This window comes from Rhodococcus sp. F64268 (genome assembly GCF_023015605.1).
Taxonomy (GTDB): domain Bacteria; phylum Actinomycetota; class Actinomycetes; order Mycobacteriales; family Mycobacteriaceae; genus Rhodococcus.
Map to the genome: position 1 here is coordinate 1 of NZ_JALKAI010000013.1, position 57,671 is coordinate 57,671.

The 57,671-nt window shown below is 69.1% G+C and carries 37 protein-coding genes and 1 pseudogene (1 of these 38 running past the window's edge); 20 read left to right on the top strand and 18 right to left on the bottom strand.

What is annotated here, in order from left to right; all coding sequences use genetic code 11:
• Window positions 1-214: 214 nt before the first annotated feature.
• Window positions 215-1,288: a methyltransferase domain-containing protein gene (locus tag MWU77_RS22200; protein ID WP_247274794.1), complete on the bottom strand. Its 1,074-nt coding sequence runs from the start codon at window positions 1,286-1,288 to the stop codon at window positions 215-217.
• Between the two features lie 198 nt (window positions 1,289-1,486).
• On the opposite strand from MWU77_RS22200, the gene MWU77_RS22205 reads away from it, so the two are divergent.
• The 3 genes from MWU77_RS22205 to MWU77_RS22215 all read left to right on the top strand — a co-directional run bounded on the left by MWU77_RS22205 (window position 1,487) and on the right by MWU77_RS22215 (window position 2,884).
• Window positions 1,487-1,819: a VOC family protein gene (locus MWU77_RS22205; protein ID WP_247274821.1), complete on the top strand. Its 333-nt coding sequence runs from the start codon at window positions 1,487-1,489 to the stop codon at window positions 1,817-1,819.
• A 112-nt stretch (window positions 1,820-1,931) separates the two neighbouring features.
• Complete coding sequence (locus MWU77_RS22210) at window positions 1,932-2,318, top strand: hypothetical protein (protein WP_169690205.1); 387 nt, start codon at window positions 1,932-1,934, stop codon at window positions 2,316-2,318.
• Window positions 2,315-2,884 carry a zeta toxin family protein gene (locus MWU77_RS22215; RefSeq protein ID WP_169690204.1) on the top strand — a complete coding sequence of 190 codons (570 nt, stop codon included), beginning with the start codon at window positions 2,315-2,317 and terminating at the stop codon, window positions 2,882-2,884. The genes MWU77_RS22210 and MWU77_RS22215 overlap by 4 nt, the downstream gene beginning before the upstream one ends.
• A 109-nt stretch (window positions 2,885-2,993) precedes the next feature.
• On the opposite strand, the gene MWU77_RS22220 is transcribed toward MWU77_RS22215, so the two are convergent.
• From MWU77_RS22220 to MWU77_RS22235, 4 genes and pseudogenes are all read right to left on the bottom strand, one after another.
• On the bottom strand, window positions 2,994-3,338 hold the full coding sequence (locus MWU77_RS22220; protein ID WP_169690203.1) for a DUF3703 domain-containing protein: 345 nt from the start codon (window positions 3,336-3,338) through the stop codon (window positions 2,994-2,996).
• A gap of 27 nt (window positions 3,339-3,365) precedes the next feature.
• Window positions 3,366-4,080: pseudogene (locus MWU77_RS22225) on the bottom strand (cation transporter).
• Window positions 4,080-4,409 (bottom strand): helix-turn-helix transcriptional regulator, encoded by a 330-nt coding sequence (locus MWU77_RS22230; protein WP_247274795.1) that lies wholly within the window; start codon window positions 4,407-4,409, stop codon window positions 4,080-4,082. The pseudogene MWU77_RS22225 and the gene MWU77_RS22230 overlap by 1 nt, the downstream one beginning before the upstream one ends.
• 235 nt (window positions 4,410-4,644) lie before the next feature.
• On the bottom strand, window positions 4,645-5,022 hold the full coding sequence (locus tag MWU77_RS22235) for a VOC family protein (RefSeq protein ID WP_169690294.1): 378 nt from the start codon (window positions 5,020-5,022) through the stop codon (window positions 4,645-4,647).
• Between the two features lie 100 nt (window positions 5,023-5,122).
• On the opposite strand from MWU77_RS22235, the gene MWU77_RS22240 reads away from it, so the two are divergent.
• Entirely contained in the window at window positions 5,123-5,848 is a 726-nt protein-coding gene (locus MWU77_RS22240; protein ID WP_247274796.1) for a TetR/AcrR family transcriptional regulator, read from the top strand.
• Window positions 5,849-5,865: 17 nt separating this feature from the next.
• On the opposite strand, the gene MWU77_RS22245 is transcribed toward MWU77_RS22240, so the two are convergent.
• Entirely contained in the window at window positions 5,866-28,044 is a 22,179-nt protein-coding gene (locus MWU77_RS22245) for a non-ribosomal peptide synthase/polyketide synthase (RefSeq protein WP_247274797.1), read from the bottom strand.
• 453 nt (window positions 28,045-28,497) lie between these two features.
• Here MWU77_RS22245 and MWU77_RS22250 point away from each other — a divergent pair, with 453 nt between their 5' ends.
• Window positions 28,498-29,100, top strand: coding sequence for a hypothetical protein (locus tag MWU77_RS22250; protein ID WP_247274798.1), 603 nt, complete (start codon window positions 28,498-28,500; stop codon window positions 29,098-29,100).
• 24 nt (window positions 29,101-29,124) lie between these two features.
• On the opposite strand, the gene MWU77_RS22255 is transcribed toward MWU77_RS22250, so the two are convergent.
• Complete coding sequence (locus tag MWU77_RS22255; RefSeq protein WP_169690198.1) at window positions 29,125-29,457, bottom strand: hypothetical protein; 333 nt, start codon at window positions 29,455-29,457, stop codon at window positions 29,125-29,127.
• A 182-nt stretch (window positions 29,458-29,639) separates the two neighbouring features.
• Between MWU77_RS22255 and MWU77_RS22260 the strand changes: the two genes are divergently transcribed.
• The 5 genes from MWU77_RS22260 (at window position 29,640) to MWU77_RS22280 (ending at window position 34,852) form a co-directional block, all read left to right on the top strand.
• Window positions 29,640-29,975, top strand: coding sequence for an RNA polymerase-binding protein RbpA (locus MWU77_RS22260; protein WP_054720842.1), 336 nt, complete (start codon window positions 29,640-29,642; stop codon window positions 29,973-29,975).
• A 273-nt stretch (window positions 29,976-30,248) separates the two neighbouring features.
• Window positions 30,249-30,611 carry a chorismate mutase family protein gene (locus MWU77_RS22265; protein ID WP_247274799.1) on the top strand — a complete coding sequence of 121 codons (363 nt, stop codon included), beginning with the start codon at window positions 30,249-30,251 and terminating at the stop codon, window positions 30,609-30,611.
• A 154-nt stretch (window positions 30,612-30,765) separates the two neighbouring features.
• Window positions 30,766-32,883, top strand: coding sequence for an aminodeoxychorismate synthase component I (gene pabB, locus MWU77_RS22270; protein ID WP_247274800.1), 2,118 nt, complete (start codon window positions 30,766-30,768; stop codon window positions 32,881-32,883).
• Entirely contained in the window at window positions 32,880-33,821 is a 942-nt protein-coding gene (locus MWU77_RS22275; RefSeq protein ID WP_169690197.1) for a prephenate dehydrogenase/arogenate dehydrogenase family protein, read from the top strand. Before pabB ends, MWU77_RS22275 begins: the two co-directional genes overlap by 4 nt.
• Complete coding sequence (locus MWU77_RS22280; protein ID WP_247274801.1) at window positions 33,818-34,852, top strand: diiron oxygenase; 1,035 nt, start codon at window positions 33,818-33,820, stop codon at window positions 34,850-34,852. Before MWU77_RS22275 ends, MWU77_RS22280 begins: the two co-directional genes overlap by 4 nt.
• 61 nt (window positions 34,853-34,913) lie before the next feature.
• Here the strand turns inward: MWU77_RS22280 and MWU77_RS22285 are convergent, their stop codons facing one another.
• Genes MWU77_RS22285 through MWU77_RS22300 form a run of 4 tightly spaced genes read right to left on the bottom strand, consistent with a single transcriptional unit; the run spans window position 34,914 to window position 39,595 of the window.
• Window positions 34,914-35,723 carry a polyprenol monophosphomannose synthase gene (locus tag MWU77_RS22285; RefSeq protein ID WP_169690195.1) on the bottom strand — a complete coding sequence of 270 codons (810 nt, stop codon included), beginning with the start codon at window positions 35,721-35,723 and terminating at the stop codon, window positions 34,914-34,916.
• Entirely contained in the window at window positions 35,723-37,387 is a 1,665-nt protein-coding gene (gene lnt, locus MWU77_RS22290; RefSeq protein WP_169690290.1) for an apolipoprotein N-acyltransferase, read from the bottom strand. Before lnt ends, MWU77_RS22285 begins: the two co-directional genes overlap by 1 nt.
• 20 nt (window positions 37,388-37,407) lie before the next feature.
• Window positions 37,408-39,027: an amidohydrolase gene (locus tag MWU77_RS22295; protein ID WP_247274802.1), complete on the bottom strand. Its 1,620-nt coding sequence runs from the start codon at window positions 39,025-39,027 to the stop codon at window positions 37,408-37,410.
• A 22-nt stretch (window positions 39,028-39,049) separates the two neighbouring features.
• Complete coding sequence (locus MWU77_RS22300; protein WP_169690194.1) at window positions 39,050-39,595, bottom strand: FxsA family protein; 546 nt, start codon at window positions 39,593-39,595, stop codon at window positions 39,050-39,052.
• 109 nt (window positions 39,596-39,704) lie between these two features.
• On the opposite strand from MWU77_RS22300, the gene MWU77_RS22305 reads away from it, so the two are divergent.
• From MWU77_RS22305 to MWU77_RS22315, 3 genes are read left to right on the top strand one after another with little or no spacing between them, the layout of a single operon-like run.
• Window positions 39,705-40,469: a TSUP family transporter gene (locus MWU77_RS22305; protein ID WP_169690193.1), complete on the top strand. Its 765-nt coding sequence runs from the start codon at window positions 39,705-39,707 to the stop codon at window positions 40,467-40,469.
• Between the two features lie 22 nt (window positions 40,470-40,491).
• Entirely contained in the window at window positions 40,492-42,003 is a 1,512-nt protein-coding gene (locus MWU77_RS22310; RefSeq protein ID WP_169690192.1) for a TldD/PmbA family protein, read from the top strand.
• The gene (locus MWU77_RS22315) at window positions 42,000-43,373 is read left to right on the top strand and encodes a metallopeptidase TldD-related protein (RefSeq protein ID WP_169690191.1); all 1,374 of its coding nucleotides are present in this window, start codon (window positions 42,000-42,002) and stop codon (window positions 43,371-43,373) included. Before MWU77_RS22310 ends, MWU77_RS22315 begins: the two co-directional genes overlap by 4 nt.
• Before the next feature lie 21 nt (window positions 43,374-43,394).
• Here MWU77_RS22315 and MWU77_RS22320 read toward each other — a convergent pair whose 3' ends face one another.
• The 5 genes from MWU77_RS22320 to MWU77_RS22340 are packed head-to-tail and all read right to left on the bottom strand — an operon-like array spanning window position 43,395 to window position 47,376.
• Window positions 43,395-43,889: a DapH/DapD/GlmU-related protein gene (locus tag MWU77_RS22320; RefSeq protein ID WP_169690190.1), complete on the bottom strand. Its 495-nt coding sequence runs from the start codon at window positions 43,887-43,889 to the stop codon at window positions 43,395-43,397.
• Window positions 43,890-43,932: 43 nt separating this feature from the next.
• Window positions 43,933-44,466, bottom strand: a complete 534-nt coding sequence (locus MWU77_RS22325; RefSeq protein ID WP_169690189.1) for a glutathione peroxidase — start codon at window positions 44,464-44,466, stop codon at window positions 43,933-43,935.
• Window positions 44,467-44,512: 46 nt separating this feature from the next.
• Window positions 44,513-44,911, bottom strand: coding sequence for a PPOX class F420-dependent oxidoreductase (locus MWU77_RS22330; protein WP_247274803.1), 399 nt, complete (start codon window positions 44,909-44,911; stop codon window positions 44,513-44,515).
• A 45-nt stretch (window positions 44,912-44,956) separates the two neighbouring features.
• Window positions 44,957-46,231, bottom strand: coding sequence for an acyl-CoA dehydrogenase family protein (locus MWU77_RS22335; RefSeq protein WP_247274804.1), 1,275 nt, complete (start codon window positions 46,229-46,231; stop codon window positions 44,957-44,959).
• The gene (locus tag MWU77_RS22340) at window positions 46,228-47,376 is read right to left on the bottom strand and encodes an acyl-CoA dehydrogenase family protein (RefSeq protein ID WP_169690186.1); all 1,149 of its coding nucleotides are present in this window, start codon (window positions 47,374-47,376) and stop codon (window positions 46,228-46,230) included. Before MWU77_RS22340 ends, MWU77_RS22335 begins: the two co-directional genes overlap by 4 nt.
• A gap of 98 nt (window positions 47,377-47,474) precedes the next feature.
• Here MWU77_RS22340 and MWU77_RS22345 point away from each other — a divergent pair, with 98 nt between their 5' ends.
• The 5 genes from MWU77_RS22345 (at window position 47,475) to MWU77_RS22365 (ending at window position 53,515) form a co-directional block, all read left to right on the top strand.
• Window positions 47,475-48,308 carry a precorrin-3B synthase gene (locus MWU77_RS22345; RefSeq protein WP_247274805.1) on the top strand — a complete coding sequence of 278 codons (834 nt, stop codon included), beginning with the start codon at window positions 47,475-47,477 and terminating at the stop codon, window positions 48,306-48,308.
• 48 nt (window positions 48,309-48,356) lie between these two features.
• Entirely contained in the window at window positions 48,357-49,826 is a 1,470-nt protein-coding gene (locus MWU77_RS22350; protein WP_169690184.1) for an NAD(P)/FAD-dependent oxidoreductase, read from the top strand.
• A 218-nt stretch (window positions 49,827-50,044) separates the two neighbouring features.
• Window positions 50,045-50,827: a pentapeptide repeat-containing protein gene (locus MWU77_RS22355; protein ID WP_169690183.1), complete on the top strand. Its 783-nt coding sequence runs from the start codon at window positions 50,045-50,047 to the stop codon at window positions 50,825-50,827.
• A gap of 90 nt (window positions 50,828-50,917) precedes the next feature.
• A complete protein-coding gene (locus MWU77_RS22360; protein WP_169690182.1) occupies window positions 50,918-51,973 on the top strand; it encodes a tyrosine-type recombinase/integrase in 1,056 nt (351 codons plus the stop codon).
• 96 nt (window positions 51,974-52,069) lie between these two features.
• Complete coding sequence (locus MWU77_RS22365) at window positions 52,070-53,515, top strand: NAD(P)/FAD-dependent oxidoreductase (RefSeq protein ID WP_247274806.1); 1,446 nt, start codon at window positions 52,070-52,072, stop codon at window positions 53,513-53,515.
• An 18-nt stretch (window positions 53,516-53,533) separates the two neighbouring features.
• Here the strand turns inward: MWU77_RS22365 and MWU77_RS22370 are convergent, their stop codons facing one another.
• On the bottom strand, window positions 53,534-53,983 hold the full coding sequence (locus MWU77_RS22370) for a PaaI family thioesterase (RefSeq protein WP_247274807.1): 450 nt from the start codon (window positions 53,981-53,983) through the stop codon (window positions 53,534-53,536).
• 221 nt (window positions 53,984-54,204) lie between these two features.
• On the bottom strand, window positions 54,205-54,948 hold the full coding sequence (locus tag MWU77_RS22375) for a hypothetical protein (RefSeq protein ID WP_247274808.1): 744 nt from the start codon (window positions 54,946-54,948) through the stop codon (window positions 54,205-54,207).
• A gap of 210 nt (window positions 54,949-55,158) precedes the next feature.
• Between MWU77_RS22375 and MWU77_RS22380 the strand changes: the two genes are divergently transcribed.
• Together MWU77_RS22380 and MWU77_RS22385 are read left to right on the top strand one after the other, a co-directional pair.
• Entirely contained in the window at window positions 55,159-56,592 is a 1,434-nt protein-coding gene (locus MWU77_RS22380) for an iron ABC transporter permease (RefSeq protein WP_247274822.1), read from the top strand.
• 5 nt (window positions 56,593-56,597) lie between these two features.
• A protein-coding gene (locus tag MWU77_RS22385; RefSeq protein ID WP_281499551.1) for an iron chelate uptake ABC transporter family permease subunit crosses the window boundary here: on the top strand, window positions 56,598-57,671 show its 5' portion. It continues 60 nt past the right edge of the window; only the first 1,074 of its 1,134 coding nucleotides appear in the window; it begins with the start codon at window positions 56,598-56,600; its stop codon lies beyond the right edge, outside the window.

Consider the following 57,671-nt stretch of genomic DNA (forward strand, 5'->3'; position numbering starts at 1 on the left):
TTCGTGTCGAGTCACTTTGGTCGGTAACTCGTCGATCACTACGCGATGGCCCACCTTTACGAGGGCCGACACGCCGCTGGCCTGGCCGGATGTTCCTCAGCCGATTCCCACCATCCCCTGGGACTTACCCTCGGGCCGCCGTCTCCGTTTCTGCGCTGAGCGCACTCGGCGCTCCCTCCCCCGGCAATCCAACGTCACAGTGACGTAATGAGACTCAGACGCTTGCCTCCAGAATCAAGTTGAACGGCGTTTCCGTCGCGCGCCGGAAGCTGCCGAATCCAGCTTCGCCTGCGACGGCAGCGAGTCGCGCCTCGCCGGCCTGCGCACCGAGACCGAGTGCAACAGGTTGAGCGAGCGACGACGGCGTGCACAGTACCGTCGAGGCCGCGTAGTACATCCGCCCGACCGGATTGAGATTCTCGGCGAGATCGTCGTGCGCGTACGGCTCGACGAGCATCACGGTCCCGTCGCCCGAGAGCGTGTTGCGCGCATGTGTCAGTGCACCGACCGGGTCGCCCATATCGTGTAGACAGTCGAAGTAGCACACCAAGGCGTAGTCACGACCCGGGTAATCCACTGCCGATGCGACAGCGAAATCCACGTTCTCGACGCCCTGTTCGGCAGCCAGTTCTCGTGCGCGAGTGATCGATCCGTCGTGATAGTCGAAGCCGTGCACCATCGAGTTCGGAAAGGCCTGAGCGATGAGCGTCGTGGATACACCGTGACCGCATCCGATGTCGGCCACCTCCGCGCCTGCTGTGAGTTTGTCGACGACGCCATCGAGTGCGGGTAACCACGCGTCGACCAGATTGGCACGGTAGCCCGGCCGGAAGAATTGCTCGGTTCCGGTGAACAACTCGGTGTCGTGTTCGTGCCAGCCGAATCCTTCGCCCTGACGTATTCGTTCGGTGATCTTCTCTCTGTCCTTGAAGACCGCACTGATCAGGTGGTAGCCACCCGCCAGATAGACCGGACTGTCGATGCGGGCGAATGCCATCGCCTGCTCCGGTGCAAGCGTGAAGGTGTCGGCGCTCGCATCGTGCATGAGATACCCACTTGCGGCTTGCGCCGACAACCATTCCCGCGCGTAGCGTTCACGCACGCCGGTGCGTTCTGCCAGCGCATCGGACGTCGTCGGGCCGTTGCCGTCGAGCGCTTCCCAGAACCCCAGGTCGAGACCGATCATGACCAGTGCACTGTTCAGTGCGGCGCCCATGTCGGTGACCAGCTGTCCGAGTGTCTGCTCCAGCTTGCCTTGGTCGATTTCCTCCATGTCAGGTGTGGTCATTGCACACCTCCTCAGAATTATGATGTGCATCACATTCTAGGCGTATGGGGCGCACCACCGTCACCGCCGCCTCGGAGAGCACGAACCGCGACAGGGCGCCGACAATGGGTGACCATCGACCCTGACCGATCCGCCTCGGATCGGGCTACGCTGAGGCAACTTTCGTTCGAGGAGACAACGTTGAGTCATGAAGTGAAGATGATCGTGCTGTCCACCGACGATCTCGACGAGTCGATCAAGTTCTACGGCGACACCCTGGGTATGGGCCTGAAGTTTCGCGACGGCACGCATTTCGCGGCCCTCGACGGCGGCGGCGTCACCCTCGCACTCGCCACCGACGTCGACCATCCGATCCACGGTCAGGTCGTCGTCGGCATCAAGACCGACGACGTGGACGCCGCCGCGAAGGCGATCGAAGAGGCCGGCGGGGGCATCGTGAAGGACCCGTACGACGACGCGCACGAACGCCGCGCCGTGGTGTACGACAACAAGGGCAACGGATTGGTGTTCTACAGCCCACTCCAGCGCTGACCTGCTCCCCCGCCGCAGCCTTCCGGTTCGTTACCATGTGCAGCACGGGAGGATGCGCGGGTTGTAGCACTCCGCTACGATGGGTAGCAGTCTGCTACACATGGAGGTCGTGATGCCCTCGTATACCGACAAGGTCACTCGCTTCGACGCCGAGCTCGTCGACAGCGCGATCGCCGAGGGCGGGCGACAGAATCGCACAGGCCGCCAGCAACTCGAATACTGGGCGCGTATCGGCCGAGCCATGACGGCCCACGAAACCGCATCGCTGCATCGCGTACAGGACGCCCTCGCCGGCACCCGCCCGACCACCGAGCTCACCCCCGCCGAAGGTCGGCTGTTCAACGCCGAGATCGACGCCCGCATCGCCGACGATCTTGCCGGCGCCGACTACACCGGAGTCCTCGCTGCGCGCGGCGTCACGACCGTCGTGCTCGACGCCGAGGGCCGGCTGGTCGAGCAGCATCCCGACGGCACGACGCGGGTGCTCGACGCTGAATGAGGCGTCTGGACCTGATCGTCGGCCCGAACGGGGCCGGTAAGTCGACGTTCGTCGAATTGACCCTCGCTCCCCTGCTGCCGCGCAGTGTGTTCGTCAACGCGGATGTGATCGCGCGGCAACGCTGGCCTGACCGGGCGGAGGAAATGTCGTACGAGGCGGCGCAATTGGCGGCGGCGGCGCGCGATCGACTGCTCGGGCAGCGGCGGTCGTTCATTGCCGAGACGGTGTTCTCCCACCCGTCGAAGCTTGAGCTGATCGACCGAGCGCAGGCCGCGGGGTTCACGGTCGTGCTGCATGTGATGCTGGTGCCGGAAGCCATATCGGTGCGCCGTGTGGCACATCGGGTCGCATCGGGTGGGCATTCGGTGCCGGAGGACAAGATCCGGTCGCGGTATCGGCGGTTGTGGCCGCTGATCGTCGACGCGATCGGTCGCGCGGATCAGGCAACGGTGTACGACACGGCGTCGGGTACCCCGGCGGTGATCGCGAGGTTCGTGTCGGGGGTGCCGGTCGGTGTGATCCGGTGGCCGGTGTGGACACCGAACCAGCTCAGTGAACTTGGGTAAATGCGCTGGCACAGGCATTTTGCAGGGGAGCTGCATTGATCGAGTTGGCTCAGCCGAACTCCGGCCTTGGCGCCCAGTGCAGTCGAGCTCGTCTGCAGCGGAGTCCTCGTCAGGCCGGTTGCATCAAGGCCGCGAGGTCGGCGGGTACCGGCATGGGCTCGCGCAGGCCCACTGCGGCGCGGCCGGTGTTGCCTTCGGGATAACGGCCGCTCAGGGATGCGGGTGCGGCCGCGATGATGCGCACGACTTGGCCGAGGGCTTCGCGGCGCTCGCGCTGTCGCATCGCCAGGGCGAACATGGCGACGTGGTTACGGGTGTGCAGCCACGGATCCGGTTGGGACAGGATATGGGCGGCTTCGAGGTGCGCCCAGCGCTGGGCGGGGTCGGTCGCGGTTTTCCCCGCGTGCATCTCGTGGTCGTAGCGGGCGCGGGCCGGGTCCGGAATTCGGGACATTACCGAAGCCTTTCGGTCGAAGGGGGTTCAGTCGCAGCAGTCACAGTCGTGGGCGTCGGACCGGTCGGCACCGAAAGTGGCCGGTGAGGGACAGCAGGTATCCCCGTGCCAGGCGTTGATACCTTCGCGGACCGCGATCGCGGCGATGACCAGGGCCGCGATCGGGTCGGCCCACGACCAGCCGAACAGGCTGTTGAGCAGCAACCCGACCAGCAGCACTGCCGAGAGGTAGGTGCACAGCAAGGTCTGCTTGGAATCGGCGACCGCGGAGGCGGAGCCGAGTTCACGTCCGGCGCGACGCTGCACCCATGACAACACCGGCATTATTGCCAAACTCACCGCGGCCAAGGTGATGCCGATCGGCGAATGCTGGGCTTCCTCGACTCCGAGCAGACCGCGAATCGAGTCGACGGTGACGTAGGCGGCGAGGGCGAAGAAGGAGAACGCGATGATCCGCAACGCGACCTTCTCCCGCCGCTCCGGATCACGCCCGGCGAACTGCCACGCGACCGCCGCCGCGGAGGACACCTCGATCACCGAGTCCAGGCCGAACCCGATCAGCGCTGACCGAGGACACCCGCGCGCCCTCGGTCAGCGCAATGATCGCCTCGATGACGTTGTAGGTGATGGTCGCGGCGACGAACCAGCGGATCCGCCGCGACAGCAGCGCTTTGCGTTCCGGCGACGGGCCCGCCAGAGTGACGGCCGAGTGCAGCGACGGCATTTCCAATGGCGCGGACATCAGCAGCACTCTTCGGTGTCGGCGGTCGGGCAGCAGGCCGGGTCGACCGCCAGCACCAAGCCGAGCAGGTCATCCAGAGCGTGCCCGATACGGCGGTCGGCGAGTTCGTAACGGACGCGCCGACCTTCCGGGACGGCCACGACCAACCCACATCCACGCAGGCAGGCCAGGTGATTAGACAGGATCTGGCGCGACACCCCGATCGCCTCTGCCAGAGCGGAGGGATAGGCCGGACCGGTGCGCAGGCTCAGCAGGATCTGGGTGCGGGTCGGATCCGACAACGCGTGCCCGAAGCGGGCAAGCGCGTCACGGTGCAACAAGGTCTCCACAACACATACAATACAGATTCGGATGTATTCATGGAATCCTGAACTATTGCGAACGGGCTGGGGGGACGCGCGGAAAGCGTGTCGATGGCCTCGAACAATCCTTCGGACACCAGGTCGGTGACGTAGGTGCCGGCCTTGGCGTCGATGGCGCTTTGAATCCACGGCCCCACACGACATGAATCCAACGCATATTTGACATGCATGAATATGCGTTGGATCCATAACCTAGGCCATGTCAGACCCACTGCACGAGTTGCCACACGATGCCGTTGGGATCGGCGAACTGGCAGTAACGCTCCCCCCACGGCTCAGTTTCCGGCGCGGTGATCACCGTGGCGCCCGCCGCGGCGATGCGGGCGTATTCGGCGTCGAGATCGTCGACGACGAACGCGATCAACATGCCTCGACCGGCGGGTCCTGCGATGGAGGCGGGCTTGAAGGTGCTCAACCCGGTGCGCAGGAAGACGATGTTCAGCCCCGCGCTGGGGTGCGTGAGGGAGACGAAGCCGTCGTCGGACATGGCCTCGGTGAATCCGAAGTGTGCCTTCGCGAAGTCGGCGGAGGCGGCGGTGTCGGCGACGTTGAGCGACAGGGCTGTTCCGGTGATGTGGATGGTGTCCTCCAGGGAGTGGGATAAACCTTATGCAACGTATACATTATTCAGTGTATAGAGTTATCGCGGAGGATGCACCCCGACTTCCAGGAGAGACCCGATGGCCCGCGACCTGATCGACCTACTGTGGCGTGATCACCCCGACGCGCCACGTGGCGGCACCCGCGGACCCCAATCGAAAGTAACTACCGCACAAGCGGTGTCGTCCGCCATCACCCTCGCCGACGCCGAAGGCCTCCCCGCCGTGACAGTGCGGCGACTCGCCGCGGACCTCGGCATCTCCGGGATGGCTCTCTACACCCACGTCGGATCCCGCGACGACCTGCTGGTGCTCATGGCCGACGCCGCCCGCGCAGGCCGGCCGCGGAGCCCGTACGCGAGCGAACGCTGGCGCGCACGGGTCCGACAGGTCGCCGAGACCGACCTCGCGCTCTACACCGCGCACGGGTGGCTACTCGACATCACCGACCCCCGGACGTCGCTGGGACCGGGAACAATCGCCGCCTACGACCACGACCTGCACGCGTTCGATCACACCGGGCTGACCGATCTCGACCGCAACGCCTCCTTGACCTTCGTCGCCGACTTCACCCGCGCCGCCGCGCACGCCCACCGACCCGCACCCCACACCGTCGACATGGCCGCGGCATGGTCGGCCTGGCACCAGCGCCTCGACGCATACCTCGGCGACGAATTCCCCCTGGCCCGACGGGTGGGCGCGGTCGCCGGGGAGGCGATGAACACGTCCTACAGCCCACAGAGTGCTTGGAAGTTCGGGCTCGACCGGGTCCTCGACGCCGTGCAGTCCCTCATCGACCGGGTCTAGCCGCTACACCGTCGCACTCAACGTGTCAGTCCCGTACCGATCCCCCAACGGTCCTGACCCCGACGAAGACTCGCATCACTGTCCTCGAACCGCGCGGTGAGCACTGCGGCGATGTCCTGCGCGGCCGGCGGCGCCACCATCTCGTGATGCTCGCAATCGATGCGGAACTGGTGGATCTCGCCGTCGACGATGTCGTGCCACGCCGCGACAGCGGGCACCGATCCTGCCGAGCGGGTGGCGGTGAAGAACAGCACATCGCCGTGGAAGGTCACCGGCGAATGCCGGCGCGCTGCACGGGCCGCGGCCACCGATCCGGTGTGCAACCGTTCGAGGTGCTGTGCGGTCAGGCCCGACAGTTCCCCGAAGGACTCTTCGACAAGCGCGAGCGCGTCCTCGTAACCGAGTTCGGGGCCGCCGTTGACGGATACCCCGAGGTCGCGGAGCATGTCCTTGACCCCGGGCGCCGCTCCGCCCGGCGCGTTGAGATGCGCATCCAGCAACGCAAGGGTGTCGACCACCTCCCCGTCGCGTTGCAGTTCGACAGCGACGGCGTGCGCGACGATCCCGCCGAGCGACCACCCCAGCAAGTGGTACGGGCCGTGCGGCTGGACCTGGCGGATCTCCTCGGCGTAGCGCACGGCCAACGAGCGGACGCTGTCGACGGTGCCGGAACCGCTCAAGGTGGGCAACTGCAACCCGTATACGGCGCGTTCCCCGTCGAGATGCTGGGTCAGGCCGGCGTATCCCCAGGCCAGGCCCGCGGCTGGGTGCACGCAGAACAACGCCGGTGTGTTCCCTTCCCGCAGCGGCACCAGGACCCGCAGCGCGTCGTCGACGGTGCCGCTGTCGGTGTCACCGCCGAGATGCTGGGCCAGGTCGGCCACCGTCGGATGAGTGAACAACGCGGGCAACCCGATCCGCCGATTCAGACGCTGCGACAGATCCGGGACGACACGGGTCGCGAGCAGCGACGTGCCGCCGAGTTCGAAGAAGTTGTCGTCGGCGGCGACCGCCGTCAGACCCAGATGGGTGGCGAACACCTCCGCGACGAGGCGTTCGAGGTCGGTGTCGGGGGCCCGGCCCGCCGCAGCCCGGGCTGTGAAGTCGGGCGCAGGCAGCGCGCGGCGATCCAGTTTCCCGGCGGGCGTCAGCGGGATCGTGTCGAGGACGAGGATCACCGTCGGCACCATGTGTCCGGGCAGGTGTGCGGCTACATGCCGACGCAACACCGCCGGGTCGGGCGCGGTGCCCTCCGCCGCACGCACGTACGAGACGAGCACCGTCTCCCCCGATGGTGCCGTGTGGCCGAGGGTATGCGCGAACACCACCTGGTCGTGGCCGGTGAGCGCAGTGTCGATCTCGCCGAGTTCGACCCGGAACCCACGGATCTTGACCTGGAAATCCGACCGTCCCACATACTCGAGTTCGAGCCGACCCTCCGGAACACCGACCCACCGCACCACATCACCGGTGCGATACATCCGCTCCCCGACCCGACCGAACGGATCGGCAACGAACCGGGACGCCGTCAACTCCGGCCTGCCGTGATAACCACGCGCCAGACCCGGCCCGGCCACGTACAGTTCACCGGCCACACCCACTGGCACGGGGCGCAGCCGCGCGTCGAGCACCAGCGAACGGAATCCGCGCGACGGGCTGCCGATGGTCACCGGGTTCCCTGCACGCAGCGGCGCGGTCAGCGAGGTCATGATGGTCGCTTCGGTGGGGCCGTAGGCGTCGATCATGCGGTGTCCGTCGGCCCAGCGGTCGACGAGTTCCGGTGGGCACGCTTCACCGGCGACGAGCAGCACCTGCAGATCGGGGACCTGCGCCGGATCGAGGGAGGCGAGGGCGGTCGGGGTGATGAAGGCGTGGTCGACGCGGTGGGCGCGCAGCGCCGCGGCGAGGTCATCGCCGCCGTACACGCCGGGAGGCACGATCACCAGGCTCGCTCCCGCGGACAGCGCCATCATCATCTCGAAGATCGACGCGTCGAAACTCGGGGACGCCAAGTGGGAGACGCGGCTGCCGGGTTCGACGAGCAGATGGTCGTGTTCCTCGGCGGCGAGGTCGGCGAGACCGCGGTGGGTGACCGTCACGCCCTTGGGTCGGCCGGTGGACCCCGAGGTGTAAATCAGGTAGGCGCCGTGGTCGGGGCGCAACGGCACCGGGCGATCCTCGTCGGTGATCGCGGTGGTGTCGCGGCCGGTCAGATCCGCGCGAATCTCGTCGGAGTCGAGTACGAGCCAGTCCACGGTGTCCGGGAGCGTGTCGCGGTGCGCGCTGTCGGTGACCCCGACAGTTGCGGCGCTGTCGGTGAGCATGAACTCGATTCGTTCGGGCGGATAGGTGGGGTCGACGGGCACGAACATCGCGCCGCTGCGGGTGGTCGCCCACACCGCGGCCACCGAATCGATCGACCGGGGCAACGCGAGCGCCACCACGGTGTCGGGTCCGGCACCGCGGTCGAGGAGCAGCCGTGCCAGCGCGGTCGAGGCCCGGTCGAGTTCGCGGTAGGAGATGGTGCGGTCGCCGTCGACCACTGCGACCGCGGTGGGATCGATGGCGACGGCCTCGTCGAGCAGATCCGGCCATACTCGGGCGCCGATACCGGCAGGACCCCACGCGGGCACCAGAGTGTCGTGTTCGCGCGCGGTGAGCAGGTCGATGTCGCCGACCGGGACCTGCGGATCGGCGGTGACCGCGTCGAGCAGCCGGGTCAGCCGTGCCGCGAACTCGGAGACAGTGCCGGCGTCGAACAGGTCGGTGGCGTACACGAACGCGGCGTCGAGACCGCCCTCGGTGACGCCGGTCTCGAGTGCCCCACCGGCGTCGGCGACCAGCAATTCGAGATCGAAGTTGCACACGGTCGGGTCGAGGGTCATGCCCTGCACTGTCAGATGCGGTAACTCGAGCGCCGCGCGTCCGGTGTTCTGGAATTCGAGGGACACCTGGAACAGCGGCGAATGCGCGGTCGAGCGGATCGGGTCGGCGGTCTCGACCACGGTCTCGAACGGAATGTCGGTGTGCGCGAAGGCAGCAAGGTCGCGGTCGGTGACGTCCGCGAGCAGTTCGGTGAATGTCGCTGACGCAGGCACCGGGGTGCGCAGCACCACGGTGTTGACGAACATGCCGACGACGTCGTCGAGGTCGCGGTGTCCACGTCCGGCGATGGGGCTGCCGACGGCGATGTCGTCGGTGTTCGACAGACGTGCGAGCAGTACGGCGAGGGCGGCGTGCATTGCCATGAACACGGTGGTGCCGTGTGCCGCGGCGAGCTGGGTGAGCCGCTGATGCAGCGCCGCGTCGATGGAGAAGCGGACCACATCGCCGCGGAACGACTGTTGCGGCGGCCGGGGCCTGTCGGTGGGGAGCGGCAGCACCTCCGGTAGTGCGGCGAGGGTCTCGCGCCAGAACCGGGTCTGGGTTTCGGCGAGGGAGTCGGGGTCGGCCGGGTCGCCGAGCCGGTCGTGTTGCCACAGGGCGTAGTCGGCGTATTGGACGGGCAGCGGCGTCCAGGCGGGCACGTCACCACGGGTGCGGCCCTGGTAGGCGAGCATCAGGTCGCGGGCCAGGGGTGCCAGCGACGAGCCGTCGGCGGCGATGTGGTGTACCACGAGCACCGCGATGTGCTCGTCGCGTCCGAGCGCGAACACCCGCGCGCGCAGTGGCACATCGACGGTGACATCGAAGCCGGCCGAGGCGAACTCGGTGACCGCGGCCTGCACTGTGTCGGCGTCGGCAGGTACCACGTCGAGCGTCAGTGGCACGTCGTCGGCGGCGAGGATGCGCTGGTGTGGTCCGTCCGCGGTGGCGGGGTACACGGTGCGCAGTGCTTCGTGCCGGGCCACCACGTCGTGTAGGGCGGTACCGAGCGCGGCGCGGGACAGATGTCCGCTGAGCCGGATGGCGAGGGGGATGTTGTACGCGGCGGAGGCGGTGTCGAACTGGTTGACGAACCAGAGACGCTGCTGGGCCGGGGACAGCGGGATACGGGTGGGGCGGGGCGCGGCGGTGGGGCCGGTGCGCGGCCGGGGGTGGTCGGCGGTGCTGTCGACGGAGTGCAGGTGTGCCGCAAGATCCTGCACGGTGGGGTGTTCGAACAGGGCGCGTACGGGGATGTCGCGGCCGAGATGCTCCCCGATGCGGGTGACGGCGCGTGTTGCGATGAGCGAGTTGCCGCCGATGTCGAAGAAACTGTCGGTGGCCGAAAGGGTGTCGAGGCCGAGCAGTTCGCGCAGGTGTTCGGCCAGGACGGTTTCGAGTCCGTCGGCGGGTGGCCGGTGGGCGGCGCCGGTGCGGGTCAGGTCCGGTGTGGGGAGGGCGTTGCGGTCGAGTTTCCCGACGGGCGTCAACGGGATCTCGTCGAGCACCGTGATGAATGCGGGCACCATGTGCGCGGGAAGCTGCTGTGCAACATGGTTTTTGATTGTTCGGTGGTCCAGTGTTCCCGGGGTGGCCGGGTGGCAGTGGGCGACCAGCACCGTCTCCCCCGACGGGGCGGTGTGCGCGACGGTCACAGCGAACCCGACATCGGGATGGGTGGCCAGGGCGGCGTCGATCTCGCCGAGTTCGACGCGGAACCCACGGATCTTGACCTGGAAGTCGGCGCGGCCTACGTATTCGATCTCGAGCCGGCCGGTCGGATCCCCGACCCACCGCACCACATCACCGGTGCGGTACATCCGCTCCCCCGCCTGCCCGTACGGATCGGCGACGAACCGGTCCGCCGTCAGATCCGGGCGAGCATGATAGCCACGCGCCAGACCGGTACCTGCGAGATACAACTCACCGGACACACCGACCGGGACGGGACGCAGCAGGTCGTCGAGGATCACGGCGTGCACCCCCCGCAGGGGCGGTCCGAGGGTCAGCGCGCTGTCGCGGTGCAGTGGGTCGCTGATCGCGGCCATGATCGTGGTTTCGGTGGGCCCGTAGGCGTCGACGAGGCGTCGACCCGGCGCCCAGGCGGCGAGCAGGTCCGCCGGCCAGGCTTCGCCGCCGACGGCGAGGTCGACGAACGCGGTCAAATCGGCCGGATCGAGTGACGCGAGCGCGGCGGGAGTGATGAAACCGTGGGTGACAGCATGCTCGGCGAGGAACCGCCCGAGTTCGGTGCCCCCGTACAACTCCGGCGGAACCACCACGAGCGTGGCACCGGATCCGAAGGCCAGCAGGTACTCGAAGATCGACGCGTCGAAGCTCGGGGACGAGAAGTGCATGACGTTCGAGCCCGGTCCCGCGCCGAAACGCTCCCGCTGGTCGAGTGCGAAATTGTGCAGGCTGCGGTGCGTGGTGACCACACCTTTGGGGCGGCCGGTGGAGCCGGAGGTGTAGATCAGGTAGGCGGCGTGGTCGAGATGCAACGGTCTCGTCCGGGCGGTGTCGGTGATCGGCGCGCCGGTCCCGGCCTCGGGGCTGTGCAGATCGAAGCCGTGCAGATCGAACCACTGCACCGTGTCCGGCAACCCACCGCGATGCGCCGCGGTCGTGACCCCGACGGTCGCACCGCAATCGGCCAGCATGAACGCGACGCGCTCGGCCGGATAACGGGGGTCGACCGGCACGAACGCCGCCCCCGTCTTGGCGATCGCCCATATCGCGAGCACCGACTCGACAGAGCGGGCGATGCCCAACGCAACGGCCGTATCCGGCCCAGCTCCGACATCGATCAGACTGCGCGCCAAAAGATTCGAGCGATCGTCGAGATCCCGGTAGGTCACCGCGACAACACCGTCGGTCACCGCGATCGCATCGGGATGCGCGGCCGCGGTGGCGGCGAACAACTCCGGCAACGTCAGCGTCGACCCCCCGGCCGGGCCACGTACCGGGGTCAACACCTCGCGTTCGGCGGCGGTGAGCACCGTACGCTGCGCGAGCCGCGCGCCAGGGTCCCCCGCCAACGTGGTCAACGCCGCCACGATGCGGTCGGCGACGACCGCCACCTCACTGCGATCGAACACCTCGGGCAGATACTTCATCCGCAGATGCATGGCGGTGTCGGTGTGCGCAACGATACTCAGCGGATAGTGTGCAGCGTCGCGGCCGGTGATCCCGGTGACACGCATTCCGGCGATATCGGTGTCGGCGCTCATCCCGGCCGCATCGACCGGATAGGACTCGAACACGGTCAACGTGTCGAACCCGACCGCGGCACCGACATGCCGATCGAGGGTGTTCAGATCCACATGATGATGATCGAGCAGCGCCGCCTGTTCGGCCTGCACCCGGTCGATGAGCGTCGCCACGGTATCGCCGGGGTGCACGGTGACACGGACGGGGACCGTGTTGATGAACAACCCCACCATCGTCTCGATCCCCGCCACCTGCGGGGGACGCCCGGAGACCGTCGCCCCGAACACCACATCGCTGCGACCGGTGAGAGCACCGAGCACCAACCCCCACGCGACCTGCACCACCGTGTTGACGGTGACCCCACGCGCGGCAGCAACCGCGTCGATCCGGGCCGACAGATCGGCACCCACCTCGACATCGAGGTCTGCGGAGACCCCGCTGCCCGCGGCAGTACGGTGCTGCGGAGCGAGCAGCGTCGGCTCATCGACCCCGGCCAGCGCGCGACGGTAGGCCTGCACTGACTCATCCTGGTCCCGGTCGGCAAGCCACGCCAGATACGTGCCGAAACTCTGGGGTCGCTCGAGCAGCGCGGTATCACTGTCGGTGGCATACAGCACGAGCAGTTCCCGGATCAGAACCGGAGTGGACCAGCCGTCGAGCAGCAGATGATGGTTGGTCAGCGCGACACGGTGCCGGTCCGGTCCGATGTGCACGACCGTGACCCGGAGCAGCGGCGCGGCGGCGGTGTCGAATCGGGTGGTGCGGTCCAGCTCGAGCAACCGGATGGCGGCAGCGTCCGGATCCGGGTCGTCGCTGGTATCGGCCACCGTGAACGGCACGTCGGTGTGCGTCGGCACGACCTGCACGTATCCGTCCGCGCCGTCATCGGTGAACGCCACCCGCAGATTCGGATGCCGCACCAGCAACAATTGGAACGCGCGCCGCAGCCGCGCCGCATCGAGTCGGCCGGTGACCTCGAGCACGAGCTGGACGACATACGCGTCCGGGCTGTCCCCCGCCAGCAAGGCGTGGAACAGCAACCCGGTCTGCAGTGGTGCCGTCGGCCACACCGTCTCGAGCGGACCGTATCGATCCTCGAGCTGTTCGAGGGTCGGCTGGTCGAGCCGCACCAGCGGCAGGTCCGACGGCGTCAGACCTCCGGCGTGAGGGCTACGCGCATGCCGTGCCAGCGCCGTCGCAGCGGCGGTGAACCGCGCGGCGAGGGCGGTGACCTCGGTGTCGTCGAGCAGCCCTTCCGGGAAGGACCAGAACGTGCGCAGCACCGGTCCGTCGGGTCCGTCGACCGTCACCGCATTGAGATCGATCACGGCGGCGGCCGGCATGTCGGGGCTCTGCGTGCCACCACGCCCGAACTCCCCAATCGGCAACCACGGCACATCGGCGGCGGTGTCGGTGCCGACGGTGGGGCGGCCGAGATAGTTGAAACTCAGTTGCGGAGTGGCCAGCGTCGCCAACTCGGCGGCGGTGTCCGCGGCGAGATACCGCAACAGACCGAAGCCGACACCGTGATCCGGCACCGCGGCGAGGTGTTCCTTGACGGTCTTGATGGCACGCCCTGCAGCGGCCCCCCCGGCAAATGCCTCGTCGAGGTCGAGTCCCGCCAGGTCCAGCCGCAATGGGTGGATGGTGGTGAACCAGCCCACGGTGCCACCGAGATCGGCGCCGTCCGCGGCGGACGTCTCCCTGCCGTGCCCTTCCACATTGAGGAGCACCTCGTCGCGGTGTTGCCCGCGGTCGCGGCGCCACGCCGTGACCGCAAGCGCGAAAGCGGCGAGCAACCCGTGCTCGACCGAACCGTGGAACCGCTCGGGCACCGTCGTGAGCAGCGCCTCGGTCACCGAGGTGGGTAGCACCGATTCCACCGTCGAGACGGTGTCGTTGACGTCCACCGCCGGATCGAACGGCCGATCCCCCACCGGAGGTTCGACGACATCGACGGTGCGGCGCCAGAACTCCAGTTCGGAGCGACGCCGGGGATCATGCGCCGAGTCGGCAAGGGCCTGCGCCCACCGCCGCACCGATGTCCCCGCGACCGGTGGCAGTGCCGCCGCAGGCGAGTCCGGATCGAGGCCGGCCGCCCACGCCGCCGCGAGGTCGGGCACCAAGATGCGCCACGACACCCCGTCGACCGCGAGATGGTGAATCACCAGCAGTAACCGGCCGGCGCCCGTGGCCGAATCGAACCACACCGCCTGCATCAGCACCCCGGCCGACGGATCGAGCCGGTCGGCAGCCGCGTCGAGTTCGTGCGACGCGAGGGCGAAGAACTCTGCGGTGTCCGCGGCACTGGTCACCGGTACCCGATGGATCACGGTCTCGGCGCGCACCGCGCCGGGTGGGTCGACGTGCAGCGCGACACCGCGCGGCGACCCGGCACTCGGAGACAGGCGACCGCGGAGCATATCGTGCCGATCGAGCAGCGTCTGGATCAATGTGGTGAGCACAGATCTGGTCAGGCCGGTCGGCAACCGCAGCAGCACCGCCTGCGTGTACCGGTCGTAGCTGCCACCCCGCTCGAGCATCCAGTGCACGATCGGGGGTAGCGGCACCTGACCGACACCGCCGCCGGGCAGTTCCGACAACACGGTCGGCGCGACCGCGACCGCTGCGACGGCGGCGAGCGCCGCGGGGGTCTTGTGCTCGAACACCTCCCGCGGCGACAGCTCCAACCCGGCGGCCTTGGCGCGCGACACCAGCTGGATTGACATGATCGAGTCGCCACCCAAGGAGAAGAACGAATCGTCGACCCCGACTGTGTCGAGACCCAGCACCTGCGCGAACAATTCGACGAGCCGCACCTCGCGGTCCCCGACCGGGGCGCGGGTCACGGCGGACCGTGCCGCGAAATCCGGGGCGGGCAATGCCCGACGATCGAGCTTGCCTGTGGCCCCCACCGGCAGGGTATCGAGCACCACGAGGGCGGCAGGCACCATGTAGGCGGCGAGATCGGTGGCAGCTTGCGCCAGTACGGTGTCGACCTCGAGATCCACCCCGGTTTCCGGCACGAGATACCCGACGAGGCGGTCGGTGGCGGTGCGCTCGTCGTGGTGCACGACCACGACAGCGCGGGCGACACCGGCAGTACGCAACAGCGCGGCTTCGACTTCGCCGAGTTCGATGCGGAAACCACGCATCTGGACCTGGAAGTCGCTGCGTCCGACATATTCGATGTCGCCGCCGGGGGTGCGCCGGGCGAGGTCTCCGGTGCGATAGAGCCGCTCGCCCGAACCACCGTGCGGGTCCGCGACGAAACGGGTGGCGGTCAGATCGGGACGATGCAGATAGCCGCGAGTCAATTGTCCCCCGGACACATACAGTTCGCCGGTGGTGCCGGCGGGCACGGGATGCAGCCGGGTGTCCAGGATGTGCAACTGCAGCGACGGCAGTGGTGCACCGATGAGGTTGCCGTTCGCGTCCGCGGCCACCGCGCGACCCAACGGCAACGCGGTGACGTGCACGGTGGTTTCGGTGATGCCGTACATGTTCACCAATGTGGGCGACGTGTCGTCGTGCCTGCGGTACCAGCGGTCGAGCTGCGCCAGGTCGAGGGCTTCACCACCGAAGATGATCCAGCGCAACGGCAGCGGCGGACCCCCGGCCACCCGGTCGGCCTCGACGAACTGCTGGAACGCCGTCGGTGTCTGGTTCAGGACGGTGACCTGTTCGCGCCGCACCAACGCGAGGAACTCGTCGGGGGTGCGGGCGGTGTGGTAGTCGACGACGACGAGACGACCGCCGTGCGCGAGCGCACCCCACAGTTCCCACACCGAGAAGTCGAAGGCATAGGAGTGGAACAGGGTCCACACGTCGTGTTGGTCGAAACCGAACTGGGGGTGAGTGTCGGTCATCAGGGTCACCACGGTGCGGTGCGGCACCACGACGCCCTTGGGGCGGCCGGTCGAGCCGGACGTGTAGATCACGTACGCCGTCTGATCCGGATGGACCGCATCCCGCTCTGCGCTGGTCAGGGCCGCGGTAGGAAGCGCCGAGAGCCGGTCGAGGACTGCCTGCTCGTCGAGCAACAGCGTCTCCGGGGCGGTCTCGGGCATGAACGCGGCGTGCTCGGCGGTGGTGAGTACACACACCGGACGGGCGTCGGCGAACATGAATGCGAGACGCTCCGGCGGGTACGCCACGTCGATCGGCAGGTACCCGGCGCCGGCGTCGAGGATCGCGAGCAACGCGACGACGAGTTCGCAGGTGCGCGGCAACGCGACCGCGACGAGGGTGTCCGCACCCGCGCCGTGGTCGAGCAGCAGCCGCGCGAGGCGGTGGACACGGTCTTCGAGTTGCCGATACGTCAGGTTCCCGTCGTCGGCGGTCACGGCGACCGCGTCGGGGTCCACCGCGGCGCCGCGGCGGAACAGATCGAGCAACGTGTCGTCGTTCGCCGCGGTCCCTGTCGCGCGGCTCGCCGCGGTTTCCCTGGCGCGGCTCGCCGCGGTGAGCGCGTCGTGTTCCGGTTCGGTGAGCAGATCGAGGTCACCGACAGCAAGGTCCGGATCGGTCGTGACGGCGGTGAGCACCCGCACGAACCGGTCGGCGATCGCCTCGGCGGTCGCGGTGTCGAACAGATCGGTGGCGTAGGTCAGTGCGCAGCGCAGACCTACGCCGGGGACCTCCTGTACGTTGAGCTGGAGATCGAACTTTGCGACATTCAGATCGGCGTCGAGCGCCTCGACGGTGAGCTCCGGTAGTTCGAGATGCGCGCGCTCGACGTTGCCGAACTCGAGTACCACCTGGAACAGCGGCGAATGATCTGTGTGTCGAGTCGGGTCGAGCGCGTCGACCAGTTTCTCGAAGGGCAGTTCGGTGTGCCCGAACGCCGCCAGGTCGATCTCGCGAGTGCGATGCAGGTGATCACTGAACGACAGTCCCCCGGTGATGGGGGTGCGCAGGACCACGGTGTTGACGAACATCCCGACCAGGTCGTCGAGAGCGCGATGTCCACGACCTGCGACCGGGCTGCCGATCGCGATGTCGTCGGTACCCGACAACCGTGCGAGCAGCACCGCCAGCGCGGCGTGGACGGTCATGAACACCGTTGCATTGTGGGCAGCGGCGAGCTCGATCAGTGCGTCGTGCACGGACCGGTCGACCTCGAAGTGGTGCACGGCGCCGCGGAACGACTGCTGCGGTGGCCGGGGCCGATCGGTGGGTACCGGCAGTACCTCCGGCAGATCGGCCAGGGTGGTGCGCCAGTAGTCGAGTTGGGTCGCGGCGATCGAGTCGGGGTCGGAGGGGTCGCCGAGCAGTTCCTGTTGCCACAGGGCGTAATCGACGTACTGCACGGCCAGGGGCGACAGTTCCGGGGTGGTGTCCTGGCTGCGGGCGAGATAGGCAGCCATCAGGTCGCGGGCCAGCGGCGCCATCGATGCACCGTCCGCGGCGATGTGGTGCACCACCACGACCAGGACGTGCTCGGTGTCGGACACTGCGAGCAGGGCGGCACGGACCGGTACCGCGGCGGCCACATCGAAACCGGCGCCGATCAACTCTGCGATCCGGCCGGGCAGGTCGGCCTCCGCGGTGGGCTCCGGGCGCAGCGCGATCAGAACCTTCTCGGTGGTCGCGATCAGCTGCCGAGGCCCGTTCTCGTCGCCGGGATACCAGGTGCGCAATGTTTCGTGCCGGTCCAGCAGATCCGTCACGGCGGCGGCGAGGGCGACCCGGTCGAGGCGGCCGGTGAGGCGGATCGCGAGGGGAATGTTGTAGGCGGCGGAGGTGGTGTCGAATTGGTTGACGAACCACATCCGCTGCTGGGCGGGGGCGAGCGGCAGCCGTTCGGGCCGCACCGCCGGTACCAGCGGGGTGTGTCCGTGCCCGCCGTGATCGTCGAGGACCCGCGCGGCGAGGGCCCGCACGGTGGGGGCCTCGAAGAGGACTCGCACCCCGGCGTCGGTGCCCAGCGCGGTGTTCACGCGGGCGACGACGCGGGTGGCGATCAGCGAGTTGCCGCCGATGTCGAAGAAGTTGTCGTCCACCGATACCCGCTCGTGGCCGAGGACGTCGGCGAGGATACCGACGAGAACGCGTTCGAGGTCGGTGGCCGGCGGGTGGTAGTGACCGCCGGTGGCGGACAGATCCGGGACGGGCAGTGCCCGGTGGTCGAGCTTCCCGACGGGGGTCAGGGGGATCTCGTCGAGGACCACCACGGTCGCGGGCACCATGTGGGCGGGCAGGCGTGCGGCGACGTGCGCGCGGACCGCGGCGGGGTCGATGTCGGTGCCGGTGTCGGGGAGCACGTAGGCGATCAGGACGGTGTCGCCGGAGGGTGCGGTGTGGCCGGTGGTGTGCGCGAACGCGACGTGGTCGTGGGCGGTGAGCGCGGCGTCGATCTCGCCGAGTTCGATGCGGAAGCCGCGGACCTTGACCTGGAAGTCGGAGCGCCCGAGGTATTCGACGGTGTGGTCGGCGCGCCAGCGCACCACGTCGCCGGTGCGGTACATCCGTTCCCCCCTGCGCCCGTAGGGGTCGGCGAGGAAGCGGGCTGCGGTCAGGTCGGGGCGCCGGTGGTAGCCGCGGGCCACACCGGGTCCGGCGATGTACAGTTCGCCGGCGACCCCGACGGGCACGGGCCGTAGCCGCTCGTCGAGGACGACCTGGTGGAAACCGACGGCGGGGCCGCCGACGGTGACGACCTCGTCGGGATGCAGGGCGGGGCTGACGCTGGTTTCGATGGTGGCTTCGGACGGGCCGTAGCCGTTGAACATCTGCCGGCCGGGTGCCCAGCGGGCGACGAGTTCCGGTGGGCAGGCCTCACCGGCGACGACGAGGACGCGCAGGGGCTCGAGGTCGTGCGGGTCGAGCGAGGCCAGGGCGGTGGGGGTGATGAAGGCGTGGGTGACCTGTTCGTCGCGGAGCAGCCGGGCGAGTTCGTCGCCGCCGTACACATCGGGCGGCACGATCACCAGGGTGGCGCCTGCGCAGAACGCCTTGGTGTACTCGAAGATCGAGGCGTCGAAGCTCGGGGACGCCAGATGCGAGACGCGGGCCTGGTGGGTGATCGTGAAGTGTTCGCGGACCTCGGCATTGAGGTTGGTCAGGCCGCGGTGGGTGACGACGACGCCTTTGGGGCGGCCGGTGGAGCCGGAGGTGTAGATCAGGTAGGCGGGATGGTCGAACCGCAGTGGTGTGGTGCGGTCGGTGTCGGTGATCGGGTCGGTGGACGCCGCGGCGAGACGCTCGTGCACGGCCGGGTCGTCGAGGACGAGCCACGGCACGGTGCCCGGAAGCCGGTCGTGGTGCTCGGTGGTGGTCAACCCGAGGACGGCAGCACAGTCGGTGAGCATGTAGGTGATGCGTTCGGGTGGGTAGGTGGGGTCGACGGGCACGAACGCCGCGCCGGTCTTGGCGACCGCCCACACCGCCGCCACCGACTCGATGGAACGCGAAATACCCAGTGCAACAACATTCTCCGGACCAACGCCGGTGTCGATCAGCAGGCGGGCGACGCGGGTGGACCACTCGTCGAGTTCCCGATAGGTCACCTGACGGCCCCGGAACGACAACGCCACCGACTCGGGCATGATCGCGGCGATGCCGGTCAGCATCTCCGGCCACTGTTGCGGCGAGACCGGAGGACGGCCACGGGCCGGAGCGAGGGTGGCCAGTTCGGCCTCGCTGACGATGCCGATGTCCCCGACCGGAATCCGCGCCCCCGCCGCGGCCGCACTCGAATCGGACACCGCGGCGGGTTCGGCGCTGACGGCATCGATGATGCGAACGAACCGGTCGGCGAAGGAGAGCACGGTGTCGGTGTCGAACAGATCCGTGGCGTAGGTGAAGTACGCCGAGATCCCGGCAGGACCCTGGTCGTCGACGGTTTCAGCGACCGACAACTGCAGATCGAACAGCGACAACGGCGCCGCGAGATCGAGAACTGCGACGGTCAGATCGGGCAGCACCACCTCGGGACGTTCGGTGTCCTGGAACTCGAGCATCACCTGGAACAGCGGTGAATATGCCGTCGACCGGGGCGGATCGAGAACCTCCACGAGACGCTCGAACGGAATGTCCGCGTGATCGAACGCCGCGAGATCGCCGTCGCGGACCCGCTGCAGCAACGCCGCGAACGGTTCGGCGTCGTCGACCCTGGTGCGCAACACGACGGTGTTGACGAACATGCCGATCAACTCGTCGAGGTGACGGTGCCCACGACCCGCGACCGGGGTGCCGATCGCGATGTCGGAGGTCGACGACAACCGCGCGAGCAGCACCGCCAGCGCGGCGTGCACCACCATGAACACCGACGTGTCGTGCCTGCGCGCCAACGCCACCAACCGGCGGTGGGTTGCGGCATCGAGGGTGAACGGCACCCGACCACCACGGCGGCTCTGCTGCACCGGGCGGGCGCGATCGAGCGGCAGTTCGAGCAGTTCCGGGACCCCGTCGAGTTGCTCACGCCAGAACCGCAGCTGGCGCGCGGCGAGCGACTCCGGGTCGGCCTCGTCGCCGAGCACGGCCCGCTGCCACAACGTGTAGTCGGCGTACTGGACCGGCAGCGGCGCCCAACCGGGATCATGTCCGGCCGTGCGCGCGGTGTACGCGGTGATGACATCGCGGGCCAGCGGGCCGAGGGAGAACCCGTCACCGGTGATGTGATGCAGCACCATCACGAGCACATGCTCGCTCCCGGAGAGCGCGAGCAACCGGATACGGGCGGGGATTTCGGCGGCGACGTCGAATCCGGTCGCCGCGATCTTCTCGATGTGCGCGTCCACGGTGTCGGCGTCGATCGTGGTGACGGTGAAATCCGGGAGCGACGCCGCCACGGCCGGGACGATCACCTGTACGGGAGCAGCGTCGACGAACGGGTAACGGGTACGCAGCGATTCGTGGCGGGTGACGACATCGGCGACCGCGGCCCGCAGGACGTCCAGCTCGAGGTGTCCGGTCAGGCGCAGTGCGACGGCGATGTTGTAGGCCGGGGAGGTCGTGTCGAACTGGTTGATGAACCACATCCGTTGTTGCGCCGGGGACAGTGGCAGCGGATCCGGGCGTGGCCCGGCGGTGAGCGGCGGACGTGCGGCGGCGGCCGTGGGGGCGGAGGCGCGGTGCACATGGTCGAGCACCCCCGCGACGGTCGGATTGTCGAACAGGTCGCGGATGCCGAGGTCGACACCGAGTGCGACGGACAGCCGCGCGGCGAGCCGCATCGCGAGCAGGGAGCCGCCGCCGAGGTCGAGGAAGCTGTCGTGCAACCCCACCCGGGGTACGTCGAGCAGTTCGGCGAAGGTGTCCGCGACGAGTTGTTCGACGGGGGTGCGCGGCGGGCTGTACGGGCGGTCGGGTGCGGTCAGGTCGGGTGCCGGGAGCGCATCGCGGTCGAGTTTGCCGTTGACGCCCACCGGGAGCCGATCGAGCACGATCAGCGTGGCGGGGACCATGTATTCGGGGAGTTGCCGGGCGAGTGCGTCGGTGACCGCGACGGTGTCGATGCTGCGGTCGGGGTGCGGCACCACGTATCCGGTGAGCACATCGTCGGCGAGGTGATGGACGAGCACTGCGGCCTGCGCGACGTCGGGTGTGCTGCGCAGGGCGTGTTCGATTTCGCCGAGTTCGATCCGCAGGCCCCGGATCTTGACCTGGAAGTCGGTGCGTCCCAGGTACAGCAGGGCGCCGTCGGAGCGGCGGGTGGCGAGATCGCCGGTGCGGTACATCCGCTCCCCCGGCTGTCCGTACGGGTCGGCGACGAACCGGTCGGCGGTCAGTGCGCCGCGGCCGAGATAGCCGCGGGCGAGTTGCACCCCGGCGAGATACAGTTCGCCGACCGCCCCGACGGGCACCGGGTGCAGCCGAGCATCGAGGACGTAGGCGCGGGTGTTCCACACCGGGCTTCCGAGCGGCACGGTGCCGGTGTCGTCGTCGCTGGTGGTCCACGCGGTGACATCGACGGCTGCTTCGGTGGGTCCGTACAGGTTGTGCAATCCGGTCCGGGTGAAGGCGCGGCGGGTCGCGGCAGCAGTTTCCGGAGGCAGCGCCTCACCGGAGGCGAACAGATGACGCAGGGAACTGCCTGCCGCCAGCCGGGTTTCGGCGGCCGCGGTGAACACCGCGAGCATGGACGGCACGAAATGCGCGACCGTGATCTGGTGCGCGTCGATGACATCTAGCAGGTAGTGGGGGTCACGGTGGCCGCCGGGCTCGGCAAGCACGAGCCGCGCCCCGGTGTGCAGGGGCCAGAAGAACTCCCACACCGACACGTCGAAGGTCGCGGGGGTCTTCTGCAGCACGCTGTCGGCGCCGGTCAGCGGATAGGTGTGCTGCATCCAGCGCAACCGGTTGACGATGGCGCGGTGGGTCACCGCGACCCCCTTGGGGCGGCCCGTGGACCCGGAGGTGTAGATGACGTAGGCCAGATCGTCACCGACCGCGGCGCGGCGGTCGGTCGCGGTCAGCGGCGCATCCGATTCGCCGTCGAGGTCGAGCGTGTCGAGATGCAGGACCTCCACATCGGAGCCGGCCAGGCAGTCGGCGTCGGCGGTGACGGTCAGGACCAGCGCCGGGCGCGCACTGGTGAGCACATAACCAGTGCGTTCGGCGGGGTGTTCGGGGTCGACCGGTAGGTACGCGGCGCCGGTCTTGACGATCGCATACATGCCGACGAGCAGTTCGAGCGACCGGGACACGGCCAGGCCGACGATCGCGCCGGGCCCGGCGCCGCGGCGCAGCAGGAGTCGGGCGAGACGGTTGGTGACGGCATCGAACTCTGCGTAGCGCAGAGCGTGCTCCCCGGCGACCATGGCGACCGCGTCCGGCGTGGCAGCGACCTGCGCGGCGAACGGGTCGAGGAGGGTGGCCTCGGGTAGCGCCACGGTGGTGGCGTTCCAGTCGTCGAGCACCCGGCTGCGTTCACCGGCGCGCAGCAGGTCGAGATCACCGACGGCGCGGCCGGGGTCGGTCACCGCGGCGGTGATCAGCCGCACGAGGCGGTCGATGAATCCGGCGGCGGTCTCGGCGTCGAACAGATCGGTGGCGTACGACAGGGCGCCGTGCAGCGAGTCGATGCTGCCGTCGCGGGCCGGGATCTCCGTGACCGTCAGATGCAGATCGAATTTGGTGGTGGCGGTGTCGATTTCGGTGATATCGACCGTCAGGTCCGGCAGTTCCAGGTGGGCGGTGTCGTTGTTCTGGAAGGCGAGCATCACCTGGAAAAGCGGTGAATGCGCCGCCGACCGGTGCCCGGCGAGCAGATCGACGAGCACATCGAACGGCAGGTCGGCGTGCGCGAATGCTTCGAGATCACCGTCGCGGACCGCCCGCAGATAGGTGCCGAACGGCATCGCCGGTGGCACCGCGGTACGCAGCGTGACGGTGTTGACGAACATGCCCACCAGGTTGTCGAGTTCGGGCTCCCCGCGACCCGAGACCGGCGTGCCGATGAGGACGTCGTCGCTGCCGGACAGCCGCGCGATCAGCAGGCTCACCGCTGCGTGCACCACCATGAACTCGGTGGCGCCGTGCGCGTGCGCGACCGCGCTGATCCTGCGGTACAGGTCAGCGTCGATGTCGAAATCGATGGTGGCGCCGCGGAACGACTGGGTCGGGGGCCGCGGCCGGTCGGTGGGCAACGCGCCGATCTCCGGGGCGCCCGCGAGCCGGGTGCGCCAGAAGTCGAGTTGCTGCGCGGCGCGGGACGCGGCGTCGTCGACGGTGCCGAGGAGTTCGTCGAACCACAGGGTGTAATCGGCGTACTGCACCGGCAACGCGTCCCACTGCGGGCTCCGCTCGTCGCGACGCGCGAGATAGGCGGTCATCAGGTCACGGGCCAGCGGCGCCAGGGACGCACCGTCCGCGGCGATGTGGTGCACGACCACCGCGACCACATGATGTTCGTCGTGCACCCGCAGGAGCCGCAGCCGCACCGGTGGATCGACGGTGACGTCGAATCCGGCGGTGACGACCTCGGCGACCGATCGCTCGAGGTCGGTCGGGTCGACGGTGGTCGGGTTCGGGTCGAGGTCGATCTGTGCCGCCGGGAGGATCTGCTGGACCGGGCCGTCGGCGGTCGCGGGGAACAAGGTGCGCAGTGCCTCGTGCCGCTCGAGCAGATCGTGCACCGCGGAGGTGAGCGCGGCGACGTCCAATCGGCCGGTCAATGTGATGGCGACGGGAATGTTGTAGGCGGCGGAGGTGGGGTCGAGCTGGTTGACGAACCACAGTCGCCGCTGGGCCGCCGACACCGGTACCTGCTCGGGTCGGGGGCGGGCGGTGAGCGGAACCCGGGTGAGGCGTTCCGCGGCAACGCCGCTCGCATCGAGGTGTGCGGCGAGCGCCCGCACGGTCGGAGCCTCGAAGAGGGTGCGCACCCCCACGTCGGTGCCGAATGTGTCGTTCAGGCGCGCGACCACCCGGGTGGCGATCAACGAGTTGCCGCCGAGGTCGAAGAAACTGTCGTCGAGCCCTATCCGGTCGAGACCGAGTTGGTCGGTCAGGATCTGCGACACCGCGGTTTCGGTGGGCGAGCCCGGTGCGTCGCCTGTCGCGACGGCGGTGGCGAACGTCGGTTCGGGCAGGGCCCGGCGGTCGAGTTTACCCACCGGGGTCAGCGGGATGTGGTCGAGCACCACCAGCGCGGCCGGCACCATGTGCGCGGGCAGCCGCCGCCGCAGGTGCTCGGCCACGGTGTCGGTGTCGACGACGTGCCCGGTCTCGGGCAGGAGGTAGGCGACGAGCATCGGATCGCCGGACGGTGCGGTGCGGCCGAGGGTGACGGCGAACGCGACGGTGGGGTGGTCGGTCAGGGCGGCGTCGATCTCACCGAGTTCGATGCGGAAGCCGCGGATCTTGACCTGGAAGTCGGAGCGGCCGAGGTATTCGATGGTGCCGTGGTGATGCCAGCGGACCACATCGCCGGTGCGGTAGGTGCGGGATCCGGGTGGGCCGTACGGGTCGGCGACGAAGCGGGTCGCAGTCAGACCGGGCCGGTCGAAATAGCCGCGGGTGACACCCGGCCCGCCGACATACAGCTCGCCCGCGACCCCGCGCGGCACCGGATGCAGCCGGGTGTCGAGGACGACCTCGGTGACCCCGCACACCGGTGCTCCGAGCGTGACGGTCTCGCCCGCGACGAGCGGCTCGGTGATGTTGACGACGATCGTGGTCTCGGTGGGCCCGTAGGCGTTGAACATGCGTCGGCCCGGTGCCCATCGTGCGGCGAGTTCCGGGGGGCAGGCCTCACCGGCGACGGTGATCGCCCCGGCCTGCAGTCGGGCCGGGTCGAGCGACGCCAATGCCGCGGGGGTCGCGAACATGTGGGTGACGCGTTCCCGGTTGAGCAGATCGGTCAGTTCGTCGCCGCCGTACACGTCGGCGGGGATGACCACGAGGGTGGCGCCGACCCCGAACGCGGTCATGTATTCGAAGATCGAGGCGTCGAAGCTCGGGGAGGAGAAATGCGAGACCCGGGCGGCCGGCGGTGGGGCGAGGCGGGTGTGCAATGTGGCGGACAGGTTCGCCAGGCCGCGGTGTGGGACGAGCACTCCTTTGGGGCGGCCGGTGGAGCCGGAGGTGTAGATCAGGTAGGCGGCATGGTCGAAATGCAGATCGCAGGGACGGTCGGCGTCGGTGACGGGGACGTCCGAGGTGTGCTCGATCCGGGTCCGCAGGGCGGGATCGTCGAGTTCGAGCCAGGGCAGGTGGTCGGGCAACTGCGGCCGGTGCGCGCCGACGGTCAGGCCCAGTACGGCACCGGAATCGGTGAGCATGTAGTCGATGCGGTCGGTGGGGTACGCCGGGTCGATCGGTACGAACGCCGCACCGGCCTTCGCGACTGCCCACAGCGCAGCCACCGATTCGATGGAGCGTGCGATACCCAACGCGATGATCCGGTCCGGTCCGGCACCCGCGTCGAGTAGGATGCGGGCGAGCCGATTGGACCACTGATCGAGTTCGGCGTAGGTCACGGCGCGGTCGCCGCACACGAGGGCAGGGCTGTCGGGGACGATCGCGGCGACCGCCGAGAGTAGTTCGGGCCACAGTTGCGGAGACATCGCGGGGCGGCCGCGGGCGGGCAGCAACCCGACCGGTTCGCCGGGCGCGACCACGGGCAGGTCGCCGACCGGGCAGGCCGGATCTGCGCAGCCGGCAGTCAGAACACGGCCGACCCGCGCCACGAAGTCCGTTGCCGTCTGCGAGTCGATCTGGTCCGGCCGGTAGGTGCCGTGCACGTGCAGCTCGTCGGCGGTCACCGTCACGTGCAGCGTCAGCGCGGCGTCCGCGGCCGGTCCGGTCGCGGGGCCTGCCTCGGGGCCGGTGACCGTCAGCACCACCGGCGGGATCGGGGCGGGGCCGATCGAATCCAGCACCTCGGCCGTGACATCGGCATGCGCTGCAGCCTCGGCGTCGAGCGTCACCAGCCGCGCGAGCAGGTCGGTGAACGATTCGCTGCCGTCGACGCGAGCGCACAGCGGCAGCACCACGGTGTGTGCGGGCCACCCGACGACGGTGTGTTCCTCGGCGGTCAGGCCGGCCTCGACGATCGCGGTGGCAGCGTGCAGCACGGGGTACCAGGCGTCGGCGAGGCCGGACGGGTGCGTGCCGTCGGCGACCCCGCGCACGGCGGCGACCGCTGCGGGGGGCACCGCGAGGACCGTGTCGACAACGCCGATCGGTGCGGCGGGCATCCCGGTGTTCGCGGTCTCGACGGGTGTGCCCTCGTCGACGGTGCTGTGCGGCAGCCGGAGCTGTTCGGGGGCCCCGGCGAGGGTGCGGCGCCAGAACGCCTCGGTCGCCACTGCGTGCCTGCGGCGACGGCCGATCTCGGCGGTGGCCGGGTCGATCCGATCGAGCGGGGTGTCCGCTGGGGCGCGCAGGAACTCGCCGAGCAACGCGACGAACGCGCCGTGGTGTTCCGCGAGTTCGTCGGGATCGTAGCGGTGCGGGTTGCCGCGGAAATCGATGAACGTCTTCGCGGGAGTCCCGCTCTGATAGATGTTGACCAGCAGGTCCTCGACGGGACCGGACGTCATGATGTGGAATTCCCCGCGGATGTCCCCGAGCGTGATCTCCTGATGGAAGAGCATGACGTTGACCATCGGCCCGGCGTAGCGGGTCGGGTCCCCCGCTGCACCGCTTTCCCTGCGGATGTCCTCGATACTGAACCGCTGGTGCCGCAACGCCCCGGTGAGTTCCAACTGCACCCGCTGCACCAGATCGTGGCGGGTGTCGCCGGCGGTGAGCCCGACGTGCACGGGCGCCGTGTTGACGAGCATGCCGCCGCTGCGCCGCACGACCGCGGTGGTCCGGGCCGAGACGGGCAGGTTGATCACCACGTCGTCGTGGCCTGTCATGCGCGCCAGATAGGTCGAGAAGGCAGCGATGACCGTCGCGGTGGACGACGAGCCGGCGGTCTCATCGCTCGCGGTCAGGGCCCGCACCAGATCGTCGGGTAGTGCGGTGCCGGTGAGCAGGCTCCGGGCAGCTGTCGGGGCGTCGCGGTGCGCGAGGGTGGAGCCGGCTTCGAGGCCGGCGACCCGTTCGAGCCAGTAGTCGCGGTCGGAGAGATAGCGGGCCGAGCCGTGATAGTCGCGGTCCCAGTCGTAGAGGGTGCGCAGGTCCGCGGCGCGCGCAGGATCCGGTTCCCGCTGCTCGTGCGCCGCGGTGTACAACGCGGCCGCCCGGTTGAGCAGGGTCATCGCGGCGTAGCCGTCGAGCGCGACATGGTGGATGCGGGTGTACCAGAAGTGCCGGTCGTCGGCGACCCGCAGGATCGCCATCTGCACCAGCCGATCGGCGGACAGGTCGACCGGTCGGGCGTAGTCGGTCTCCATCCAGTCGCGGGCGGCGCGCAGCGGATCGGACTCGCCACGCAGGTCGATCTGCGGGATGGTCTCGGAGGCGATGGACTCGTCGACGACCTGGTACGGCTCGCCGTCGACCTCGAGGATCCGCAGGTAGGCGGATTGGAACTCCCCGCCGACGAGATACGAGACCCGGCACAGTAGGTCGATGTCGAGGTCGCCGCGCAGATCGATGTACTGCGCGATGCAGATCGGCACGTGCGGTGCGAGTTGCTGCGCGAACCAGATCGATCGTTGAGCGGACGACAGCGGGAAGGCGCCTTCGGGCAGCCCCGACTCATGAGATCGCAACGACATTCCCCTCCGAGAAGCGATGTGGCCGAAACCGGCGCGCCCCGACATCGCGTCATGGTGGCTCGATAGCTGCCCCACTTTTTCCGGTCGTGCATTTGCTTCCGAGTGATCGGAAGCACTCCCCAAGCTAGACCACATCCGTTGCGTCCCGGTGCGGTTTCGCGCCGCAGAAAGGAGTCGGGGAAGGAATGCGATACCGATCGGTAATTCGGATCGAAGCGGATACCAGCCGCGCACCATCTGCCCGCGAGAATCATTACTTTTTCATCGCGATTCGATCACCGTTCGATACTCGATTGCGAAATGTCCGATTTGCGGCGGCAAATTCGGAAACCGCACGAAACCCACTCTCGGTGCCTATTGTCGAAACTCGGATCACATCTGTCCCACGATTCGCAGTACCCCACGATTGTTCCCGCCTGACGCACCACTCTCAGACCCACGAAGGAGCATCCGATGTCGCGTCGCCGATTCGCCCGCTCACTCGGTGTCCTGTTCGCCGCAGCGATAGCCGTCACGGCCCCCACACACGCGGCCGCCGATCCGGCGCCCGCCGGAATGCCCGTCGACCAGTTGCGCGCGCAGCTCGCCGGTTCGCCGGACGTGGTCGGTGCTCTCGACCGGCTGGTCGACGCCGCCCGCACCCCGACGATCCTCGAACCTCCGCCCCGAAACATTCCGCAGCCGTTCATGTCGCCCGCGCCGTCGGTCGGGCCGGGCTGCGGTGGCGGGTTCACTCCCTTCGCGATGACCTCCGGGTGGGCGCATCCGGGCCCGCACGCCGATCCGGATATCGGATTCGGGGAGATGAAGGTGTTCGTGCAGCCGACCATCCCCGTGCAGCCCGCCGACGCCGACCTGAAATTCGTGTGGATGAACATGGAGAACTTCCGGGCCGGTGTCGCCACGCTCGACGACCGGATCGGTGGGGTTCCGCAGCTGTCCACCACCATCGCGCCGGGACCCGGCCCCGTCATGGCTGCCCTGTTCGGGTCGGTCCAGTATGTCAACGGCGCGTTCTGCCAGGTCATCTACACCATGGGCGGATTCTTCGTGTGAGTGCAGCGGGCGGCCGCAGGATGTTCAGCGCAGCCGCTCGGCCGCCCGCGCCAACTCCACCAGTTCGGCGCACAACCGACGTAGTTCACCCTGATCGGCACCTTCGTCGACGGCGGTCGCCACGTCCTCGGCGGCACACCGCACCTCGAACGCCCGATCGGTCAGGGCCTCGGCCTCGGCCGCCGAGAGCACGACGGCATCGGCGGCCAGACCCGAGCTCGCCGCGGTGACCCGCTGCTCGTAGGCGCGCTGTCGGCAGGACCGGCGGCAATAGTGACGGCGGCGACCCGTCCCGATCTCGGGTACCGGTCGCCCGCACCACAGACAGCTCGCTGGTCTGCGCTCGGGTCCGGACATAGGGTGACACGTTACCGAGCGCAGAACCGGTGCCGGTAAACTGGCTGATCGGCCGTGTCCCCGGTTCGGGAACGGATTCGGCCCCGCCGACGTTGACATGGTGTGGACGTGGGTACCGTCCGGCACACGCCGCGTCGGTGCCGGGCCCCACCGGGCGGAGCAATACGAGAGAGGACACCACCATGGCAGATCGTGTACTGCGAGGCAGCCGACTCGGGGCGGTGAGTTACGAAACCGACCGTGACCACGATCTCGCGCCGCGTCGGATGGCACGCTATCGCTGCGACAACGGCGAAGAGTTCGACGTGCCGTTCGCCGACGAAGCCGAAATCCCCGGCACCTGGATGTGCAAGAACGGTCTCGAAGGCACCCTCATCGAGGGTGCGGCACCCGAGCCGAAGAAGACCAAGCCGCCGCGCACCCACTGGGACATGCTGCTCGAGCGTCGCTCGGTCGAGGACCTCGAGGAACTGCTCAAGGAGCGACTCGACCTGATCAAGAGCAAGAGGCGCGGCTGAGCGACCCGACGGGTGGCCCTCACCCCGGGCAGGCGTAATCGGCGATGCCGTTGCGGGAATTGTTTCCCGCAACGGCATTTCCTTTTCTGCAGGACCCACCCGGAGTCAGGTCGCAGACACGCCACAAAAAGATCAAATGCCGGGCAACCGTGCGGATCGGCGTGCAATTATGGGCGAACCCGCCGGACGAGAACAGTCGGCGGCACCACCTTCACACCACGCACCGATATTTCGACGATGATCGGTCGGGCAGCACCCGGGGGGTGAATACACGTGAACGACAACAACACCGTCACCGATCCCGAGACCGCGCTCGAAGCGTTGCGCGTCGAGCTCGATCGCGTCGACCGCGCACTTCTCGACGACGTCCGGGACCGGCTGGCGCTGTGCACGCGCGTCGCCGAGCTGAAACAACAGCACGACATCGCGGTGCTGCAACCCGGCCGCATGCAACTCGTGCAGCGCCGTGCCCGCGACTATGCCGAACGTCACGGGCTGTCCGCCGAGTTCGTGCGCGAACTCTACGACCTGCTGATCGGGGAGGCGTGCCGGGTCGAGGACCTCATCGTCGCCGACGGCGATGCCACCACCGGGGGCGATCCGAGCGTCGCCGCGCCCGCCGAGCGCCGGAGCTGAGCGGATCATGGCAGCGGCTGCGTCCCCCTCCGACCCCAGATCGTCCCACCCTGGGTCCTCGTGGCACCCTGGGTCCTCGTGGCACGCCGGGTCCTCGTCGCACGCTGGGTCACCGCAGCCCGGCCGGTCCGCACCGCCGGTCCGCACCCTGCTCGTGGACAACTACGACTCGTTCACCTACAACCTCTACAGCCTGCTGACCCGCGTCAACGGCATCGCCCCGCTCGTGGTCACCAACGACACCTCCTGGGACGACGTCCTCACCCTCGACTTCGACAACGTCGTCATCTCCCCCGGCCCCGGCCGCCCGGACCGCGAGCGCGATTTCGGGATCAGCGCCCGCGCGCTGACCGAACTGCACGTCCCGGTGCTCGGGGTGTGCCTCGGCCATCAGGGGTTGTGCCACCTGTTCGGCAGCGCCGTGGTCCGCGCCCCCGAGCCGGTGCACGGTCGCGCCAGCGACATCCTGCACAACGGGACCGGACTGTTCGCCGGGATCCCGTCGCCATTGACCGCCGTGCGGTACCACTCGCTGATCGTCGAGGACGTCCCCGACGAGTTCGAGGTCCTCGCCCGCACCCGCGACGGATTGCTCATGGCCGTCGCGCATCGCCACCGGCCTCTGTTCGGCGTGCAGTTCCACCCCGAGTCGATCGGCACCGACTACGGATTCGAACTGCTCGACAATTTCCGGGCCGTCACCACGACCCGGGCACGCACCACCCGCAACGGGGTCGCCGCGCCCGCCCCGGCGCCGGCCGCCGCACGATTCGTGCTCGAGAGCCGCACCCTCGACTGTCACCCCGCACCGCACGCGGTGTACGAGGCGTTGTTCGCCGCGGGCCCGCACAGCTTCCTCCTCGAGGGCAGTGACGCACTCGAACCGGAGTCCCGATTCACGGTCATGGGCGACGCTTCCGGGCCCCGCGCCGAGTTCGTCACCTACAGTGTCGCGGAAACCCTGGTGCGCGAACACCGTTCGGACGGCAGCAGCGCCTCGTATCACCGCACCTTCTTCGACCATCTCGACCGTCGCCTCACCGAACGGCGCGTCGAGGCCCGCACCGATCTGCCCTGCGCGTTCGGACTCGGCTACGTGGGATATCTCGGCTACGAACTCAAAGCCGACGCCGGCGGTCAACTCGTGCACACCTCCCCCGTCGCCGACGCCGCGATGGTGTTCGCCGACCGGGCCGTCGTCCTCGACCACGAGGCCGGGCGCTGCCACCTGCTCGCGCTCAGCGAGCAGGTGGGCGAGACCGCCACCGCGGCGTGGTTCGACGAGACCGCCGCGGTACTGGCCACCCTGTCCGACTCGGTGCCACCCGCCCCGCCGCCGCTGCTGGTGCGCGCCGATCGCGACGAGAAGATCCGGGTGCGGCACGACCCGCAGCGGTATCTCGACCTGATCGGCCAGTGCCTCGCCGAGATCCGCAGCGGCGAAACGTACGAGGTGTGCCTGACCAACACCGCGACCGTCGATCGGCACATCGATCCGCTCCGCACCTACCGGGTCCTGCGCAGCATCAGTCCCACCCCGTACAGTGCGTTGCTGCGCTTTCCGGGCCTGGCTGTGCTCAGCGCCTCCCCGGAACGGTTCCTGCGGATCGGGTCGGACCGCGTCGTCGAGTCCAAGCCGATCAAGGGCACCCGGCCGCGCGGCGCCACCGCCGCGCAGGACGACCTCCTACGCGAGCATCTGCGCACCTGTGAGAAGGACCGCTCCGAGAATTTGATGATCGTCGATCTGGTACGCAACGATCTTTCCCGGGTGTGCATTCCCGGATCGGTGCACGTCCCCGAGCTCTTCGACGTCGAAACCTATTCCGCAGTACACCAATTGGTGTCCACTGTCCGAGGAACCCTACGCCCCGACAAGACGGCGGTGGACTGTGTGCGGGCCGCATTCCCGGGCGGCTCGATGACCGGCGCACCGAAACTGCGCACGATGGAGATCATCGACAAACTCGAGGACGGGCCCCGCGGCGTCTACTCCGGGGCACTCGGATACCTGTCGCTGACCGGCACGGTGGATCTGTCCATCGTCATCCGCACGATGGTCGCCACCGACCATCAGGTCAGCTTCGGGATCGGCGGCGCGATCGTCGCGCTCTCCGACCCCGACGACGAACTCGAAGAAACCCTGGTCAAGGCCGTCGCGATGCGCCGCTGCCTCGCCGACCCCGACGCGGGGGGCACCGGCGGAGCCGCTCACGCCGACGGAGCCGGCACCGTCGACGTGGCGTCACCGGCAGACGGAACCCGCCGGTGACAGCGGCACCGACCGGGCCCATCGTCGTCGTAGGGGGGTGCGGAGCCGTCGGTGCGATGCTCACCGCGGCGTTGCGCCGCGCTGGCCACACCGTGTACGTCCTCGACGCACACGCAACCGAACATGCTGCTGCGCAAACTGATTCGGATCACCGGACGCTCCGCGCCGACATCACGGCACCGACTCCCGTCGCCGCATCCGCACTGCGGGCAGCCACCACCGTCGTCCTCGCCGTCCCAGAACCGGTTGCGCTCGCCGCACTTCCCACCCTCGCGGCCCTGCTGCGTCCCGATGCCCTACTCGTCGACACCCTGTCGGTGAAAACCGTCATGGCCGACGCCGTGCACCACGAACTGCCCGACCGTGCAGCCCTGGGCATCAACCCGATGTTCGCTCCGTCCCTCGGGATGACGGGGCGGCCCGTCGCCGCCGTCGTCTACCGCCCCGGACCACCCGTGCACGCGTTTCTCACGGTGCTGCGCCGCGAACAGGTGCGCATCGTATCGGTCGACGCCGACGAACACGACCGGATCACCGCCACCACCCAGGCCCTGACCCACGCGACCGCCCTCGCATTCGGGTTGGCCCTCGACACCCTCGATCCCCCGCCGGCCACCGAGAGCACCGCCCCGCCCCCGCACCTGCTGCTGCGCGCACTTCTCGCGCGAGTCGCCTCGGGCGTCCCCCAGGTGTACCACGACATCCAGGCGGCCAACCCCTACGCGGCGCAGGCCCGCCGCGCCCTGCGCGGTGCCCTCGACGAACTCGACGCCGCCGCCGACCCCGAGCGGATCGACACATTCGCCGCGGCGATGACCCGGGCCGGTACCGCCCTCGGACCCGGTCTCGACCGGTATCGTGCGATATGCGGGCAGCTGCTGACGACGCTGCCGTCCGCAGCACCCGGATCCGACCTCGAGAACGGGGGCCCGAGATGATCGATCCCGATTTCGGCGTCCCCCTCGCCCACGCCGACGCCGCCACCGCCGAACCGGTGCGCGCCCGGCTCCGCCCCCCGGAACTGCCCACCCACGACCCGGCCGATCCCGTCGAGAGCGCCGTGATCCGTGGACTGTCCCACTCGTGGCCGCGCCGCGCCGCGGTCAAGAAGGCCGAACCCGACCTCGACGCGATGTTCGAGCCGGACCTGCACGACTTTCCCGAGGCGATGATCCCGTTCCACACCCATCCCCGCTATCTCGCGCTCGACCAGCACCACCGCGCCCGCGTCGAGGCATGGGCCTGGATCGCATACAACAAGAATGTCATCGACATCGAACAGCACGTCGTCAATCCCGGATTCGGGTTGATCACCTCGGACGTGTTCGGCATCGGCCCGCACGACACGGTCACCGTCGGGGTGCTCCAGGCGATGGTCGACGAGCAATACCACACACTGATGCATCAGAACGCCAACGCCTTGACCCGCCGCCGCCGCGGCTGGGCGATGCCCGACGCGGTGCTGCCCCCCTGCCGTACCGTCCGTGCCCACGATGCGGCCATCGCCCACGCCCTCGACCCCCGGCATGCGGCCTTGATCCGATTGGCGTTCACCACCGTCGCCGAAACCTCCATCAGCGCCTACCTGGGCTTGTTCACCGGCGACGAGTCGGTGCAGCACGTCAACCGCAGCACGGTGTCCGTGCATCGCCGCGACGAGTTGTGCCACAGCTCCCTGGCCGGGGAACTGCTCATGATGATCTTCGACGAACTCGACGCCACCGAACGTGAACTCCTGCTCGACGCGCTCGCCACCGGCATCGAGGCGTTCACCGGAAACGACATGAGTACCTGGGCCGCCATCGTGGCGCATGAGCAGATCCCCGGTGGGCAGGCGATGCTCGCCGACACCGCCGCTGCGACCGCCGGGCGGCCGGTGGTGCAGGACTGCACCGCCATCCGCCGGTTGTGCGGGCATCTCGGGGTCGAAGCCGACCTCGTCGCGCGCGGCCCCTTCGATCCGGCCTGAGACCACGGCCTGAGACCACACCGCCGACCCGCCCCGGTGGGTGACCTGAGGGCGCTGCGTGTCAGCGGCCGGTCACCCGCGCGAGCAGCGCCCGCCCCTTCGACAGGCGCGACTCGAGCCCCCACAACGTGACCTTGAGCAACGCTTCCTGCACGATGTTGCCGCTCATCTTCGATTCCCCGATCTCCCGCTCGGTGAACGTGATCGGCACCTCACCGACGGTGAATCCGGCCTGCAGAGTCCGCCATGCCAGATCCACCTGGAAGCAGTAGCCGTGCGAGGCGATCGCGTCGAGATCGAGCGCTTCGAGCACCTCCCGCCGGTACGCGCGATAACCACCCGTGATGTCCTGGACGCCCACTCCGAGCGCCACACGCGAATAGATGTTCCCACCGCGCGAGAGCACCTCCCGATGCCACGGCCAGTTCACCACGGTGCCGCCCGGCACATACCGCGAACCGAGAACCAGATCGGCGCCGGCATCGATCCGCTCGAGCAGCAGATGCAGCTGCTCGGGGGCATGACTGCCGTCGGCGTCCATTTCCACGAGCACGGTGTAGCCGCGGTCCAGACCCCACCGGAAACCGGCGATGTAGGCGGCGCCGAGACCGTTCTTCTCGGTGCGGTGCATCACCTCGATACGCCCACCCGAGCCGTCGGGGTCACGATCGGCAGCGGCGAGTTCGTCGGCGAGGGCACCGGTGCCGTCGGGACTGCCGTCGTCGACGATCAACACGTGCGTGTGCGGCAGCGCAGCGTGCAGCCGCGCGACGATCCGTCCGATGTTCTCGCGTTCGTTGTACGTCGGAATGATCACCAGGGTGCGCGCACTCGGTGCGCTCATGTCCCCGGCCGGCGTCGCCGCTGCCATCAGTGGTCCTCCCTGTCGAACCGGCCGTCGGCCGGGATTGATGCTGTGTCGGAGTCGGGCTGTGACCCCGGCATATCGCGTCGCCGACGATCACGCACGAGGGCGAGGCCGGCAGCGACCACGGCCCCGACACAGAGCACGAGCTCCGGCACGGGTCCGAACCGACTAGCCAGCGTAGCGTCCTGCCGTAACTGCACGTGCGCGACCAACGCGGCCGGCTCGAACAACGCGGTGCGTTGCTGCACCCGACCGTCGGGATCGACGACCGCGCTGACGCCACTCGTCGCGGCGACCACCACGGTGCGACCGTGCTCGACGGCCCGCACCCGCGACATCGCCAGCTGCTGGTAGGTCATCTCGGTGTCGCCGAAGGTGGCATTGTTCGTCGGCACCGCCAGCATCTGCGCGCCGGCATCGACCGAATCACGGAACGCTCGATCGAACGCCACCTCGTAACACGTGGCCACCCCGATCGTGATACCCGCGGCCGAGACCGTGCCGTCCCCGGCTCCCGGCACGAAGAACCCGGCCCGGTCGGCGTATTCGGAGAACAACCGGAAGAACGACCGATAGGGCAGATACTCGCCGAACGGCTGGATGATCCGCTTGTCGTGCCGCTCCCCGGGACCGGAGTGCGCATCCCACACGATCACCGAATTGGTGGTGGTGCCGTCGCCGTTGACGAGCACCGCGCCGACGAGGATCGGAGCACCGATCGCCGCGGACGCCGCGGTGATGTCCGCGGCAGCATCGGCGTTGCGCAACGGATCGATATCGGACGCATTCTCCGGCCAGACCACCACGTCCGGGGCCTCGGCCCGACCGGCACGAACCTGCTCGGCGAGTTCGAGGGTGCGGGCGACGTGGTTGTCCAGCACCGCCTTGCGTTGCGCGTTGAAGTCGAGACCCAGGCGCGGCACACTGCCCTGGATCGCCGCGACGGTCACTTCCCGCCCGTCGGAATCAGCGGTGTCCGGGGTGACGATCAACGGCCACGCTGCTGCCGCCGCCAGCGGTGCCAGCGCCGTCCACGCGACCGCCGCCCACAGCCCACCACCACCACCCGACCTGCCGCGGTGCCGCCGCTGCCACTTCCCGACCGCGAGCGCGGCCGCGCCGCTACCGATCAACGCCACCGCGAACGACACCAACGGCGCGCCGCCCACCGCGGCGAGCCACACCAAGAACCCGTCGGGTTGCCCGAATGCCAACCGGCCCCACGGAAACCCACCGAACGGCACCGACGACCGCGCATACTCGGTCAGCGACCACGCCGCCGCGATCCACACCGGTGCCGCAGGCAGAGACCGTAGATGCACCGCCAACGCCCCGAACAGGCCGATGAACAACGCTTCGACCGCGGCCAACGCCAACCACGGCAACGGCCCGACATACACCCCGATCCACGGCAGCAACGGCACCAGAAAACCCAGGCCCGCAAGATAGCCGTACCCGAACCCCGCCCACCGCCGCATCGGCCGGGCCGTCACCACCGCAACGAGGACCGCGATGCCCAGCGGCGCCAGAAACCACAACGGGCGCGGCGGGAAACTCGCGAAGAGCAGGACACCCGCACCGACCGCAGCCACCGACCGTGCCACCACCGGCACCAACCGTCGCCTCAGCGACACACCCGATCCCGACCGGAACCCACTGCGCTGCATCACATCCTGCGACTCGGCACTCACCGCTCGTACACCACACGGCCACGATGCACACTGCGCACCAGCACCGGATCGGCCGTGCCCGGGCTCAGATCCGGCAGCGGCGCAACCCGCGACCGCGGATCCGTCGACCACCGCTGCACCCCGTCCTTGGGGGCACTGATCACCAGTTCCCCCGCCTCCCACAACGCATACGACGCGGGCGCACCCGGATCCAACGTGCCCGCCAGACCGTCACGCACCCCACCGGCCCGCCACGCTCCACGCGTCGCTGCAGCGAACGCAGCCCGCGGCGAAATGCCGCTGCCCTCGGTGCGATGGTGCACGGCCGCGCGCAGCATCGCCCACGGGCGCGGCGCGGTCACCGGCGCATCCGACCCGAACGCCAGCGACGTCCCGGTCGCGGCGATCGCCGCGAAATCGTTGAGCGCGGCCGCCCGTTCGGCACCGAGTCGCTGCGCATACATCCCCGACGGGCCACCCCAGGCCGCATCGAATCCCGGCTGCATGCTCGCGAGGATCCCGTACCGCGCCAGCACCTGCGCCTGCGCGACCGTCACCGATTCGACATGTTCGAGACGATGCCCGCACGACGCAACGGCGGGCCCACCGAGCTCCGCGGCGACCTGCTCGATCGCCGTGACCGCCGCTGCCGTCGCCGCGTCACCGATCACATGGAATCCGGCCTGCACCCCCGCGGCGGTGCAGGCCCGCAGATGCGCGGCGATGGCCTCGACATCGAGGTAGGTGCGGCCACAACAGCCGGGCGCATCGAGATACGGCTCCGACAACCACGCGGTCCGCGACCCGAACGCACCGTCGACGAACAGGTCGCCGCCGAGAGCGTGCGCTCCGGTGTCCGCGAGCACCGCACGAGCCTGGCCCTCGGTGGTGACGGCCTGCCCCCAATAGCCGCGCACCTGCACCGGATGGTCGTAGGCGAGCAATTCGGTGAAGTCGTCGACGCCGAAGATGTCGGGGCCACCGCACTCGTGCACCGCGACGATCCCGTGCGCAGCCGCGTCGTCGAGGGCCGCGGTGCGCGCCGCGGCGCGTTGCTGCGGGGTGAGCGCGGCCTGCGCGGCCGCGCGCACCGCGTGATGCGCGGCGGCGGTCAACGGCCGCTCGGGATGATAGCCGTCGAGTCCGGTGGCCTGCGCAGCCCGCCGCAACACCGTCGACGCCACCGCCGAATGCGCGTCGACGCGCGCCAGATACACCGCGCGACCCGGCGCGGCGGCATCGAGCGCCGCGGTGGTCGGTGCGTCGTCGGGCCAGGTGGTCTCGTCCCAGCCCTGCCCCCAGATGACGGCGTCGTCGTGGGTCGCGGCGAACTCCGAGACCCGCCGCAGCACCTCGGCGCCACTGCCGACGTCGGCCAGGTCCACCGCGAGCGGGTTGCGGTCGGTGACCGTCAACCCCTGGGCGGTGACATGGATGTGGGTGTCGACGAATCCGGGTGCGACGAACAACCCGTCGAGATCGACGACCTCCGCATCCGGATGCAATGCCCTCCCCGGGCGGTCCTGACCGACCCACACGACGCGCCCGTCCGTGACCGCCATCGCGGTCGCGTCCGGCGCGGAGGAACTGTAGATGCGGCCGCCGACGAGAAGCTGGGTGCGCGGTGCTGAACTCACGAGAGTCCAGTCTGCCCCGTCCTCACGGGTGTCGCCGGGGCGGGGTGTCGACGATCTCGCCCTCGAGCACCCCGTCGCCGCCGATCACCGGTTCCCCCGGGGCGGACGCGGTCAGCCGCGGATCGGCACCGACGACCGTGTGTTCGACGACCTGCCCGTCCACCACCACCATGCGGGCACCCCGCACGGTGGCGCCGTGCCGCGCGACCTGCCGCGCCGCGACGATACGCACCAGCGGGCGCAGCACCGCGCGGGTCGGCAGCAACAACACGATCCCCAGCACACTGGTGATCAGCCCGGGCACCAGCACCAAGGCGGCACCGACACCGATGAGCGCACCGTCGGTGAGCATCCGTTCCGGTGTCACGTCGAGGTTCGGTGTCGTGCCGCCGCGCAGCGACGTCAGATCGCGCAGTGCGCGGCGCCCGCGGGAGGCGAGCACCGCGTAGCCGAGCACGCTCACACCCAGGAACAACAGCACGGTGGTCAGCGCGCCGAACGCGCTGCCGAGCCAGGCGAGCACAGCGATCTCCGCGACCACGTAGGCGAGGAACAACAACAGGTACATGGCGGTCCTTCCGGTGCCGGCCGCGCCGTCTGCTGCAGGGGATGAGCGGCCGTTATCCCCTCCAACGAACGAGGACCCGATTTTTCTCCCGACGTGATCGAATGGCGGGATGAGTGCCGCGGACTGGGGCGTACTGCTGGTGGCGGCCACCGCCGCCGGGTGGGTCGACGCCGTGGTCGGCGGCGGCGGGTTGATCCTGCTACCTGCCCTGTTCCTGGTGGCGCCGCAGCTCACCCCGCAGGCAGCGTTGGCGACGAACAAACTCACGGCGATCTTCGGTACCGGCGCGGCGGTGCTCACCTTCGCGCGGCGGATCCGGCTGCCGTGGAAGATCCTGGCGCCCGCGGCGCTCGTCGCGGCCGTGTGCGCGGCGGCAGGTGCGGCGGCGGTCTCGCTGATCGACCCGGATGTGTTCATTCCCGTGGTGATGGTGGTGTTGGTGGCGGTGGCGGTGTTCGTCACGGCGCGCCCGACGCTCGGGACCGCTCCGGCCCACCGGCCCAGCGTGCCGCGCATGGTGATGGTGATCGTGGGGGCGGCCGCGGTGATCGGGTTCTACGACGGCATCCTCGGTCCCGGCACCGGCACCTTCTTCATCATCGTGTTCGCGGCGATGCTCGGCAGTGAGTTCGTGACCTCGGCCGCGATGGCGAAGGTCCTCAACTTCGGGTCGAATCTCGGGGCGCTGGTGTTGTTCGCGCTCGGCGGGCACGTGTGGTGGACGCTCGGGTTGACGATGGCGGTGTGCAATGTCGCGGGGTCGGTGCTGGGGTCGCGCACCGCGCTGCGGCGCGGCGCCGGGTTCGTGCGGGCGGTGCTGCTGGTGGTGGTGACCGTGATGGTGATCCGGCTCGGAATTCAACAGTTCGGGTGAGCGGGCCGATACGCTGCTGCAGGTGAACGTCGTCGATCCGGATTTCCTGGCGCTGCCGCTGCCGCGTATCGCCGATGCGGCGCTGTCGGTGGCGCGTGCGGTGGGGGCGCAACACGCCGATGTGCGGGTGCACCGGGTGCGCACCGAGTCGTTGACGGTGCGTGACGGTGCGGTCCAGTCCGTGGTGGACGCATCGGATCTCGGGGTGGCGGTGCGGGTGTTGCTCGACGGGACCTGGGGTTTCGCGTCGCATCCGGATCCCGATCCCGACGGCGCCGCGCATGCGGCGACGCGCGCGGTGGCGGTGGCGCGGGCGCTGCGCCCGATCAACCGGGACCCCGTCGAGTGGGCGCCCGAGCCGGTGTACCCCGAGGCGACGTGGTGTTCTGACTACCGAGTGGACCCGTTCACGGTGTCCACCGAGGAGAAGGTCGCGGTGTTGACCGACTATTCGCGCCGGTTGCTCGACGCGGATGGGGTGCATCACGTGGCGGCGAGGTGCGATCTGGTCAAGGAACAGAGTTTCTACGCGGATCTGGCGGGTTCGTCGATCACCCAGCAGCGGGTGCGGGTGCATCCGCAGCTGGAGGCGACGACGGTGGACCGGCGGGCCGGGACGTTCGAGTCGATGCGCACCCTGGCGGCACCGACCGGGCGGGGCTGGGAGTACGTCGCCTCCGATGCAGTGTGGGACTGGTCGGGTGAGCTCGCGGCACTGCCCCAGTTGCTGGTCGAGAAGGCGCATGCGCCGACGGTGACGGCGGGCCCCACCGATCTGGTGATCGACCCGACGAATCTGTGGTTGACCATTCACGAGTCGGTCGGACATGCCACCGAGTACGACCGGGCGATCGGTTACGAGGCCGCCTACGCGGGGACTTCCTTCGCGACCCCGGACCGGCTCGGGTCGCTGCGTTACGGCAGTGCCGCGATGCAGGTGCGAGCGGATCGCACCGAGCCGCACGGGTTGGCCACCGTCGGATTCGACGACGACGGGGTGGCCGCCCAGTCGTGGGATCTGGTGCGTGACGGGCTGCTCGTGGGCTTCCAGCTCGACCGGGCGTTCGCCGCCAAGGCCGGTGTGGGGCGCTCGAACGGCTGCGCCTACGCCGACTCGGCGCATCATGTGCCGTTGCAGCGGATGGCGAACGTGTCGCTGCAACCGGATCCGCAGGTGGATCGGTCCACGGCCGATCTGATCGGCGGGGTCGAGGACGGGTTGTACGTGGTCGGTGATCGCAGTTGGTCGATCGACATGCAGCGCTACAACTTCCAGTTCACCGGGCAACGGTTCTACCGGATCCGCGGCGGTCGCCTCGCCGGGCAGGTGCGGGATGCGGCGTATCAGTCGAGCACCACCGACTTCTGGGGTGCGCTCGAAGCCGTCGGGGGACGTTCGACATGGCAGCTCGGCGGGGCGATGAACTGCGGTAAAGCGCAACCCGGGCAGATCGCGCCGGTCGGTCATGGTTGCCCGTCGGTGCTGCTGCGGCAGATCAACGTGCTCAACACCCGGCAGGAGGGCGGTCGATGATCGACGCACCCCGGCTCGTCGACGCCGCGCTGGCCGCGTCCCGCGCCGACGAGACGATCGTGCTGGTCACCGACAGCGCAGAGGCGAATGTGCGGTGGGCGGGTAGTTCGATGACCACCAACGGGGTGATGCATGCACGCAGTTGGACGGTGATCGCGATCCGCCGCGGCTCACGGCCACGCTGCGGCATCGTGACCGCCCCGAGCGTGCCCGCCGACGAGATCCCCGCGGTGGTGGCCGCGGCGGTCGCGGCCGCCGACACCGCCGCCGAGGCCACCGACGCGATGCCACTGCTGCCCGGCGACGGGGAGCCCGGAGACTGGGCGGACGCGGCAGCGGGCACCGGCATCGACGTGTTCGGTGACGTGATCGCGGCATTGACCACCGGTTTCGGCGACGCGACCCGCGATCCGCTGTACGGGTTCGCGCATCACCAGGTGCACACCACCTGGCTGGGCACCTCCACCGGGTTGCGTCGCCGCTGGACGCAGACGGACGGGTCCATCGAGGTCACCGCGAAACGCGGTGGGTTGTCCGGCGCGGGCGCCTGGGTCGGGGCCGGCACCACCGACTTCACCGACGTCGACACCACGGCGCTGCTCACGGAACTGGACCGGCGCCTCGGGTGGGCCGGTAGCGCGGTGGCGTTGCCGCCGGGCCGGTACGAGACGCTGCTGCCGCCGTCGGCGGTGGCCGATCTGATGATCTACCTGATGTGGTCGATGGCCGGGCGTGGCGCCGAGGAGGGGCACACCGTGTGGTCACGCCCCGGCGGCACCCGCCTCGGCGAGACCGTGGCGGCGTTGCCGTTGACGTTGACCTCGGATCCGGCGGCGCCGGGTCTGGCCTGCCCACCGTTTGTCACCGCGACGGCCTCGACCGACACGGTGTCGGTGTTCGACAACGGTCTCGGAATCGAACGCGTCGACTGGATCCGCGACGGCACCGTGGCGGCATTGACGTATCCGCGTGCGGCGGCGGCAGAGTTCTCCGTGCCGGTGACCGCGCCCGGGGAGAATCTGCTCCTCACTGGCGGCTCGCGCGCCACCCTCGACGAGATGATCGCCGGCACCGAACGGGGCTTGCTGCTCACCACCTTGTGGTATTTGCGGGATGTGGACCCGTCGGCGCTGCTGCTGACCGGCCTGACCCGCGACGGGGTGTACCTGATCGAGGACGGACAGGTGCGCGGCGCGGTGAACAACTTCCGGTTCAACGAGTCCCCGCTCGACCTGCTGCGCCGCGCCGTCGAAGTCGGGGCGACCGAACGGACGCTGCCGCGGGAATGGAACGACTGGTTCACCCGCACCGCGATGCCACCAATGCGTATCCCCGATTTCCACATGTCTTCGGTGAGCGCCGCACAGTGAGCAGCACCGGCCGGTGGTCGATCAGGGTAGGTTGCGCCGACGCCGAGCGGGACTGCCGACGTACAGCGCGTTCGGTGCGCAGTCCGCGGTGACCAGGGAATTCGCGCCGATGACGGCGCCGGCCCCGATCGTCACCCCCGGCAATATCACCGCCCCGGACCCGATCCAGGCACCGCCACCGATATGCACCGGTTCGCCGGTGAGCGGCCCGGCGCGCTGTTCGCTCGGTCCGGTGTGGTGACTGCTGGTGAGCACCCGGACGTGGTCGGCGAGAAAGACACGGTCGCCGACGGTGATGTCGGCGACCGTGTCGAAGAAACACCCGTAGTTGACGAACACCCCGGAGCCGAGCGTCAACCGGCCCAGCCCCTGCACCACCACACCGCGGTGGATCAGGCTCGGCGTGGACGTACGCACACCGGCCCCGCGCAGCAACCGGTGCCGCAGGGCTCCGGGAACAACCGGAAGCCCTGCGGCAGCGACGAACACGGATTGGGACAGATAGGTGTGCCGCACCCTGGTATCGCCTCCCACAGTCTGCTGCCGCAGCCGACGCTTCCTAGCGCAGGTCGGCGAGTTCCTCCGCGATCTCCTCGGGGGTGACGGTCGGCTCGAAGCGGCGCACCACCGCGCCGTCGGGGTCGACGAGGAACTTGGTGAAGTTCCACTTCACCTCGTCGGTGCCGATCGCCTCGGGACGCGACTTGCTCACATGCTCGAACAGGAACCCGTTGTCGGGACCGAAGTCGCCGGGTGCCTGCGCCCGCAGGTACGTGTACAGCGGCGCTGCGTCCTCGCCGTTGACGTCGATCTTGCCGTAGACCGGGAAGGTCACGTCGTAGTTGACCGAGCAGAAATCCTGGATTTCCTGGTCGGTGCCCGGCTCCTGGCCACCGAACTGATTGCACGGGAACCCGACGACCTGCAGGCCGGCGTCCTTCTTCGCGCGGTGCAGTGCCTCGAGACCCTCGTACTGCGGGGTCAGCCCGCACTTGCTCGCGACGTTGACGATCAACAGGTGCTTTCCGCGGTGCACACCGAGGGATTCGGTGCCGCCGTCGGCGGTGGTGACAGTGAAATCGTGGACGCTCATAGTGCTCCTCGCAGATCTGGCTCGGTCGATATCGGATATGCAGTGGTCAGTCGAGGGTGCACGCCACCCCGATCGTGCCGGACCGGCCGCGCCGCAGCAGACTGCCCTTGACGGTCAGCCACCCGAACAGCTTGTACTTGCCGATGATCGCGGACCGGGTGCGTTCGGTGCCGGCGTCGTCGAGCAACACCGCGGTGCCCGGCACCGCGGCGCTACGCGGACGTCCGTGCGCATCGCACACCGCAAGCGTGATCCGCGGGTCGCGGCGCAGCCGCCCCACCTTGTGGGAACCGGTCGCGGTCCACACCAGCAGCCGGTCCCCGTCCGCGACCGCCCACACGGCAGTGGCGACCGCGGTGCCGTTCTTCCGGAACGTGCTCAGCAGCACGTACTGGGCGTCGGCGAGGTCGGCGAACGACGGTGTGGTGACTCCCCCATCAGGCATGCGCCCACCCTACGGAACGACCACCGGTGCGCGCGCGGCGGCGGCTCATCCTCCGGCCGGCGCGCCACGTGGCACATCACGGAACGCGAGATTCGGGTCGTGGCTGCGCTCACGCGGCATCCCCAGCACCCGCTCGCTGATCGTGTTGCGGGCCATTTCGGTCGTGCCACCGGCGATCGTGTACGACTGCTGCATCAGGAAGTCGGTGCCGCATTCGGCGACCACGCCGTCGTCGGCGTCCCACGCGGCACCGTCGGCGCCGGTCATCTCGTACATGATCGTGGTCAGCCGGGTAGCGACCTCTCCCGACATCAACCGCAGGATACTCGCGGCCTGATCGGTCATCGCGCCGGTCGCCATCGCCTGCCCGATGCGCTGTTGCAGCGCATCCTTGACCAGTTCGAGGGTGTCGGCCTCCCCGACCAGATCGCGGGCGAGGGGGTCGTCGAGGCGCCCCGCGTCGCGGGCGACATCGAGCAGTTCGTCGGTGCGGGAGCCGCCGCGGCTGCTGCCGGCCGGCAGCGTCGCATATGGAGAACGCAGCAGGAGCCGTTCGTGGAACATCCAGCGGGTGCCGACGGTCCAGCCGGCGTCGACGTCCCCGATCCGGTCACTGTCCGGGATCCGCACGTCGGTCATGAATTCCTGGCAGAACTCCTTCGACCCGCTGAGCATCTCGATGCGGTGCACCTCGATGCCCTGGGCTTTCAGCGGCACCATGAACACCGTCAACCCGCGATGCTTGGGCACATCCCAGTTGGTGCGAGCCAGGCACAACGCCCAATCGGACCACCAGGCGCCGGTGGTCCAGATCTTCGAGCCGTTGAGGATCCAGTCGTCTCCGTCGCGTATCGCAGTGGTGACCGCGCCCGCCACATCGGACCCGCCGCTGGGCTCGGACAGCATCTGCATCCACAGTTCCTCGCCGCGCAGGATCGCCGGGATGTGCCGCTTCTTCTGTTCCTCGGTGCCGAAATCGAGCAGCACCGCCGCACACGGCACGAACGTCGGCGCCTGCAGTCGCGCCGGATACTCGAAGCCGGCGAGTTCGTCGTTGAGGACCCGCTGATGTGCGGGGGTCAGTCCCTGCCCGCCGTACTCGCGGGGAATGCTGATCCCGGCAAGCCCGGCGTCGAACATGGACCGTTGCAGTGCGCGGTCGTGCTCGACGGCGGCGAGTTCGTCCTCGTCGGAAGTCTCCTTGCGCAGCACCCCCACGTGGGCGGCGGGATCGGCGGGCGCGAGATTCGCGCGGATCCAGGTGCGGGCGCGGGCACGGAACTCGTCGAGGGTTTCGGTCTCGACCTCGGTCTGGGTCACTGTGCGTTCTCCTTCGACGTGGCGGCGGCCGAGATGACGGCATCGGCGAGCAGCCGGCGATGCTCGGCGGGGGTGCCGTAGGTGGACCGGTTGGCGGCGACGCGCCGGGTGTACAAGTGCAGGTCGTGTTCGAACGTCAAACCGATACCGCCGTGGAACTGCACGCATTCCTGCATCAGGTGGGAGGCATGGTCGCCGATGTAGGCCTTCGCCGCACTCGACAGGCGGGCCGCATCAGGGGTGTCCGCCGCAACGGCGGCAGCCGCGGTGTCACTGATCGCGTGACATGCTTCGAGCCACATCTTCATGTCCGCGAAGCGGTGTTTGATGGCCTGGTAGGAAGCCAGGGCACGGCCGAACGAATAGCGGTCGAACGCCCACGCCACGGTGGTGTCGAATGCGGTCTGCAGCGCACCGACGGTTTCGGCGCAGCCCAGCACGATCGCCACGCGCCGGGCGTACTCGTCGTCGGCGGCGCCGTCCCCCGCAGTGCCGAGCACTGCGCCGACGGGAAGTCGCACCTCGTCGAACTCGACCTTCGCGTAGCGGCGGGACAGATCCACCGACCGCATCGCGGTGACGGTCACGCCGGGGGTGTCGCGGGGGACGAGGACGTGGCTGAGTCCGTCGCCGGTACGACCGGTCACCAGCAGAACCTCTGCGGTACCGGCGGCTTCGACGGGGCGTTTCGTGCCGTGCACGATCACGTCGTCGCCGTCGACGGTGATCGTCAGCGGCTCGGTGGCGGCACGGGCCTCAGGTCGGGGTTCGGCCGAGCACCACGCGGCTGTGCCAGAACCGTCGAGCAACCCGGCGAGAGTGTCGAGGTGGCAGCCGTGCCGGTTGAGAAGGGCCGCCACCACGTTGGTCGGCACGAGAGGTCCGGGGGCGGCGTGCCGCCCGAACTCGTACGCGATCATGGTCAGGTCGATCAGCCCTGAGTCGCTGATGGAGCCGCCGCCGTGCGCTTCGTCGACGAGAAGGCTGGTCCAGCCGAGTTCGGCACCGGCACGCCAGAAGGCGGGATCGAATCCGGCGGCATCGTCGCGGAGGCCGCGCAGGACCGCAACGGGGGTCCGTTCCTGCAGGAACCGGGCGGTCGTGTCGCGGAAGAAGTCCTGGTCGGGTGTGGGTTCGAGCAGCATGCAGTGCCTCTCGTCTGGGGCGGCACCCCACCGGAGGAGCACCTCGATCTCAATAATGAGAATATAGTTATCCAATCCTGTAAAGGAAAGTCTCTTCGGTGCGTTTCCCGAGTCTCCCCCAGACCCGGATACTGGACGACGTGACCGCGACGAACCCGAGCGACGACACCGCACCCGTGGACGTGCATCTGCCCGCAGGAAGACTGACCGCCGCGCAGTTGCAGGCCCTCGCCGAGCTCGCTCACACCCACGCCGGCGGCGTCCTGCACCTGACCCCACACGCCCACCTGCGCCTGCACGGCGACCCCGCAACCCTGACCGCCGCCGTCACCGACGCCGGATTCACCGTGGGCCACCCCGCACTGCCCCACCTGCTCACTTCCCCCCTCAGCGGACGCATCGGCGGAAAATGCGACATCCGCCCCCTCACCGACGCCGCGCTCCTGCACCTACCCACCGCACGCCCCGGCAGCACCCTCGGACTCGACGACGGCACCGGCGACATCGTCGCGCTGACCCCCGACCGCGCCCTGCTCGCCGTCTCCGGCGACGAATGGACCCTGGTCCTCGCCGGCACCGACACCGGACTCCGCCGATCCGACCCCGACGCCGCCGTCGACCTCCTGTTCGACGACACCCCACCGTCCCCCGCGGACACCGCCACCGCCGCTGCCCTTCCCACACCTCCGAGCGACCCGATCGGATGGCTCGACCAGCCGAGCGGCACCGTCACCCTCGCCGGCGGCCTAGCCGGAGGTCTGCTCCCCGCCCGCCTCGCCGAATTCCTCGCCGCCGTCGACCGCCCCCTGGTCATCACCCCCTGGCGCTCGATCCTGCTGTGCGACCTCCCCGAACACATCGCCGACCAAGTCGTGCGAGTCCTCGCCCCCATGGGCCTGATCTTCGACGCCCGGTCACCGCACCTGCACTGACCTCCGAACCACCCCCGCACCGCACCCGAGCGGCCTACCGTGGAACGCGTGAGTTCCGAACCGGCCGACTCCGCATCCACCGACACCTTCGACGTCATCGTGCTCGGCGCGGGCCCCGCAGGCGAGAACGCCGCGCAGTACGCCATCGCCGGCTCCGATCGCACCGCCGCCCTCGTCGAACACGAACTGGTCGGCGGCGAATGCTCCTACTGGGCATGTATGCCCAGCAAGGCCCTACTCCGCCCCACCCAGGTCCTCACCACCGCCACACACATGCCCGGCGTCCAGCAGCACGTCACCACCGACCACGTCGACACCCCCGCCGTCCTGACCCGCCGCGACCGATTCACCTCCGGCCACGACGACTCCTCCCAAGTACTGTGGGCCGACGCGGCAGGCATCGATGTGATCCGCGGCCACGCTCACCTCACCGGGCCCCGCACCATCACCGTCGACGGCGACCACCCACGCACCCTGCGCGCCCGCCACGCCGTCGTTATCGCCACCGGCACCCTCTCCACCGTCCCCGACCTGCCGGGACTGCGCGCGGCGCTGCCCTGGACCTCCCGCGACGCAACGAACCTGCGGCAGATCCCACGCCGGGTCCTCGTGCTCGGCGGCGGCGTCGTCGCCTGCGAAACCGTCACCTGGCTACGACAACTCGGCGCCGACGAGATCACCGTCGTGGTTCGCGGGCCCCGCCTGCTCGCGCGGGTAGAACCGTTCGCCTCCGACGCCGTCGCCGCCCGGATGCACACCCGCGACGTGCAGGTGCGATTCGGCACCGAAGTCACCTCGGTGACCCGCCCCGACGCCCGAGACACCGGAATCGGCATGATCCACGGCGGCCCCATCACAGCGGAACTGAGCGACGGCACCACCATCGACGTCGACGAAGTCGTCGTCGCGACCGGCCGCCGATCCGCCGTCGACCACCTCGGACTCGACACCGTAGGACTCGACACCGGCAGCATCACCGTCGACGACCACCTCACTGTCGACGGTGTCGACGGCGCCTGGCTGTACGCCGTCGGCGACATCAACGGCCGCGCCGCGCTGACCCACATGGGCAAGTACCAGGCCCGGGTGTGCGGCGACGTCATCGCCGCCCGCGCCGAAAACCGGCCCCTCGACGACCCGCGGTACCGGGCGAGCGCCGACCACGCGCAGATCCCCCAGGTCATCTTCACCGTTCCCGAAGTCGCCGCCGTCGGACACACCGTCGACTCGGCCCGCACCGCCGGGTTCGACATCGAGGTGCTCGAGGCCGACATCGACGTCGCCGGCGCCACCCTGCACCGCGACGACTTCACCGGCCATGCAGCGCTGGTCGTCGACCGCGCTACCGACGTGCCGGTCGGCGCCACGTTCGTCGGCTCCGAGGTCGCCGAACTCGTCCATGCCGCGACCATCGCGATCGTCGGGAAGGTACCCCTGGCGTCGCTGTGGCACGCCGTTCCCGCCTATCCCACCATCAGCGAGGTGTGGCTGCGTCTACTCGAAACCCGCCGCCCCTGATAATCGGCGGTGCTCTTTCAGCATGTCCACGAACCGGACCGAGGCCCTGCTACCCTCCGAAGCAGTGAACACCGTTTCTTGTGCGTGACCTTCGAGCCTCGCGTCGATCGTGAACGACGCCGCCTGCGCGCGGCGGTGATTCCGTGTGCCCCGAACTGGGGAACCATGACCGGTTTCCCAACTTCGCCTCCCACCGGATCGCACCCCTCGGAGTTCCCATGCCCCGCACCCACCTACTCGGCGACTGCCGCAACTGTACTGCCTTGTGCTGCACCGTCTTCGGATTCTCCCGCTCCGCCGACTTCGCTACCGACAAGCCCGCCGGAGCACCATGCGCACACCTCGCGCCCGACTTCGGCTGCACCATTCACGGCGTTCTGATCTCCCGCGGATATCGAGGCTGCACCACGTTCGACTGTTTCGGCGCCGGTCAGGTCGTCACCGCACGGATCCCCGGCGCCCTCACCGGGGCGGTGTTCCCGAAAATGAAACAACTGCACGAGATGCTCTGGTATCTCCATGAGGCCACCGACCGCGCCCTCGACCCCGACGACATCGCCCGCGCGGCCGAACTGACCGAGACGATCACCGGACTCACCCGGCTCGAGGCATCCGAATTGGTCGCTCTCGACCTGGACGCGCTGCACGAGCAGGTACGCAACCTGCTCATCGACGTCAGCGAGGTGATCCGCGCGTCGTATTACGCCACCGGCACCCCCGATCCACGACTGCACCCCGGCGCGGACCTCGCAGGCGGGTCTCTGCGCGGCCGGGTCCTGTGCGGCGCCGATCTTCGCGGCGCGTGCCTCATCGGCACGGATCTGCGCGGCAGCGATCTGAGCGCGGTCGACCTGCTCGGCGCCGACCTGCGCGACACCCGACTCGACGGCGCCGACCTGTCGTCGGCGCTGTACCTGACCGGCCCGCAGATCGCCGCAGCGCACGGAAACCACGACACGATGCTGCCGCATTGGATACCGCACCCGACGTGGCGCCGGTGAGCACCCACCGGCCCCAGCAAACCCGTCGGCCCCTCCTGGCACACTGGATTCGCACAGGCGTACGACAACCGCGGGAAGGTGGATGCTCCGATGACGAGCCGGGACGAATCGGGCCTCCTCGACTGGGTCGCGTCGTACCTGGAGACCTTGCAGACCGCGAAGCGCTCGGCGCACACCGTCAAGGCCTACCGTCTGGACCTGCACGGGGTGTGTGCCGCGCTCGCGGCTGCGCGCGGCGCCACCCCGGAAACGCTGACCCTCGCCGACCTCACGATCCGCGCGCTGCGATCGGCGTTCGCCACCTTCGCGCGGGAACGCCAACCGGCGTCGGTGCGCCGCGCCTGGTCGGTCTGGAACAACTTCTGCAACTTCCTCGTCACCGAGGGCCTCTCCGAGGGCAATCCGATGGCCTCGATCACCCAGCCGAAACGTCCAGAACACACCCCGAAAGCATTCAAACCGGCCGCCGTCGGGCAACTCGTCGACACCTTGACCCACGACGCACAGCACCGCAGCGAGTCACCACGGGACTGGCCGCAGCGGGATCTGGCGCTCGTGGCGACACTGCTGCTCACAGGCATCCGGACGGAAGAGCTGATCTCACTCGATCTCGGACACATCCTCGGTGGTCTCGGGGCCCCGGTGCTGCGCGTGCACGGTAAAGGTGCGGTCGAACGAGAGATCCCCCTCGAGGACAGCTGGACGGCGATCGTGTCCACCTACCTGCACGAACGCTACGTCCGGTTTCCGCCGCTACGGCGAACCGCGCTCGCCGACCGCGCCGACCTTCCGGTGTGGGAGCGGCACACTCCCACCGATCCGTTGTTCGTCGGCGCCGACGGCCAGCGCATCACCCGCGGCACCCTGCAGTACCGGGTGCGACGGGTATATCGGCGGGCGGGCATCGAGTCCGAACGCAAACGAGGCGCGCTCGCGCACGCGCTACGACACACCTTCGCAACCTCGCTGGCCGACAACGGCGCGACGATGGTCGAGTTGCAGCAACTGCTCGGACACCGGTCGCTGCAGACCGTGCAGATCTACACCTCGGCAACCAACGATGCGGTGCGGCACGCGGCCCGCCACAACCCGGTGTACGGGTTGCTCGGCGGCACCGATCGCGCTGTGAGTGACGGCGAGAGCTGACAGACTGGGATCGAACCGCAGTGGCATCGAACCTGTTGCACTGAAACCGCCGGGCCGTCGAACCGCTGCTGTACCGAGATCAACGAAGGAGCTTGCATGAGCGTCGAATCGGTGGGATCTGCTCGTCATCGCGTCGTGGTGATCGGATCGGGGTTCGGAGGGTTGTTCGCCGCGCAGGCCCTGGCCCGCGCCGATGCGGACGTCACGCTGGTCGCGCGCACCACCCATCATCTGTTCCAGCCGCTGCTCTATCAGGTCGCGACGGGAATCCTCTCGGTCGGCGACATCGCCCCGGCCACGCGCATGGTGCTGCGCAAACAGGAGAACACCCAGGTGCTGCTCGGGGAAGTCGACGACATCGACCTCGAGAACGGCACGATCACCTCCCAGTTCCTGGAGCGTCGCACGACCACCGGCTTCGACTCACTGATCGTCGCCGCCGGCGCCGGCCAGTCGTATTTCGGCAACGATCACTTCGCGGAGTTCGCGCCCGGCATGAAGACGATCGACGACGCACTCGAGTTGCGCGGCCGGATTCTCGGCGCCTTCGAGCAGGCCGAATTGTCGAACGACCCCGAGGAGCAAGCGCGGTTGCTGACCTTCGTGGTGGTCGGCGCGGGCCCGACGGGGGTCGAGCTGGCCGGTCAGATCGCCGAGCTCTCCCGCCGCACTCTCAAGGACACCTTCCGTCATATCGACTCCACGCGGGCGCGGGTGGTTCTGCTCGACGGGGCATCGGACGTGCTGCCCGTCTACGGCGGGAAGCTGTCGAAGAAGGCACGCAAAACCCTCGAGGGCCTCGGGGTGGAGATCCAGCTGGGTGCGATGGTCACCGGCGTCGACGCGGACGGCCTGACGGTCAAGGAGAAGGACGGCACCGAGCGACGTCTCGAATCGCAGTGCAAGGTGTGGTCGGCGGGTGTAGCGGCGAGCCCACTGGGTCAGCAACTGGCCGAGCAGTCCGGTGCCGGGATCGATCGGGCGGGTCGTGTCGAGGTGCTACCCGATCTGTCGCTGCCGGGGTATCCGAACGTGTTCGTGATCGGCGACATGATGTCGCTCGACAAGCTTCCCGGGCTCGCGCAGGTGGCGATGCAGGGGGGCAAGTACGCGGCGAAGCAGGTCATCGCCTCTCTCGAGGGGCAGACCCCGGCCCAGCGGGCCCCGTTCAAGTATTTCGACAAGGGGTCGATGGCGACCATCTCGCGGTTCAGCGCGGTCGCGAAGGTCGGCAAGCTCGAGATCAGCGGGTTCCTCGGCTGGATTGCCTGGTTGTTCATCCACCTGCTGTATCTGGTGGGGTTCTCGTCGAAGATGTCGACATTGTTGTCGTGGGCGCAGGCGTTCTTCTCGACGGGACGTAACGAGATGGCGGCAACCGAGCAGCAGGTGTTCGCGCGGATCGCCATCGAGCGACTACGACACCACGAGAACTCCGTCACTGCGGGCAACGGCACCGCCGACGGTAAGGACGCCGCCGACGGGAATGAAACTGCCCAGAACGAAGGCGACTCGTCGGCGACCCGTCGAGCGGCAGGCTGATCGCCCCGGCGTGCGCCGTCAGTTCCCGATGCGTGCGCTGTCCTCGATGTTCGCCAGCCGCACCTGTCCCTGTGACACGACACGCTCCTTCCCGTCGGTGATCACCACCCGCCACAGCTGCTGAGTGCGGCCACGGTGGATGGGGGTGCCGACGGCGGTGAGGACGCCTTCGCGGGTGGCCCGCAGGAAATCGGTGTTGTTGTTGACGCCGACGACGTTGCCGCGCTCACCGAACCAGGTGGCGCCGCCCATGCTCGCGATCGTCTCGATCACCGCGCAGTACACCCCGCCGTGCACGATGCCGTAGGGCTGATGCTGAGTGGGGCTCACCGTCCACTGCGCCCGGACTGTGTCGGCGGTCACTTCCAGGAACTCGAGCCCGAGCGCGGTCCCGAAGCCGGCGCGGTTGAAGGTGGTGATCTCTTCGAGGGTGGCGGCGGCGGGATCCGGAAGGGAGTGATCGGTCATGTCTAAGCGTTCTCCTGCTCGATCGGGGCCGGCCGGGTCGCCGGTTGCCGTCGAACGATGGTAGGGCATGGAGGTTTTCGCCTGCCGGTGCGGCAACCATCCGAGCAATCCGAACGTAGCGGCGGGCCTCGCGTGGTGATCGCGAGGCCCGCCGTCGGGATGGACCGGGAGTCGCTGCAGCCCTCAGGACTCCGGCACGGTCCGGTGTTGCACGCCCCCAACTATAGGGAAGCCTGACCTAATCCCACAAGACCCCGCACCGGGTGGCCCGCGGCAACGAACGCGTCCAGCAGTTGCTGGCCGCGTCGCGCTGCGTCGCGCCGGGAGGCGCCACCGAGGACGGGCAGTTGCGATGCGCCGGTGACGATCGTGCGTCCGACCATCGCCCAGAAGCGTGGGGCGTCGAGCGGGGCGCATCGGTGCACGGCCTCGTGCACCGCGGTCAGGGCCGTCACGGCGCGATGGGCAGTCCACACCGCCAGGGCCTGCTCGCACGGCAGCACCACAACCCCGCGCTCGGCGGCAGCCCGGTCTCCGGGAAGTACGCGCAGGGTGTCGTCGGCGACACCGGCCCAGTCGATGCAGCCGTCACTGTCTTGATGCAGCCAGAGATTGTCGAGCCCGGGATCCCACACGCGCCCTTCGAGAGCGAGCGGCGCCAGGACTCGACCGACCACGGCGTGAATGAGGGCGGCGGCGACCTGCTCTGCGGCGATGCGCGGTTCGTCGACGTCCTCGAGCGAGCGCCGGTAGAGCAGTTCGACGCGGTCGGTGCGCTCCGCGCTGCCGAGACTCCACCAGCGGCGCTTCGGCTCTTCGTCGATACAGGCCACGGCGTAGACGCGGGGAGACCCCGCGGCAAGGGCCCGCAGGCGGGTGCGGGTGTCCTCGAATGCGCGGATGCTCCGGTCGTCGAACGTGGGGACCGGAGCGGTGGTGGTCGGTGGCAGCAGCAGAGTCGTCATCCGACACCTCTCTTGTCGACAGGAACCCAGCGGTTTGCTTAGGTAAGGCTAACCATTACATTCGGGGTGGGGGTCGCGCAACCCGCCACACCGAACCGACACCCACCGACCGGACCCACCCCGTGACAGACCGAAATAGGATTCCGTAACCTAACCTCCAGACCCACCCGAGCACGCCGTCACGAGGAGCGCACCACGCACGTGGCCACCATTCGACCCCCCTCCCCAACACTCACGGCCACAGAACCCACGACCACCGAGTGCACCGAACCGCCCACCACGACCCGGCGCGTCGTCGCGGAACTACTGGATCTCGCGCTCCTCGCGATCCCCCTCGCCATCGGCGCACTACTGGTCGACACCCTCGGCGACGCCAACGGCGGCGGACAAACCGACCGCGTCGTCTTCGGCGGCGCCGCACTGGCCGCCACCATCGGGGTGCTGCTGTGGAACCGCGGCCACCGGGAAGGCCGCACCGGCGCAAGCCTCGGCAAAGCCTGGACCGACCTCATCACCCGAGACCCCGACACCGGCGCCCCCGTCGGCCCCCGCCGCGCCCTGCTGCGCCGCCGCACCGAGGTCGTCATGGCCAGCACCGCCACCGACGACGGTTTCACCCCGCTGCCCGCGGACACCAGCGTCGCCGGAATCCGACGCCGACGACTCCTGGGACTGCTCGCGCTCGCTGTGATGCTCGTGCTGGTCCTGCTCGCCAGCGTCGCAATCGGCGCACGACCGATGACCTTCACCGAAGTGTTCCACGCACTGTTCGTCAACGACGGCGCCGAAACCGACGTGATCATCCACTCCCTGCGCATCCCCCGCACCCTGCTCGGACTACTCGTCGGCATCGCCCTCGGCGTCGCAGGCGCCCTCATCCAAGGCCACACCCGCAACCCGCTCGCCGACGCCGGACTCCTCGGCATCAACGCAGGCGCCGCACTGTTCGTCGTACTCTCGATCTACCTGCTCGGCACCAGCAGCCCCGCCGAATACCTGTGGTTCGCGTTCGCCGGATCCCTGTTCGCCAGCGTCATCGTGTTCGGGTTCTCCTCCATCGGCAACGGCGGCTCGAGCCCCCTGAGCCTGGCCCTCGCCGGCGCCGCCGTCGCCTTCTTCCTCCAGGCCATGATTCAAACCGTCGTCCTGCTCGACCAGACCAGCCTCGACGGCTACCGCTTCTGGGTCGTCGGATCCGTCGCCGGCCGCGGCATGGACGTGCTCTGGCAGGTCCTGCCGTTCATCGTCGTCGGCCTCGTCATCGCCCTCGCAAGCACCCCCGGACTCAACGTCCTGAGCCTCGGCGAGGACGTCGCCCGCTCCCTGGGCACCAACATCGCACTCACCCGCGTCATCGGCATCACCGTGATCACCATCCTCACCGGCGCCGCCACCGCCGCATGCGGGCCCATCGCCTTCGTCGGCCTCATCGTCCCGCACATCGCCCGCGCCATCACCGGACCCGACTACCGCTGGCTCGTCCCCTACGCAGGCCTACTCGGCGGCGTGCTCCTCGTCCTCGCCGACGTCATCGGCCGCATCGTCGTACGCCCCGGCGAACTCCAGGTCGGCATCGTGCTCGCCCTGGTCGGCGCCCCGTTCTTCATTGCCCTCGTCCGCCGCCGGAAGCTGGTGTCGCTGTGACCGACCTGACGAAGATCGACCCCGCAGCGCCACCCACCAGCGGCGGAGAACGCCGCCGCCACACCCCCGTCCAGCGCTCCACCGCGGTCCCCGCCCGCCCCGCCTTCCGCCTCGGCCGGTTCTCCGTCGTATGGCGGGGTCGCCAGGTGCTGGTGTGCCTCCTGCTCGCCGTCGCCGCCTTCCTGCTCCTGTGCATCGGACTCGGCCGCGGCGACTACCCCATGTCCGTGCCCCAAGTCCTCGAAGTGCTCTTCGGCGGCGGCGAACGACTCGACCGGTTCATCGTGTTCGACCTGCGACTCCCCCGCGGCATCGGCGCCCTCGTCGTCGGTGCGGCCCTCGCCGTCTCCGGAGCCATCACCCAGTCGTTGTCCCGCAACGCCCTCGCCAGCCCCGACATCCTCGGCATCACCGCCGGCGCCAGCGCCGCTGCCGTCGCCCTGATCGTCGTCACCAGCGGCGGCACCGTCGTCGGACTGCTCGCCGCCCTCGGCCTACCCCTGGCCGCCCTCGCCGGTGGCCTGCTCACCGCCACCGCGATCTACCTGCTCGCCTGGAAGAACGGCGTCGACGGATTCCGGCTCGTGCTCATCGGCATCGGCGCCAACGCCATGCTGATCGGCCTGACCAACTGGATGCTCGTCTCCGCCGACATCAACGACGTCTCCCGCGCCCAGGTCTGGCTCACCGGTTCCCTCAACGGGATCAGCTGGAGTCAGGTCATCCCCGCCGGGATCGCCCTCGCCGTCATCGGCACCTGGACGATCATCGCCTCGTTCACCATCGGCGCTCTCCGCCTCGGCGACGACACCGCCCGCTCCCTCGGGATCCGCCTGCAATCCCAGCAGGGCATGCTCCTCGTCGCCGCATGCGCGCTCGCCGCCATCGCCACCGCCGCCGCCGGACCCATCGGCTTCGTCGCACTCGCCGCACCCCAGGTCGCGCTACGACTCGTCCGCTCCGCCGGGCCCCCGATCATCGCCTCCGCACTGACCGGCGCCGTGCTCGTCGTCGGCGCCGACATCATCGCCCGCACCATCCTGCCGGTCTCCCTGCCGGTCGGCCTCGTAACCTCCGCG

What these genes read in the sequence shown, in the direction of transcription:
- MWU77_RS22285 (WP_169690195.1), bottom strand. Translation starts at nt 35,723, where the DNA reads ATGGCAGCGGCGACGCCGGCCGGGGACATGAGCGCACCGAGTGCGCGC.
- MWU77_RS22315 (WP_169690191.1), top strand. Translation starts at nt 42,000, where the DNA reads ATGATCGACGCACCCCGGCTCGTCGACGCCGCGCTGGCCGCGTCCCGC.
- MWU77_RS22370 (WP_247274807.1), bottom strand. Translation starts at nt 53,983, where the DNA reads ATGACCGATCACTCCCTTCCGGATCCCGCCGCCGCCACCCTCGAAGAG.
- MWU77_RS22240 (WP_247274796.1), top strand. Translation starts at nt 5,123, where the DNA reads ATGGCCCGCGACCTGATCGACCTACTGTGGCGTGATCACCCCGACGCG.
- lnt (WP_169690290.1), bottom strand. Translation starts at nt 37,387, where the DNA reads ATGCAGCGCAGTGGGTTCCGGTCGGGATCGGGTGTGTCGCTGAGGCGA.
- MWU77_RS22260 (WP_054720842.1), top strand. Translation starts at nt 29,640, where the DNA reads ATGGCAGATCGTGTACTGCGAGGCAGCCGACTCGGGGCGGTGAGTTAC.
- MWU77_RS22300 (WP_169690194.1), bottom strand. Translation starts at nt 39,595, where the DNA reads ATGTACCTGTTGTTGTTCCTCGCCTACGTGGTCGCGGAGATCGCTGTG.
- MWU77_RS22245 (WP_247274797.1), bottom strand. Translation starts at nt 28,044, where the DNA reads ATGTCGTTGCGATCTCATGAGTCGGGGCTGCCCGAAGGCGCCTTCCCG.
- MWU77_RS22375 (WP_247274808.1), bottom strand. Translation starts at nt 54,948, where the DNA reads ATGACGACTCTGCTGCTGCCACCGACCACCACCGCTCCGGTCCCCACG.
- MWU77_RS22200 (WP_247274794.1), bottom strand. Translation starts at nt 1,288, where the DNA reads ATGACCACACCTGACATGGAGGAAATCGACCAAGGCAAGCTGGAGCAG.
- MWU77_RS22325 (WP_169690189.1), bottom strand. Translation starts at nt 44,466, where the DNA reads ATGAGCGTCCACGATTTCACTGTCACCACCGCCGACGGCGGCACCGAA.
- MWU77_RS22215 (WP_169690204.1), top strand. Translation starts at nt 2,315, where the DNA reads ATGAGGCGTCTGGACCTGATCGTCGGCCCGAACGGGGCCGGTAAGTCG.
- MWU77_RS22280 (WP_247274801.1), top strand. Translation starts at nt 33,818, where the DNA reads ATGATCGATCCCGATTTCGGCGTCCCCCTCGCCCACGCCGACGCCGCC.
- MWU77_RS22220 (WP_169690203.1), bottom strand. Translation starts at nt 3,338, where the DNA reads ATGTCCCGAATTCCGGACCCGGCCCGCGCCCGCTACGACCACGAGATG.
- MWU77_RS22360 (WP_169690182.1), top strand. Translation starts at nt 50,918, where the DNA reads ATGACGAGCCGGGACGAATCGGGCCTCCTCGACTGGGTCGCGTCGTAC.
- MWU77_RS22355 (WP_169690183.1), top strand. Translation starts at nt 50,045, where the DNA reads ATGCCCCGCACCCACCTACTCGGCGACTGCCGCAACTGTACTGCCTTG.
- MWU77_RS22330 (WP_247274803.1), bottom strand. Translation starts at nt 44,911, where the DNA reads ATGCCTGATGGGGGAGTCACCACACCGTCGTTCGCCGACCTCGCCGAC.
- MWU77_RS22250 (WP_247274798.1), top strand. Translation starts at nt 28,498, where the DNA reads ATGTCGCGTCGCCGATTCGCCCGCTCACTCGGTGTCCTGTTCGCCGCA.
- MWU77_RS22340 (WP_169690186.1), bottom strand. Translation starts at nt 47,376, where the DNA reads ATGCTGCTCGAACCCACACCCGACCAGGACTTCTTCCGCGACACGACC.
- MWU77_RS22210 (WP_169690205.1), top strand. Translation starts at nt 1,932, where the DNA reads ATGCCCTCGTATACCGACAAGGTCACTCGCTTCGACGCCGAGCTCGTC.
- MWU77_RS22255 (WP_169690198.1), bottom strand. Translation starts at nt 29,457, where the DNA reads ATGTCCGGACCCGAGCGCAGACCAGCGAGCTGTCTGTGGTGCGGGCGA.
- MWU77_RS22365 (WP_247274806.1), top strand. Translation starts at nt 52,070, where the DNA reads ATGAGCGTCGAATCGGTGGGATCTGCTCGTCATCGCGTCGTGGTGATC.
- MWU77_RS22305 (WP_169690193.1), top strand. Translation starts at nt 39,705, where the DNA reads ATGAGTGCCGCGGACTGGGGCGTACTGCTGGTGGCGGCCACCGCCGCC.
- MWU77_RS22205 (WP_247274821.1), top strand. Translation starts at nt 1,487, where the DNA reads ATGATCGTGCTGTCCACCGACGATCTCGACGAGTCGATCAAGTTCTAC.